At 59.3% G+C, this 57,671-nt stretch carries 48 protein-coding genes and 2 pseudogenes (1 of these 50 running past the window's edge); 27 read left to right on the forward strand and 23 right to left on the reverse strand.

Annotated features, from left to right (window positions below; translation table 11 throughout):
* A partial coding sequence (locus tag F8N12_RS12795; RefSeq protein ID WP_191623163.1) for a YhjD/YihY/BrkB family envelope integrity protein occupies positions 1-252 on the reverse strand: 252 nt, incomplete at its 3' end.
* A 172-nt stretch (positions 253-424) separates the two neighbouring features.
* Positions 425-616 carry a CsbD family protein gene (locus F8N12_RS12800; RefSeq protein ID WP_150580743.1) on the reverse strand — a complete coding sequence of 64 codons (192 nt, stop codon included), beginning with the start codon at positions 614-616 and terminating at the stop codon, positions 425-427.
* Between the two features lie 200 nt (positions 617-816).
* Between F8N12_RS12800 and F8N12_RS12805 the strand changes: the two genes are divergently transcribed.
* Positions 817-1,194, forward strand: a complete 378-nt coding sequence (locus tag F8N12_RS12805) for a hypothetical protein (RefSeq protein ID WP_150580744.1) — start codon at positions 817-819, stop codon at positions 1,192-1,194.
* 289 nt (positions 1,195-1,483) lie between these two features.
* Here the strand turns inward: F8N12_RS12805 and fadD1 are convergent, their stop codons facing one another.
* Both fadD1 and fadD2 read right to left on the reverse strand, forming a co-directional pair.
* Positions 1,484-3,181 carry a long-chain-fatty-acid--CoA ligase FadD1 gene (fadD1, locus tag F8N12_RS12810; protein ID WP_150580745.1) on the reverse strand — a complete coding sequence of 566 codons (1,698 nt, stop codon included), beginning with the start codon at positions 3,179-3,181 and terminating at the stop codon, positions 1,484-1,486.
* A gap of 356 nt (positions 3,182-3,537) precedes the next feature.
* A complete protein-coding gene (gene fadD2 / locus F8N12_RS12815; RefSeq protein ID WP_150580746.1) occupies positions 3,538-5,226 on the reverse strand; it encodes a long-chain-fatty-acid--CoA ligase FadD2 in 1,689 nt (562 codons plus the stop codon).
* A gap of 223 nt (positions 5,227-5,449) precedes the next feature.
* On the opposite strand from fadD2, the gene F8N12_RS12820 reads away from it, so the two are divergent.
* Together F8N12_RS12820 and F8N12_RS12825 are read left to right on the forward strand one after the other, a co-directional pair.
* Positions 5,450-6,394, forward strand: coding sequence for an alpha/beta hydrolase (locus tag F8N12_RS12820; RefSeq protein WP_150580747.1), 945 nt, complete (start codon positions 5,450-5,452; stop codon positions 6,392-6,394).
* Positions 6,395-6,436: 42 nt separating this feature from the next.
* Complete coding sequence (locus F8N12_RS12825; RefSeq protein WP_150580748.1) at positions 6,437-6,907, forward strand: MaoC family dehydratase; 471 nt, start codon at positions 6,437-6,439, stop codon at positions 6,905-6,907.
* A 201-nt stretch (positions 6,908-7,108) separates the two neighbouring features.
* On the opposite strand, the gene F8N12_RS12830 is transcribed toward F8N12_RS12825, so the two are convergent.
* The 4 genes from F8N12_RS12830 to F8N12_RS12845 form a co-directional block, all read right to left on the reverse strand.
* A complete protein-coding gene (locus tag F8N12_RS12830; RefSeq protein ID WP_150580749.1) occupies positions 7,109-7,972 on the reverse strand; it encodes an HlyD family secretion protein in 864 nt (287 codons plus the stop codon).
* Positions 7,973-7,982: 10 nt separating this feature from the next.
* Complete coding sequence (locus F8N12_RS12835; RefSeq protein WP_150580750.1) at positions 7,983-8,189, reverse strand: DUF1656 domain-containing protein; 207 nt, start codon at positions 8,187-8,189, stop codon at positions 7,983-7,985.
* A complete protein-coding gene (locus F8N12_RS12840; protein WP_150580751.1) occupies positions 8,176-10,164 on the reverse strand; it encodes an FUSC family protein in 1,989 nt (662 codons plus the stop codon). Before F8N12_RS12840 ends, F8N12_RS12835 begins: the two co-directional genes overlap by 14 nt.
* A 156-nt stretch (positions 10,165-10,320) precedes the next feature.
* Positions 10,321-10,788 (reverse strand): ferritin-like domain-containing protein, encoded by a 468-nt coding sequence (locus tag F8N12_RS12845; RefSeq protein ID WP_150580752.1) that lies wholly within the window; start codon positions 10,786-10,788, stop codon positions 10,321-10,323.
* A gap of 203 nt (positions 10,789-10,991) precedes the next feature.
* On the opposite strand from F8N12_RS12845, the gene F8N12_RS12850 reads away from it, so the two are divergent.
* Positions 10,992-11,228 (forward strand): DUF3820 family protein, encoded by a 237-nt coding sequence (locus F8N12_RS12850; protein ID WP_007949456.1) that lies wholly within the window; start codon positions 10,992-10,994, stop codon positions 11,226-11,228.
* Positions 11,229-11,248: 20 nt separating this feature from the next.
* Complete coding sequence (locus F8N12_RS12855; RefSeq protein ID WP_150580753.1) at positions 11,249-12,430, forward strand: aminotransferase class V-fold PLP-dependent enzyme; 1,182 nt, start codon at positions 11,249-11,251, stop codon at positions 12,428-12,430.
* Positions 12,431-12,674: 244 nt separating this feature from the next.
* Here F8N12_RS12855 and F8N12_RS12860 read toward each other — a convergent pair whose 3' ends face one another.
* Genes F8N12_RS12860 through zwf form a run of 3 tightly spaced genes read right to left on the reverse strand, consistent with a single transcriptional unit; the run spans position 12,675 to position 15,527 of the window.
* Complete coding sequence (locus F8N12_RS12860) at positions 12,675-13,340, reverse strand: bifunctional 4-hydroxy-2-oxoglutarate aldolase/2-dehydro-3-deoxy-phosphogluconate aldolase (protein WP_150580754.1); 666 nt, start codon at positions 13,338-13,340, stop codon at positions 12,675-12,677.
* A gap of 17 nt (positions 13,341-13,357) precedes the next feature.
* On the reverse strand, positions 13,358-14,071 hold the full coding sequence (gene pgl / locus F8N12_RS12865; RefSeq protein WP_150580755.1) for a 6-phosphogluconolactonase: 714 nt from the start codon (positions 14,069-14,071) through the stop codon (positions 13,358-13,360).
* Positions 14,058-15,527 carry a glucose-6-phosphate dehydrogenase gene (gene zwf / locus F8N12_RS12870; protein ID WP_150580756.1) on the reverse strand — a complete coding sequence of 490 codons (1,470 nt, stop codon included), beginning with the start codon at positions 15,525-15,527 and terminating at the stop codon, positions 14,058-14,060. Before zwf ends, pgl begins: the two co-directional genes overlap by 14 nt.
* Before the next feature lie 225 nt (positions 15,528-15,752).
* Between zwf and F8N12_RS12875 the strand changes: the two genes are divergently transcribed.
* A complete protein-coding gene (locus F8N12_RS12875; RefSeq protein ID WP_175649041.1) occupies positions 15,753-16,613 on the forward strand; it encodes a MurR/RpiR family transcriptional regulator in 861 nt (286 codons plus the stop codon).
* A gap of 147 nt (positions 16,614-16,760) precedes the next feature.
* On the opposite strand, the gene F8N12_RS12880 is transcribed toward F8N12_RS12875, so the two are convergent.
* The 11 genes from F8N12_RS12880 to edd all read right to left on the reverse strand — a co-directional run bounded on the left by F8N12_RS12880 (position 16,761) and on the right by edd (position 30,368).
* Positions 16,761-17,615 carry a D-hexose-6-phosphate mutarotase gene (locus F8N12_RS12880; protein WP_150580757.1) on the reverse strand — a complete coding sequence of 285 codons (855 nt, stop codon included), beginning with the start codon at positions 17,613-17,615 and terminating at the stop codon, positions 16,761-16,763.
* Positions 17,616-17,720: 105 nt separating this feature from the next.
* Positions 17,721-19,067 (reverse strand): carbohydrate porin, encoded by a 1,347-nt coding sequence (locus F8N12_RS12885; protein ID WP_150580758.1) that lies wholly within the window; start codon positions 19,065-19,067, stop codon positions 17,721-17,723.
* 219 nt (positions 19,068-19,286) lie between these two features.
* A complete protein-coding gene (locus F8N12_RS12890; protein WP_150580759.1) occupies positions 19,287-20,447 on the reverse strand; it encodes an ABC transporter ATP-binding protein in 1,161 nt (386 codons plus the stop codon).
* A 2-nt stretch (positions 20,448-20,449) separates the two neighbouring features.
* Positions 20,450-21,295 carry a carbohydrate ABC transporter permease gene (locus F8N12_RS12895; RefSeq protein ID WP_150580760.1) on the reverse strand — a complete coding sequence of 282 codons (846 nt, stop codon included), beginning with the start codon at positions 21,293-21,295 and terminating at the stop codon, positions 20,450-20,452.
* Complete coding sequence (locus F8N12_RS12900; RefSeq protein WP_150580761.1) at positions 21,288-22,196, reverse strand: carbohydrate ABC transporter permease; 909 nt, start codon at positions 22,194-22,196, stop codon at positions 21,288-21,290. Before F8N12_RS12900 ends, F8N12_RS12895 begins: the two co-directional genes overlap by 8 nt.
* A 148-nt stretch (positions 22,197-22,344) precedes the next feature.
* The gene (locus F8N12_RS12905; protein WP_150580762.1) at positions 22,345-23,646 is read right to left on the reverse strand and encodes an ABC transporter substrate-binding protein; all 1,302 of its coding nucleotides are present in this window, start codon (positions 23,644-23,646) and stop codon (positions 22,345-22,347) included.
* Positions 23,647-23,763: 117 nt separating this feature from the next.
* A complete protein-coding gene (locus F8N12_RS12910) occupies positions 23,764-25,023 on the reverse strand; it encodes an AGE family epimerase/isomerase (protein ID WP_150580763.1) in 1,260 nt (419 codons plus the stop codon).
* Between the two features lie 204 nt (positions 25,024-25,227).
* Positions 25,228-26,655 (reverse strand): ATP-binding protein, encoded by a 1,428-nt coding sequence (locus tag F8N12_RS12915; RefSeq protein WP_412072149.1) that lies wholly within the window; start codon positions 26,653-26,655, stop codon positions 25,228-25,230.
* Positions 26,656-26,686: 31 nt separating this feature from the next.
* On the reverse strand, positions 26,687-27,418 hold the full coding sequence (locus F8N12_RS12920) for a response regulator (protein WP_150580765.1): 732 nt from the start codon (positions 27,416-27,418) through the stop codon (positions 26,687-26,689).
* A gap of 176 nt (positions 27,419-27,594) precedes the next feature.
* Entirely contained in the window at positions 27,595-28,545 is a 951-nt protein-coding gene (locus tag F8N12_RS12925; RefSeq protein WP_150580766.1) for a glucokinase, read from the reverse strand.
* Positions 28,542-30,368: a phosphogluconate dehydratase gene (gene edd, locus F8N12_RS12930; protein WP_150580767.1), complete on the reverse strand. Its 1,827-nt coding sequence runs from the start codon at positions 30,366-30,368 to the stop codon at positions 28,542-28,544. Before edd ends, F8N12_RS12925 begins: the two co-directional genes overlap by 4 nt.
* Before the next feature lie 220 nt (positions 30,369-30,588).
* On the opposite strand from edd, the gene gap reads away from it, so the two are divergent.
* The 9 genes and pseudogenes from gap to F8N12_RS12970 all read left to right on the forward strand — a co-directional run bounded on the left by gap (position 30,589) and on the right by F8N12_RS12970 (position 41,225).
* Positions 30,589-31,590, forward strand: coding sequence for a type I glyceraldehyde-3-phosphate dehydrogenase (gene gap, locus F8N12_RS12935; RefSeq protein WP_150580768.1), 1,002 nt, complete (start codon positions 30,589-30,591; stop codon positions 31,588-31,590).
* A gap of 224 nt (positions 31,591-31,814) precedes the next feature.
* The gene (locus tag F8N12_RS12940; RefSeq protein WP_150580769.1) at positions 31,815-32,333 is read left to right on the forward strand and encodes an RNA polymerase sigma factor; all 519 of its coding nucleotides are present in this window, start codon (positions 31,815-31,817) and stop codon (positions 32,331-32,333) included.
* A gap of 120 nt (positions 32,334-32,453) precedes the next feature.
* Positions 32,454-33,419 (forward strand): FecR family protein, encoded by a 966-nt coding sequence (locus F8N12_RS12945; protein ID WP_150580770.1) that lies wholly within the window; start codon positions 32,454-32,456, stop codon positions 33,417-33,419.
* 121 nt (positions 33,420-33,540) lie between these two features.
* The gene (locus tag F8N12_RS12950) at positions 33,541-36,129 is read left to right on the forward strand and encodes a TonB-dependent receptor (protein ID WP_150580771.1); all 2,589 of its coding nucleotides are present in this window, start codon (positions 33,541-33,543) and stop codon (positions 36,127-36,129) included.
* Positions 36,130-36,239: 110 nt separating this feature from the next.
* Positions 36,240-36,842, forward strand: a complete 603-nt coding sequence (locus tag F8N12_RS12955; protein ID WP_150580772.1) for a biliverdin-producing heme oxygenase — start codon at positions 36,240-36,242, stop codon at positions 36,840-36,842.
* Between the two features lie 157 nt (positions 36,843-36,999).
* The gene (locus tag F8N12_RS12960) at positions 37,000-37,395 is read left to right on the forward strand and encodes a YbaN family protein (RefSeq protein ID WP_150580773.1); all 396 of its coding nucleotides are present in this window, start codon (positions 37,000-37,002) and stop codon (positions 37,393-37,395) included.
* Positions 37,396-37,822: 427 nt separating this feature from the next.
* A pseudogene (locus tag F8N12_RS28265) lies at positions 37,823-38,782 on the forward strand (chemotaxis protein); the annotation flags it as partial.
* Between the two features lie 378 nt (positions 38,783-39,160).
* Positions 39,161-39,688 (forward strand): annotated as a pseudogene (locus tag F8N12_RS28270) (methyl-accepting chemotaxis protein); the annotation flags it as partial.
* Positions 39,689-39,893: 205 nt separating this feature from the next.
* Entirely contained in the window at positions 39,894-41,225 is a 1,332-nt protein-coding gene (locus F8N12_RS12970; RefSeq protein ID WP_150580775.1) for a CoA transferase, read from the forward strand.
* A gap of 340 nt (positions 41,226-41,565) precedes the next feature.
* Here F8N12_RS12970 and arcD (F8N12_RS12975) read toward each other — a convergent pair whose 3' ends face one another.
* Entirely contained in the window at positions 41,566-42,987 is a 1,422-nt protein-coding gene (arcD, locus tag F8N12_RS12975; RefSeq protein ID WP_150580776.1) for an arginine-ornithine antiporter, read from the reverse strand.
* A 438-nt stretch (positions 42,988-43,425) separates the two neighbouring features.
* Between arcD (F8N12_RS12975) and arcD (F8N12_RS12980) the strand changes: the two genes are divergently transcribed.
* From arcD (F8N12_RS12980) to F8N12_RS13035, 12 genes are all read left to right on the forward strand, one after another.
* The gene (gene arcD, locus F8N12_RS12980) at positions 43,426-44,853 is read left to right on the forward strand and encodes an arginine-ornithine antiporter (protein WP_150580777.1); all 1,428 of its coding nucleotides are present in this window, start codon (positions 43,426-43,428) and stop codon (positions 44,851-44,853) included.
* Between the two features lie 35 nt (positions 44,854-44,888).
* Positions 44,889-46,145: an arginine deiminase gene (gene arcA / locus F8N12_RS12985; protein ID WP_150580778.1), complete on the forward strand. Its 1,257-nt coding sequence runs from the start codon at positions 44,889-44,891 to the stop codon at positions 46,143-46,145.
* A gap of 68 nt (positions 46,146-46,213) precedes the next feature.
* On the forward strand, positions 46,214-47,224 hold the full coding sequence (locus F8N12_RS12990) for an ornithine carbamoyltransferase (RefSeq protein WP_150580779.1): 1,011 nt from the start codon (positions 46,214-46,216) through the stop codon (positions 47,222-47,224).
* Positions 47,225-47,375: 151 nt separating this feature from the next.
* Entirely contained in the window at positions 47,376-48,305 is a 930-nt protein-coding gene (gene arcC, locus F8N12_RS12995) for a carbamate kinase (RefSeq protein ID WP_150580780.1), read from the forward strand.
* A 12-nt stretch (positions 48,306-48,317) separates the two neighbouring features.
* Complete coding sequence (locus F8N12_RS13000) at positions 48,318-48,680, forward strand: DUF5064 family protein (RefSeq protein WP_150580781.1); 363 nt, start codon at positions 48,318-48,320, stop codon at positions 48,678-48,680.
* Positions 48,681-48,888: 208 nt separating this feature from the next.
* Positions 48,889-50,397, forward strand: coding sequence for a sigma-54-dependent transcriptional regulator (locus F8N12_RS13005; protein ID WP_150580782.1), 1,509 nt, complete (start codon positions 48,889-48,891; stop codon positions 50,395-50,397).
* 445 nt (positions 50,398-50,842) lie between these two features.
* Positions 50,843-51,226: a glycine cleavage system protein GcvH gene (gcvH, locus tag F8N12_RS13010; RefSeq protein WP_150580783.1), complete on the forward strand. Its 384-nt coding sequence runs from the start codon at positions 50,843-50,845 to the stop codon at positions 51,224-51,226.
* A gap of 11 nt (positions 51,227-51,237) precedes the next feature.
* Positions 51,238-54,102, forward strand: a complete 2,865-nt coding sequence (gene gcvP, locus F8N12_RS13015) for an aminomethyl-transferring glycine dehydrogenase (RefSeq protein ID WP_150580784.1) — start codon at positions 51,238-51,240, stop codon at positions 54,100-54,102.
* A gap of 169 nt (positions 54,103-54,271) precedes the next feature.
* Entirely contained in the window at positions 54,272-55,648 is a 1,377-nt protein-coding gene (locus F8N12_RS13020; protein ID WP_150580785.1) for an L-serine ammonia-lyase, read from the forward strand.
* Between the two features lie 43 nt (positions 55,649-55,691).
* Positions 55,692-56,816, forward strand: a complete 1,125-nt coding sequence (gene gcvT / locus F8N12_RS13025; protein ID WP_150580786.1) for a glycine cleavage system aminomethyltransferase GcvT — start codon at positions 55,692-55,694, stop codon at positions 56,814-56,816.
* Positions 56,817-57,215: 399 nt separating this feature from the next.
* The gene (locus F8N12_RS13030) at positions 57,216-57,428 is read left to right on the forward strand and encodes a cold-shock protein (protein ID WP_003175786.1); all 213 of its coding nucleotides are present in this window, start codon (positions 57,216-57,218) and stop codon (positions 57,426-57,428) included.
* A gap of 95 nt (positions 57,429-57,523) precedes the next feature.
* Positions 57,524-57,671, forward strand: the 5' portion of a protein-coding gene (locus F8N12_RS13035) for an RDD family protein (RefSeq protein WP_150580787.1). Its footprint extends 341 nt past the window's final position; only the first 148 of its 489 coding nucleotides appear in the window; it begins with the start codon at positions 57,524-57,526; the stop codon falls past the right edge of the window.

Raw genomic sequence — 57,671 nt, forward strand, 5'->3', positions numbered from 1 at the left:
CACCGGGTTGACCTGCTCCAGCGCCTGGGGCGGCAGCACCAGCTCGGATTGCAGACGCAACCACGAGAAGAAATCCGGCAGGTGCAGGAAGCCGATCAGGGCGATCAGAAACAAAATGAAGGGGAATAAGGAAAACAGCATTTGATACGCCAACGCCGACGCGTAAGTCGACATCTCGTCGTTAACAAACTCTTTGACGGTGCGCACCATCACCCGGGTGATGGGCATACCTTTCATGTCCGGGAAAATCATGAGCGTCTCCTTTCGCCGCAAATCGGTAGAAGTCGTGGCGACTCAGGGGCCGTTTTTACATCAAAGTAGCCTAAGTGGCGACTCTGAAACACTGTGCTTGTTTCATACCCGTCAGGCTGACACAAAAACGGCCATCCGCAGATGGCCGTTTCGGTCGCGCACAAAGCCACAATTACGCTTTGTCGACGCCTTTCTTGACGGCGTCTTTGGCGTTGCCCACCGCTTGCTGAGCTTCGCCTTTCTTTTCCTGGACCACACCTTCGGCGCGCATTTTGTCGTTATCGGTAGCCTTGCCGACGCCTTGCTTGACGTTGCCGACTGCTTCGTTGGCCATGCCTTTTACTTTATCGCCAGTGCTGCTCATGGTGTTTCTCCTGTGAACAATTGAACGAGGTAAGTGGTTACACAAAGATTGACCGGGCCGACTTGCATGGAGTTTCATTTTTTTTTCGAGCGCTTTTCATCGGCCAACGCAGTCGGGGCTTTATGTTTGCGCGACAACCCCCGAGAATGCGCCATGTATTCAGGCCTCTGGCGCTGAAGATCCAATACTGTAGGAATGTTATGAAACTCGATAAAAAGCAGGCCATTGCCCGCAGAAACCAGGAGCTCGGCGGTGCTGTGCTTGGCGTCAATAACTGCCATTTCACCGAATTGAACCGCAACCGCAATATTTGGTGGTTCGACCTTCCGGTAGCGCGTCTGGCGATTGGTCAGTACGAATGGATTCACCTGCTGATGCATACTCCGGATACCGACGAACTGCTGCACCTGAAGGTGCCGACGGTGTTCCTGCGCGAGAAGCTTGAAGGTCTGGTCGTGCGTAATGAGGGTAAGCGCAAAGCTGCGCTGAGCCTGGAACTGAGCGCAGACAAGGATTCATATCTGCAAGACATGCGTCCGGCGGGGACGAACGTCAATTTCGCGCAGTTTCGGTTGTAATTCATTGTCTGTGTGACGGGCCTGCGGTAAGGGATACCGCCTGTGGCTAGCCTACTATTTGTGGCGAGGGGGTTTAGCGAAACGTCGCACCGCCCCGTTTGGCTGCGCAGCAGTCGTTAGATGGCGATCGCGACATCCCTGGGGGAAGTGGGTTAAGGGTTATTGGTTATGGGGCTGCTGCGAAGCCCAACGGGGGCAAGCCCCCTCACCACAGGAACGCCCTCACCACATCCCCCTGCCATAAGACCGTTCTCCACAAAAAAGCCCCGCATCTGCGGGGCTTGTTGGTTCAGGCGGCGGACTTCGCCTTGATCTTCTTCAACTCTTCATCGCGCAACTCACGGCGCAGAATCTTGCCGACGTTAGTGGTCGGCAGCGCATCGCGGAACTCCACCGAACGAGGCACTTTGTACCCGGTGACATTGGCGCGCATGTGCTCCATCACCTGTTCTTTGGTCAGGGTGACGCCCGGTTTGGCCACAATGAAAATCTTGATCGCCTCACCCGACTTCTCGTCCGGCACACCGATTGCTGCGCATTGCAACACGCCTGGCAGGGTCGCGAGCACATCTTCCAGCTCGTTCGGGTAGACGTTGAAACCCGACACCAGAATCATGTCTTTCTTGCGATCGACGATGCGCATGTAACCGTCAGGCTGGATCACCGCAATATCACCGGTTTTCAGCCAGCCTTCGCTATCGAGCATTTCATCAGTGGCTTCCTGGCGCTGCCAGTAGCCCTTCATGACCTGCGGGCCTTTCACGCACAGTTCGCCGATCTCGCCCAAAGGCAACTCCACGCCCGCATCGTCAATGACCTTGCACAGCGTCGAGGGTACTGGAATGCCGATGGTGCCGATCTGAATATGCTGAATAGGATTGACCGTTGCCACGGGGCTGGTTTCGGTCATGCCGTAACCCTCGCAGATGGCGCAACCGGTCACTGCTTTCCAGCGCTCGGCAGCGGCCATTTGCAGGGCCATGCCGCCGGACAGCGTAACTTTCAGCGCCGAGAAATCGAGCTTGCGAAATGCTTCGTTATTGCACAGGGCCACAAACAGAGTATTGAGGCCGACAAAGCCGCTGAATTTCCACTTAGACAACTCTTTGACCATCGCCGACAGATCCCGCGGGTTGCTGATCAGGACGTTGTGGTTGCCGATCAACATCATCGCCATGCAATGAAAGGTGAACGCATAGATGTGGTACAGCGGCAGCGGCGTGATCAGGATCTCGCAGCCTTCGTTGAGGTTGGATCCCATCAAGGCCTTGCACTGCAGCATGTTCGCCACAAGGTTGCGATGGGTCAACATTGCGCCCTTGGCCACGCCGGTGGTGCCTCCGGTGTATTGCAAAACGGCCACGTCGCTGCTGGCCGGATTGGCTTCAGTGACTGGCTGGCCATGGCCCTTGCTCAACACATCGTTGAACTTGATCGCCTTCGGCAAGTGATACGCCGGAACCATTTTCTTCACGTATTTGATGACGCTGTTGATCAACAAACGCTTGAGCGGCGGCAGCAAGTCCGCCACTTCGGTGACGATTACGTGTTTGACGCCGGTTTTCGGCACGACGGCCTGGGCCAGATGAGCCATGTTGGCCAGGCACACCAGAGCCTTCGCGCCGGAGTCGTTGAATTGGTGTTCCATTTCCCGCGCGGTGTACAGCGGATTGGTGTTGACCACGATCAGCCCGGCGCGAATCGCCCCGAACACGGCGACCGGGTATTGCAGAACATTGGGCAATTGCACGGCGATTCGATCGCCTGGCTGCAAGTCGGTATGCTGTTGCAGGTACGCGGCAAATGCACCAGACAATTCGTACAATTCGCCGTAGGTGATTGTCTTGCCCAGGTTGCTGAATGCCGGCTTTTCGGCGAAGCGTTGGCAGGATTGCTTCAGCACTGCCTGAATATTCGGATACTCGTCCGGATTGATGTCGGCAGCAATCCCGGCAGGGTACTTATCCTTCCAAAAGTCTTCGATCATGGAAGCCCACTCCTCAGCGACGCGAATTCGAATACCGCATTTTGATGCGATTATTATTGGTGTTTGATTATGGGTGCATCCGGCTGTTGAAGCAGGCCGAGAGGTCCCAAAGCGCGCCGAGAGTAGCAGCTTTGCCAAAGCCCGCCTAGAGCCAAAGCGGGCTCTATAGTCACGTTGGTGACTCTTGACTGTGCAATGGTCAGATTTAGAGCAAAAATTCTATCGCGTTGTGAAAGCCCTTTAAAACCTGGCGCATTCAAAAAAAAAATCGCGAGCAGGCTCGCTCCTACAGGATCACCATAGTCCTTGTAAGAGCGAGCCTGCTCGCGATCGTGCGAAGCCCGGCCATTCACCGATCAGGCAATATCGCGTAACTCCCTTCGCAGGATCTTGCCTACCGGCGTCATCGGCAACGACTCGCGCAACACTATGTGCTTGGGCACTTTGTACGCGGTGAAGTTTTCCTTGCAGTAAGCCTTCAGCTCTTCAAGGCTGACACCCGTCTCGCGGGCCACGACAAACAGCTTGACGGCTTCCCCCGAACGCTCATCCGGCACGCCGATCACCGCGCAGTTGGCGACTTTCGGGTGAGCCATCACCACGTCTTCGATTTCGTTCGGGTACACATTGAAACCCGAGACAATGATCATGTCTTTCTTGCGATCAACGATGCGCACGAAGCCGTCTGGATCAATCACTCCTATGTCACCCGACTTGAACCAGCCCTCGGCATCCAGCACTTCAGCGGTGGCATCCGGCTTTTGCCAATAACCTTTCATGATCTGCGGGCCTTTGATGCACAGCTCGCCGCGTTCGCCCAGCGGCTGCTCGATGCCCTCATCGTTGATGATTTTCAGGGTGGTGCCCGGCACCGGCAGCCCGACCGTGCCGAGGCGCGACTTGCCACCGTACGGGTTGGTGCAGGCTACCGGTGAGGTCTCGGTCAACCCGTAACCTTCGGTGATCCGGCAGCCGGTCAGTTGCTCCCAGCGCTCGGCCGTCGCCTTGACCAGCGCAGTGCCGCCCGAGTTGGTGACTTTCAGGCTGGAGAAATCCAGGGTCTTGAAATCCGGATGCTCCATCAATGCGACGAACAGCGTGTTGAGCCCCAGCAGACAGGAAAACCGCCAGTTCTTCAGTTCCTTGATGAAACCGCCAATGTCCCTTGGGTTGGTAATCAGCACGTTATGGTTGCCGGTTACCATCATGCATATGCAGTTCGCCGTGAATGCGTAGATGTGGTACAGCGGCAGCGGCGCGATCATCACTTCCTGCCCTTCGCGCAGCAGTGGCTGACCGTCATCGCCGATCTGCCCCAGGCATGCCCTCGCCTGCTGCATGTTGGCGACCAGATTGCCATGAGTGAGCATGGCGCCCTTAGCCAGGCCGGTGGTGCCGCCGGTGTATTGCAGCACCGCGATGTCATTGAGCCCGGCATTCAATGCCTTAATGCCCTGTCCCCGACCCTGGCGCAATGCGGTTTTGAAAGAAATGGCCTGCGGCAACGAATAATCCGGGACCATTTTCTTCACTTTGCTGACCATGGTATTAACCAGCCAGCCCTTGGCGGCGGGCATCATGTCGCCCATCTTCGCTTCGATCAGGTACTGAATATCGGTGTCGCCCAGCACTTCCTGGACCTTCTGCCCGAACATATTCAGATAGACCAGCGCCCGTGCGCCGGAATCCTTGAATTGGTGACGCATTTCCCGCGCGGTGTACAACGGGTTGGTGTTGACCACGATCAGCCCGGCGCGCAACGCGCCAAACACGGCAATCGGGTATTGCAGGACGTTGGGCATCTGCACCGCGATGCGATCGCCCGGTGCCAGGTCGGTGTGGGCTTGCAGGTACCCGGCGAACGCGGCGCTGTGGCGTTCCAGCTCGGCGTAGGTCAGGGTGACGCCCATGTTGCTGAAGGCCGGGCGGTCAGCAAATTTCTTGCAGGAACGCTCGAATACCTCAATGACCGACTTGTACGCCCCGTGCTCGATATCCAGGGGCACGCCGGCCGGGCGTTTGTCGTTCCAGAAATCAGGTTGCATTGTTCTTGTCCTCTTTACCTGAACCTATCCGGGCCGCTTTTTTCGATCGTTGCCGAACAAACAAAAAGCGGAGCTTCCCGGACGTTAGCAGCTATGGCGAATCAGGCAAATATGCCAATAGCCGTCATAGATCGTGTGAATCTTCGTGCAGTGGCGTGGGCTGATCAGACGGCAGCGGCGGGATGCGCTATACAATGCACCGAGCCCATGCAAAGGAATCGCCATGATCCATGACACTTTCTGGCTGACCGCGAGTGACCGCAGCCGCCTCTTCGTCAACCAGTGGCTGCCTGAGACGCCGTTGAACGCAGTGATTCTGGTCGCTCATGGCATGGCGGAACACAGTGGCCGCTACGCACGCCTGGCGGAAAAATGTTGCGAGAACGGCTACGGCGTCTACGCGCCGGACCTGCGTGGACATGGCAAAACTGCCGAAACCGCGACGCTGGGCCATTTCGCCGACGATGACGGTTGGTGCAAAGTGGTCGGCGATCTGGCGAGTCTCAACCAGCATATCGGCCAGCAGCATCCCGGCGTGCCGATCGTGCTGCTGGGTCACAGCATGGGCAGTTACCTGGCCCAGGCGTATCTGCTGCATCACAGCGCCAGCCTGCACGGCGCGATCCTCAGCGGCTCGAACTTCCAGCCCCCAGCGCTTTACCGTGCGGCGCGGCAGATTGCCCGCTTGGAGCGCCTGCGTCAGGGTCGCACCGGGCGCAGTGCGCTGATCGAACGGTTGTCGTTTGGCTCGTTCAACCAGAAATTCAAACCGGTGCGCACGCCGTTCGACTGGCTCAGCCGCGATCCGGCTGAAGTCGACCAGTACGCTGCCGACCCGCTCTGCGGGTTTCGCTGCACCAATCAGTTGTGGATCGATTTGCTCGGCGGCTTGCAGCAAATCAGCAAAGCGTCCAATCTCGCGCAGATCGATCCGGGCCTGCCGTTGCTGGTGATGGGCGGTGAATGTGATCCGGTGAGTGAAGGCAAGCGTCTCACAGATCTGGCCAACGCACTGCGCGCCGCCGGCAGCCAGAATCTGCAACTGTCTGTTTACCCGCAGGCGAGGCATGAGCTGTTCAACGAAATCAACCGCGATCAAGTCACCGCCGATGTGTTGGCCTGGATCGCCGGAGCACTGAGCCACCGCCGCCCGGCACGTTCAGAATAGTTTTTTTGTGGATTTTTATAGTCGTCACAGGAATTGAGACACATGACCCAGGTTACCAACACCCCTTACGAAGCGCTCGAAGTCGGTCAGACCGCCAGTTACAGCAAGACCGTCGAGGAGCGCGACATTCAGCTGTTCGCCGCGATGTCCGGTGACCACAACCCGGTGCACCTGGACGCCGAATTTGCGGCCGCCACCATGTTCAAGGAGCGAATCGCCCACGGCATGTTCAGCGGCGCGTTGATCAGTGCGGCCGTGGCCTGCGAGTTGCCTGGTCCAGGGACGATCTACATTGGTCAGCAGATGAGTTTTCAGAAGCCCGTGAAGATTGGCGACACCTTGACCGTGCGCCTGGAAATCCTCGAAAAAATGCCGAAGTTCCGGGTGCGAATTGCCACGCGCGTGTTCAACCAGCGCGATGAACTGGTGGTAGACGGCGAAGCGGAAATTCTCGCCCCGCGCAAGCAGCAGACCGTGACGTTGCCGACACTGCCGGCGATCAGTATTGGTTAATTGACCGCAGATTTGAGGCAAGGATCTGCTTACCTGTGGCGAGGGGCTTGCCCGCACCACCCCGCCCGGCTGCGAAGCAGTCGCTACCTGTCAGCGCGGAGGGTCAAGCTGAAGGCGGTGCCAGATCCGCCGGGGGTGCTTCGCCCCCAACGGGGTGGTGCGGCATTCCGAAAAGCCCCCTCGCCAACATGTGCATTGGAATTACTGTGTGGATTCCTGCACCTGAACGCTCGCCGTCATCCCTGAACTCAAATTGATCCCCTCTGGCACTTCATCCAGCTTGATCCGCACTGGAATCCGCTGCGCCAGCCGCACCCAGTTGAAGGTCGGTTCCACCTCTGCCAGCAACTGCCCGTCCGGCGTGGTGTTGCGGTCGGTGATGCCGCGACTGATGCTCTCGACATGCCCATGCAACGGCGAGCCGACACTCATCAGCCAGACCTTGACCGCATCGCCCACTCGGACTCGCGGCAGTTTGGTCTCTTCGAAATACGCCTGCACGTAGAACGTCGAATCATCGATCAGCGCCATCACCGGTTGCCCGGCATTGACATAATTGCCTTGGGCCAGACGCAAGTTGGTCACGTGCCCGCTACGTGGGGCGTGCACCTGACTACGGGCGAGGTTGAGTTCGGCGACCTTGGCTTCGGCTTGAGCTTCGCGCAGTTCGCCACGGGCAATGCCGGCGTTGATTTGCGCGTTCTCGCGCAGTTCGGCGCTGATCGCTTGCGGGCCGAGGGCGGCGCGGCGACTGGCTTCGCGTTCACGCAGATTAAGTTGCTGCTGGCGGGTTTGCACCACCGCCTGAGCTTTCTCCACCGCTGCTTCGAAACGATCACGATCGATGCCCAGCAGCAGATCACCGGCCTTGACGCGCTGATTGTCGAAAGCTTTCAGTTCACGTACCCAGCCCGACACGTCCGGTGCAATCACCACCACGTCGGCACGGATCCGCGCATCGCGAGTCCATGGGGTCAGCATGTAGTACTGCCAGAGATGAAAACCGGCAAAAACCGCCACAACCACCAGGCTCAGTGTGACCGCGACACGTACGGATGTACGCATGTTCAACTCCTTATAATGGTCCGAGGACGATGGTGATCAGGGTCAATACACAGACGTACAGGGCGCAATCGAATAAAGCTTCGTGCCAGATCCAGCGCCCGACCGGTGTCATTTGCAGCAGCATGCGCAAACCTCCGGTCACCAGCAGCGCCAGCACCACATAGATCAGAAAGGGACTGAGCAAGACGCCGCCCACTGACCATTCACGCAAGCCCATGGCTGACCTCCTGCTGATGACACCAGGCGCGCCAGCTGCTCTGCAATTGCAACACTGCGCCTTGCGCGAGTTTCACGGCATCGCTGGCGGGCAATGCGTCCAATGTCTGCAGAAATTCCTCGCTGGGTTGCTGCAACCCGTCGGCGCGACTGCCGGCCGGTCCTTGCTCCAGAAGTTTTTCCAACTCATCGAGGTACCGACGCTGCGACGCACCGACCGGCGCCTGCGCCACGGCGAGACTCAAGCGCAAATGCAGCAACTCGTCGCCGATGTCCAGGCCCAGCAAGCCATCGTCCCAGCGGCTGCGCGCCGGCTCCGGCAATTCGGGATAGTGCCGCGCCAGTTGCAACAGGCGATCGGCCATACGCCCGCCGAACCAGCTTTCGGCACCACGCAGATTGCGTCGGGTCAGGCGCACCAGATCGTGCAGGGTCGCGGCCAGCAGGCGGCGGCTGTGCCATGCCGGATTGCGCAGCATCAATAGCCGGAACGCCAGCACCGCCGCGCCCACTCCGATGACAATCGCCTGAGCGCTGTTGAAAAAATTGGCGACATCAAATTTCATCGCGTTGAGCGGCGATATCAGCACGATGAAGTGAAGACAGAAAGAGGTTGCCGTGGCGCCAATCTGCGGCTTGGCCATGCCCAGCGCACCGAAGAATAACGGCACGCCCATGCCGAGGCAGAGCAAGGCAAAGCTGCTCCATTGCGGCAGCAAAATCTGTCCGACCAAAAAGGCTGAAGGGATCGCCAAAAAAATTCCGCGCATGAAACTCATGCCGATCTGCGCACCGTTTTCGCGACTGGCAAACAGGCTGCAGACCACGCACGTCAACAGCAGCGCACCCGAGGCGGCCGGCCACGCGGTGGCCAGCCAGAAGCATGACACCACCAGAAAAGCCAAGGCACTGCGCGCGCCGAAAATCAGGGCTAAGGACAGGTCGCGATGCGACGCGAGGGTGCGCGGCGGGTCGACCGTTTCCCTGCCCTCTTCTACCGCCTGCAATGCCGCGCGCGCCGCCATGGCGCTGTCGAGCAACAAGGCCAGACGCGCCAGGCAGAAACTTTGCGCCGAGCTGATTTGAGGATCGTGGGAAGCGTCGAGCAAGCGCGGCCGCAACAGTTGCAGCGCAGCCTGATCCGAGTGATCCAGCGCCACCCTGACTTCGTTCATCCAGCGTTGCAACTGCCCGGCTTCCTGCGGCTCCAACTGCTTCCACTGCCGGCGTACTGATCGCGCGATGCGCAGCAACATCAACAGCTTTTGACTCAGGCCACTGATCGAACGGGCACGCTGCCGACCCAGACTGCCTTCAAACCAGGCATGCTCGCGCTGCGCATCCACGGCGACAATCCTGCCGAGGATTTCCAGCAGGCCTTTACGCGCCTGGCCATCGCCAGCCAGTGTTGCCTGTGCGGCTTTCATTCCGCTTTGCCAGGCGACACGTGCCTGATCCGCCAGCTGCTGTTCGACACGCATGGGCCACAGCAGCGCACTGGCGGCCGTGGCGCAGATAATGCCAAGTGAGATTTCGGTGCAGCGCGCCACGGCTTGATCGAACACGGTCAACGGATGACTGATCGCGGGCAAGGCGATGATCGCCACTGTGTAACCGGCCAGCACGAAGGAATAGGACCAGGCACTGCGCAGTAAGGTCGAGCTCGCCGTACACAGGCCGAGCCACAAGGCTAAGGCCAGTAAAAACAGCCAGGGCGCCTGCGCAAACAGGCCCATGAAGATGACCGACATGATCGTACCGACCAGTGTTCCCAACAACCGCGCCAAGCCTTTTTGCACGACCATTCCGGACAACGGTTGAGCGACGATAAACGCCGTCATCATCGCCCATGCCGGTTGTTCAAGTCCCCAGCGCATTGCCAGCCAAAGCGCCAGCCCACCGCCAAGCAGAGTCTTGATTGCAAATTGCAAAGCACGGCGGTCAGGCAGAAATAAGGCCTGGAAAGTGATGGGCACGGGGAGAACTCTAAGGGGCACGGTTTAACGATAGACGCATTGCGCGGGGATAACGGCGGACTAATTATTAGCTAGCTAACTATATACAGTCCAGCACTGATTTCCAGGCACAAAAAAACGCCAGACTGGCTGGCGTTTCTGACAGGCTACAAACGCTTACGAGCGAGCGCGAGCCTGATTACGCAGGGCTTTCACCTGGTCGTGGTTACGTTGCACACCGTGGTACTGGCGTTCAACCAGATCACGAATACCAACAAGATTGTGCTTGTTGATTTTCTCGATGGCTTCTTTGTAAGCCTTCAGTGCATGGTCTTCACCGCGCTCTGCTTCGTTCAGGACAGCCTCTTCATCCTTGCCGGTGAACATGGCTTTCACGTCTACCCAGCGACGGTGCAGATCACCGCTGACACTGGTAGAAGTTTCCGGGTCGCCACCCATCGAACGAACAGCAGCCTGCAATTCCGCAGCGGCAGTGGCGCAGTCGGCCGAACGGGTCACAAACAGGGATTTGAGTTCTGGATGCTTGATGTCTTCGGCGCAGGTTTTGAAGCCTTCCTGACCATCTTTGCAGGTTTCGATCAAGTCGTTCAGTACGGAGATGGATTCTTTATTGATGTCAGTCATTTTCAATTCCTCACGGGTTGATGAAAGATGTAATACCTATTGCACCCTGCATGCCAGTTTTGAACTTGATAATAAATCCTTTGTTTTCATATACTTAATATTTGTCCAATAAACTGTATCCGCTTTTTTTGCATGATCTGTCATTTGGCCTGCATGCAGAATGCCTGTATTTTCAAATCTGAATGAAATCAGGCGACCGACAGATGAACCCGGAAAAGCTCGAATTACTGATCACCCGCGAAATGCCCTTCGGCAAATACAAAGGCCGAATCATTGCCGACCTGCCGGGCCAGTACCTCAACTGGTTCGCCCGCGAAGGATTTCCACACGGTGAACTGGGCGGTCTTTTGGCCCTCATGCAGGAAATCGATCACAACGGATTATCGGAATTGCTGGAACCGCTGCGCGCCAAACATGGCAAACCCGCCCCTCGCCACTGAACCCTCTGATCGAGTCCTCCATGCCTGACAACACCCTACGTGCCCGTGATGAAGCCTTCTGGCAGACATTCGCCGACCGCTATGCCCTGGAACCGGGCCCGGTCAATCTGGAGAACGGCTATTTCGGGCGCATGTCGCGTACGGTGGTCGAGGAGTATCAGCGCAACATCGAGTTCATCAATCGCAGCAACTCGGTCTACGTGCGTCAACGCTTCGAGCAGCATGAAGGCCTGACGATTCGCGCGGCGGTTGCCGAGCTGATCAATGTGGCCGACGACACCGTGGCCCTCACCCGCAACGCCACGGACGGCCTGCAGTCGCTGATCCGCAATTACAACCTGCTGGAGCCAGGCGATCAGGTGTTGATCTGCGACCTGGAATACGACACGGTCAAGAGCGCCATGCGCTGGCTGGCGCGCAACCGTGGTGCCAATATCATCGAAATCGAGCACACCCATCCCGCTACATACGACGGTCTGCTGAAAACTTACCGCGACATCTTCGCGCGTCATCCACGCCTTAAACTCATGGCGCTGACCCACGTCACGCATCGCACCGGGCTGGTCATGCCGGTGCAGGCAATTGCCGCGGCAGCCAGGGAGCACGGCATTGATGTGATCCTCGACGGCGCGCACGCATTGGGCCAGATAGAATTCAACCTCGACGAGCTGGGCATAGCGTTCGCCGGTTTCAACCTGCATAAATGGATCGGGTCGCCACTGACCCTGGGATTTGTTTACATCGCCCGCGAGCGCCTCGCCGCCATCGACCCGGACATGGCCGAGACGCATTACCCGATCAGCGACATTCGAGCCCGCACTCCACACAGCACCCCCAACATTCCAGCGCTGTTGACCCTGCCGTTGGTGCTCGAAGAACACAGGGCCATGGGCGGTGCAGCCGCCAAGGGCGCAAGACTTAGCTACCTGCGTAATCTATGGGTCAGCGCGGTGCGTGAACTGCCAGGCATTGAAGTCCTGACCCCGGATGATCCGCGCCTGTATTGCGGCATCACCTCCATGCGTTTTACCCGGCATGCCGATCAGCAGATCATGGTCGAGCGATTGCTCACCGACTACAACCTGTTCAGCGTCGTGCGCAGCGGTGCAGCCTGCGGTCCGTGTATTCGCATTACGCCAGGGCTTGTCACCCGCGCCAGCGACATGCGCCAGCTGAGCACGGCACTGGACGAGCTGCGCTGAATTCAAATCGTGTATTAGTCGAAACTTCGGGGATGATCCGTGATGACACCGCAAAGGTGCCAATGCCACTGGCTGGTTGCCCGACGAAGCCGTCATCGTGATAACTGTGTATTGCAGAATTTCTGCTCCCACAGTGGGCTATTCGCTCCCACAGCCGACTATTTGCCGGGCGAAAAAAAACGGTGCACCGACCAAGCGCACCGTTAAAGCCGTAGAACACACAACGAAGTGTCGGTTGAAGCAATCAGTCCAGCAGCGCCAGCGCCTCGGCGGTGCATTCCTGAATGCGGGCCCAGTCGCCGTTCTTGATCCACTCCGGTTCAAGCATCCAGCTTCCGCCCACGCACATGACGTTTTTCAGCGCCATGTAGCTCTTGATATTGGCCGGGCTGACGCCGCCGGTCGGGCAGAATTTTACTTCGCCGAACGGGCCACCCAGAGCCTTGATAGCCGCGACGCCACCGCTGACTTCCGCCGGAAACAGCTTGAAGCGGCGATAGCCCAGACCGTAGCCTTCCATGATGCCGGACGCATTGCTGATGCCTGGCAACAGCGGAATCGGACTGTCGACGCTGGCTTCGAGCAAATCACGGGTGATGCCCGGCGTGACGATGAACTGTGAACCGGCCGCCTCGGCTGCTGCGAGCATGTTGCGGTCAAGCACGGTGCCAGCACCGGTCATCAGTTCCGGACGTTGCTCGCGCAGGATCTGAATCGCCTTGAGCCCGTACTGCGAACGCAACGTCACCTCCAGCGCAGTCAGGCCACCTGCCGCCAGGGCATCGGCCAGCGGCAGAACGTCTTGCTCGCGAGCGATGGTGATCACCGGCAGAATCCGCGCTTTGGCGCAGAGGCTGTCGATCAAAGCGACTTTATCCGCCATGGAAACGGTCGGGGAAAGGTTTTTCATAGCGGCTGATCCTTGGCTCATGGGCACCAGTAAATCTCTAACGTAGGTTGCAGAAACGCGCGAATCGGCATGGCAGCGACGTCGCCATCGGCCAGAGCGGCGCTCAGGGTGGTCAGTTTGGACTGACCGGAAATTGACAGAACCTTGTGTTTGGCCGAAGCCAGTAGCGCGCGGCTCATGCTCAGGCGCTGGTGTGGCACAGTCGGCGCCAGCATCGGGTAGCAACGCCTGCTGCCATCAGCCTTCAAGGCGTCTGCCAGGTTCGGGCTGTCGGGAAACAGTGAGGCGGTGTGACCGTCATCACCCATGCCGAGAATCAGCACGTCGATCGGCGGCAGTTCGCCAAGCAGGCGATCAGCCTGTTCGGCAGCTTGCTCGACATTAGCGGTAGCGCTGTACAAGCTTAAAAACTGCGCTTTGGCAGCCGGACCTTGCAACAGGTAGCGCTTTATCAGGCCGGCATTGCTGTCGGCATGTTCAACCGGCACCCAGCGCTCATCGGCCAGGCTGATGACCACGTTCGACCAGTCCAGGGTTTGTTTCGCCAAGTGCTGAAAAAACGCCACCGGACTGCGCCCACCGGAAACCACCAGCGTGGCGGTGCCCTGGGCGTCGAGCGCATCGCTCAGCTGTTTGGCCACATTCAGCGCCAGACCTTCGGCCAGCAACACCGGGCTTTTGAACGCATGAGCGCTGACGCCCTGCGGCAGTTTCAATTCAGATATCGCCATACCACGACCTCCCGTCTCGCGTGATCAGTGCAATGGAGCTCATTGGTCCCCAGGACCCGGCCGCGTACGGCTTGGGCGCATCGCCGGACTTTTTCCATCCGGCGATCAACTGGTCACACCACTTCCACGCGGCTTCGATTTCATCTTTACGGACAAACAGGTTCTGGTTGCCACGCATGACCTCCAGCAACAAACGCTCGTAGGCATCGGGGATCCGCGCGCTACGCCAGGTGTCGGAAAAATTCAGCTGCAACGGACCGCTGCGCAGCTGCATGCCTTTGTCCAGGCCTTGTTCTTTGGTCATCACGCGCAAGGAAATGCCTTCGTCCGGTTGCAGGCGGATGATCAGTTTGTTGCTGATCTGCAGGCGCTGCTCGGGAGCGAAGATGTAATGCGACGGTTCCTTGAAGTGGATGACGATCTGCGACAGCTTTTGCGGCATGCGCTTGCCGGTGCGCAGGTAGAACGGCACGCCGGCCCAACGCCAGTTGCGGATGTCGGCACGCAGGGCGACGAACGTTTCGGTGTCGCTCTGGGTGTTGGAATTAGGTTCTTCCAGATAGCCCGGTACCGGTTTGCCTTCGCTGTAACCGGCGATGTACTGGCCGCGCACGACTTGTGTGGTCAGGCCTTCCGGACTGATCGGCGCCAATGCCTTGAGCACTTTGACTTTCTCGTCACGGATGCTGTCGGCAGAGAGGTCGGCCGGCGGGTCCATGGCAATCAGGCAAAGCAGCTGCAGCAGGTGATTCTGGATCATGTCGCGCAGCTGGCCAGCCTTGTCGAAATAGCCCCAGCGACCTTCGATGCCGACCTTCTCGGCCACGGTGATTTCCACGTGGGAAATGTAATTCTGGTTCCACTGGGTTTCAAACAGGCTGTTGGCAAACCGCAGGGCAATGAGATTCTGGACGGTCTCTTTGCCCAGGTAATGGTCGATGCGGTAAGTGCGGTTCTCCGGAAAGAACTGCGCCACGGCGTCGTTGACCGTGCGCGAGGATTCAAGATCCGAGCCGATCGGTTTTTCCAGCACCACGCGGGTGTTTTCAGCCAGGCCGACCTTCGACAGGTTTTCGCAGATCGCACCGTAGACCGCCGCTGGGGTCGCGAAGTAGGCAATCACCCTTTGGGCAGATCCAGCCGTTTCGGCCAGCGCGACGTAATCATCTGCCTTGAGAAAGTCCACGTGCAGATAGCTCAGGCGACCGAGGAAACGGTCGAGTATTGCTTCGTCCAGCTCCTTTTCACCGACGTAGCGGCGCAGCTCTGAGGTGATGAACGCCAGATGCTCCTGCTCGCTGCCAGGCTCACGGGCCAGCGCAATGACGCGCGTATCCTCATGAAGCAGGCCCGCGCCATCAAGCTGGTAAAGCGCAGGAAACAGCTTGCGCAAAGCGAGATCGCCGAGCGCGCCGAACAAGGCAAAAGTGCACGGTTCAACCGTAATCGAAGGCATGATGTTTGTTCTTTTATCAAGTTAAGCTACAAATACCTTTTTTCAAGGCATCACTCAAGGGAAAATGTAGTAATAACCACAACATTTACCCAAAATGCAGATTCCGAGTGGTGGTCGGTCGGAGCCATCAGTAGGATAGGCCACCGCCACGGGCCACATCAAAGGCCCAATTTGCATAGCAGGGCGTCTTTTTTGTAGGTGAATCAAGGAACAACTATGGACCGCGTGCGAAATCTCCTGGAACAGATCCAGAATCGCCTTGAAGACCTGAACAAGGCAGAACGCAAAGTCGCCGAGGTGATTCTGCTCAATCCGCAGCAGGCCACCCGGTTCAGCATCGCCGCCCTCGCCCAAGCGTCGAAAGTCAGCGAGCCGACGGTCAACCGTTTCTGCCGCTCATTCGGTGTCAGCGGTTACCCGGAGCTCAAGTTGCAACTGGCGCAAAGTCTGGCCAGTGGCGCGGCGTATGTCAGCCGTGCGGTCGAGGCCGATGACAATCCGGAAGCGTACACCAAGAAAATTTTCGGCAGCGCCATCGCTTCCCTGGACAGTGCCCTGCAGGCGCTGGATCCGAACCTGATCAGCCGCGCCGTCGACCTGTTGATCCAGGCGCGCCAGATTCACTTTTTCGGCCTCGGCGCCTCGGCCCCGGTGGCGCTGGATGCGCAGCACAAATTCTTCCGCTTCAACCTGGCGGTCACCGCCCATGCCGACGTGCTGATGCAGCGCATGATTGCGTCCGTTGCGCATACCGGCGAATTATTCGTGATCATTTCCTACACCGGGCGCACCCGCGAACTGGTGGAAGTGGCGCGTATCGCCCGGGAGAACGGCGCTTCGGTGCTGGGCTTGACCGCCGAGGGATCACCGCTGGCCAAGGCCAGCACGCTGAGCCTGAACATTCCGCTGCCGGAAGACACCGACATCTATATGCCGATGACCTCGCGGATTATTCAGCTGACGGTGCTGGATGTGCTGGCGACCGGCATGACCTTGCGCCGGGGTGTGGATTTCCAGCCGCACTTGCGCAAGATCAAAGAAAGTTTGAATGCCAGCCGGTATCCGGTGGGGGATGAGTTTAATTAGCACCTTCGTTGCCTGACCCGGCCTCATCGCGAGCAGGCTCGCTCCCACAGTGGATCTCCATTGGTCGCGACATGTGTGACCACCCCAAATCCTTGTGGGAGTGAGCCTGCTCGCGATGGCGCCCGCTACAAAACTGCTGACCCTGAGCTAAACACCAACCCGCGCCTGCAAGCTCAAATGCGCTTTCTGCCCAGGCGCCAGGCTCAAACTGTCCGTCCCGCCGCTCGCCGCTTCCACGCAGACGAACTCTGAAATCTCGTTCCAGCTCACCCCCAGCAACGGCCGCGTCCCCGGATGCCAGACCACCGTGTCGCCATCATCCCCGGTATCGATACACAATTGCCGTTGCCACGCGTGATCCTTGAGCTGCAGTTCACCGTCGTGCTGGAATACTCGCTGACATCCGCCCTCAACCCGCAACTCGCCTTCCTGCTGACACGCCTGCCGGTTCAAGTGGTCGTAACCCTGCGCGCCATCCAGTCCAGACAGCGCTACCTCACCGACATCACCTATACGCCAATACGCGTGCAAGGCCTGACTCAACTGACACGGCAGGCTGTCCTGGTGTTCGGTGCTCAGACGCAATTCCATCCGTTCGCCGAGGTGCGCATGCAGATCCACCTGCCAGTCACAGAGCTGTAATTGCCAGTGCAGACGCACGCCCTCCTCGTCTTCGCTGCTGTCTATCAGCTTCCAGTCGAGCAGCCGCGCCCAGCCATGGGACGGCCAGGCGTTTTCGCTCGGATGTCGGCCATACCAGGGCCAACACACCGGCACGCCACCGCGAATGGCACCGACATGTGGCCATTTCGCCGCGCACCAAAGCCAGGGTTTATGGCCTCGAGGCTGGAAGTGCAACAACTGCGCACCCTGGCGACTGAACACCGCCTGACACAGCGGATGATCAATCACCAGCACATCGCGCAGTTGGTAGCGCTCCCACGCAAACACCGGACGTGCACGCAAGGATTTGAAGAAGCGTTGGAGCGGATGCTCATGCATGTGCCACTGTCCTGAAAATCATCGGGTGCGCCGGCCCAAAAAAAAGCGGACAGCCTTGGCCGTCCGCACAAATGCGCACATAGAGAGGAGCTTATCGCAACAGCGTTAGAACACCGACTGAATTTTCAGGCCGGCGACGATTGCGTCGTCCACCTGATCAACACCGCCCGGATGTTTTACGTACTGCAGGTTAGGACGCACGGTCAGCCAGTTGGTGACGTGGAAACCATAGTTGATTTCAGCGTTGTACTCGGTGTCCTGGATTGGCAGGAAGCTTGGGTTGTCGTAATCGTCGATACCGTTGACGCCGTTGATCAGCTTGCGGTTTTTCTGCGCATCTTCGTTGACGTGAATACGCGCGATACCGATGCCGACGTCGTCTTTCGGACGAGCATTGAAAGGACCTTTGTAGGTCAACATCAGGTTCTGATAGTTATCGACCGTGTTTGTGTCCTTGTCGTGAAAGGTGGCGTTGGCAGCGATGCTCAGGCCACGGCTCTTGTCGCCGTTGTGATCGGTCAGCTGCTGTTGCGCAACGAACCAATAGCCGGATTTGCTGCTGTGGCTGCGGTAAGCGTCGCCGCTGATGGCCGCATCATTGCCGTTGTCGTCCTCACGAACGTCATCGGCCTTCGCGGTACTTTTGTAATAACCGACACGGTATTCGCCCGGCAGGCTGTTAACGTTGGGCGACCAGACCAGCTCGACCGGAATGATCGTGCCTTTGGTGCCGCTGCCGCTGAGCTTGAAGCCGTTGCCGGTTTCCAGCTGCGACGGGTTCTGGTTGTAGGCACCAATCTGCGCGTAGAGCTCGTCGTTGATGTTGTACTTCACGCGAATCGCGGCCTGGCTGACTGGCCAGTTGTACCAGATGCCACCGACCCAGTTACCCACTTGCGAGCCGCAGAACGCCAGGTTCTGGAAATCGCACGGGAAACTGTTGAAGTCTTCACCTTCACCGAAGTAACCGGCCTTCACGTCAAGTGCGCCGTCGAAGTACTTTTGCTTGACCCACAATTGCGTCAGACGCCAGGTCTGACCACGGCCCCAGACTTCCTGTGAGGAACTGAAGGTACCGGCACGCGGATCGCCGATGCGGTCGTTGGAAATGTTGCGGCCACTACGCTCAGTGATTGCCAGTTTGAATTCGGCGTCGTTCCAGCCGAAGATTTTTTCCAGGTCCAGCTTTGCACCGAAGGCAAACTGGTCGCTGTAACGAGCGGTGGTGTCGTCGTTGTAACCGCCCTTGAGGTTAGAGCCGACTTCGCCTACGTACTCGACCTGGAAGTCATAACCCGCATCAATCAGTTTGGTCCGCTCACCACCCCAATCGCCCGTCATCCATTTCGATTCCGGACTGAACGCCTCTGCAGCGTGCACGCTGCCCGCCAGTGTCATTGCCGCAATCGCCGACAACTGGCAGATCAATTGGGCGTTGTTGTTCTTCTTCATCCCTACATCCTCGTTTTATTGTTATTAACTGTTTTTATCTAACGCGGTTCACATCGGTTGCGGCGGTGTTTCCATCCACCACGAATTTCTTTGGTCGGTTCCCTTTGTGGGAGCGAGCCTGCTCGCGCAAGCGAGGTATCAGAACACTGCTTTGCTTAACGCCAGACCGTATTCGCGAGCAGGCTCGCTCCCACATTGACCGCCCACCCTGTTTGATTTTCAGCGGCCCTTGAACTGGGTCACGTTGGCAGCGTGAATTTCAGGTTGAGCCTGGCCCGCCACGCCCAATCGCTCACCGGTCTTGGCATCGAACAGCAGCACTTTCGATGGGTCGAACTGCAAGGTCAGGGTCTCGCCCACGGCCGGCGCGACATCCGGCGCCAGACGGCAGCAGACTTTGGTGTCGTTGAGATTGACGAACACCAGCGTATCGGGCCCGGTCGGTTCGGTGACCTGGACTTCTGCGCGAATGGTCGGCAAACCATTCGGCTCGCCAGCCGCGAGCACAATCTGCTCCGGACGCATGCCGAGAATCACTTCGCGATCTTCGAGCCCGGCGTCCTGCATGCCCAGCGGCAATTCGCAACGCGCCTGCCCGCTGTCGAGCAGCGCCATCAGGCGACCCTCCCTGCGTTGCAGGCGCAGGGGAATGAAGTTCATTGGCGGCGAACCGATGAAGCTCGCCACGAACAGGTTGGCTGGGTTGTTGTAGATGTCCTTCGGCGTGCCGAACTGCTGAATGATCCCGTCCTTCATCACCGCCACTTTGTCGCCCAGGGTCATGGCTTCGATCTGGTCGTGCGTGACGTAGACCGTGGTGGTTTTCAGACGCTGGTGCATCAGTTTCATTTCGGTACGCATCTCGACACGCAGCTTGGCGTCGAGGTTGGACAGCGGTTCGTCGAACAGGTAAATCTTCGGCCGCCGCGCCAGGGCGCGACCCATCGCCACGCGCTGTTGCTGCCCCCCGGAGAGCTGCCCCGGCTTGCGGTTCAGCAGGTGCTCGATCTGCAGCAGCTTGGCCACACGGCTGACTTCTTCGTCGATCGCGGCCTGGCTCATCTTGCGAATCTTCAAGCCGAACTCGATGTTCTCGCGCACGCTCATGGTCGGGTACAGCGCGTACGACTGGAACACCATGGCGATGTCGCGATCTTTTGGGCTCATGCCGCTGACGTCCTGATCATCAATCATGATCGCGCCGCCAGTAATGCTTTCCAGCCCTGCGATGCAGTTCATCAGGGTCGACTTGCCGCAACCCGAGGGTCCGACAAGAATCAGGAACTCACCGTCCTTGATCGACAGATCGATGTCCTTGAGGGTGTCCGGCAGGCCGGGGCCATAGGTCTTGTTTACATTGCGAAGTTCGAGCGTAGCCATGATTACCCCTTGACTGCGCCGGCCGTCAGCCCGCGCACGAAATACTTGCCTGCGACCACATAGACCAGCAGGGTCGGCAGCCCGGCAATCATCGCCGCCGCCATATCAACGTTGTATTCCTTGGCCCCGGTACTGGTGTTGACCAAGTTGTTCAGCGCCACCGTGATCGGTTGCGAATCACCACTGGAGAACACCACACCGAACAGGAAGTCGTTCCAGATCTGGGTGAACTGCCAGATCAGGCAGACCATGATGATCGGGGTCGACATCGGCAGGATGATCCGGCGGAAAATCGTGAAGAAACCGGCGCCATCAAGGCGTGCGGCTTTCACCAATGCATCCGGAATGCTGATGTAGTAGTTGCGGAAAAACAGGGTGGTGAACGCCAGACCGTAGACCACATGGATGAACACCAACCCGGTCGTGGTGCTTGCCAGCCCCATTTTGCCCAGGGTGAATGAAGCCGGCAGCAGCACGGTCTGGAATGGCAGGAAGCAGCCGAACAACAGCAGACCGAAAAACAGTTGCGAACCGCGGAAGCGCCACATCGACAGCACGTAGCCGTTCAGCGCACCGATGGCGGTGGAGATGATGACGGCAGGAACGGTGATCTTGATCGAGTTCCAGAAATAGCCGTCAACCGTGGCCCAGGCTTTCACCCAGCCAATGCCGCTGACCACGGTCGGCCAGCTCAGCAGGTTGCCGGTGCTGATGTCTTCCGGAGTCTTGAAGCTGGTCAGCAGCATGACCACCAGCGGCACCAGATACAGGAACACCGCGAGAATCAGCACCGCGTAGATTGCGACGCGACTCAGGCTGATGGGGGATTTGGCAGCGAGACTAGTCATTACGCTTGGTCCTCAGCTCGGAGTACAGGTAAGGCACGATGATTGCGAGGATCGCACCGAGCATCAGAATCGCACTCGCCGAGCCCATGCCCATCTGGCCGCGACTGAAGGTGAAGGAATACATGAACATCGCTGGCAGGTCGGACGAATAGCCCGGGCCTCCGGCCGTCATCGCCGCGACCAGGTCGAAGCTCTTGATCGCGATGTGCGCCAGAATCATCACGGCACTGAAGAACACCGGACGCAGGCTTGGCAGCACGACTTTCCAGTAGATACGCGGCATGCTCGCGCCATCGATTTGCGCGGCACGGATGATCGATTGATCAACCCCGCGCAGGCCGGCAAGAAACATCGCCATGATGAAGCCCGAGGCTTGCCATACAGCTGCGATCACCAGGCAATACACCACGCGATCCGGGTCGATCAGCCAGTCGAGACGGAAGCCTTCCCAGCCCCAGTCACGCAACAATTTGTCCAGGCCCATGCCCGGGTTGAGCAGCCATTTCCACGCGGTACCGGTGACGATCATCGAGAGCGCCATCGGGTACAGGTAAATGGTGCGGATAAAGCCTTCGCGACGAATGCGCTGGTCGAGGAACACCGCCAGCAACACGCCGATCACCAAAGTGATGCCGATGAACATGCCGCCGAACACCGCAAGGTTCTTGCTCGCGACCCACCAGCGGTCGTTGTCGAACAGACGCTGATACTGCGCCAGCCCCGCCCACTTGTAGGTCGGCAAAAAAGTCGAGCTGGTGAACGACAGAACGAACGTCCACAGGATGTAGCCATAGAAGCCCACCAGAACAATGAACATGCTCGGCGCCAGCACCAGTTTGGGTAGCCAGCGTTGCAATGCATCGAACGGCGAGGCTTTGCTGAACACAGCAACAGAACTCATGGGGAAATCCAGAATAAGATTACAAAGGCATTCCCTTGTGAGAGCGAGCCTGCTCGCGAAAGCGCTGTGTCAGTAGACGGATGGAGCAACTGACACACCCCTTCGCGAGCAGGCTCGCTCCCACATGAGGAACCAGCGTTACAAGGTGTTATTTGGCGGATTTGACCGCGCTGCCGAGTTTCTTCGCGGCATCGGCCGGATCGGCTTTCGGATCGTTGATGTAGTTGGTCACGACATCAAAGAACGCGCCTTGCACCGCCAGCGTGGTCGCCATGTTGTGCGCCATGCTTGGTTGCAGGCCGCCGGACTTGGCGTCCGCCAGGAAGTCTTTGGCAGCAGTCTGGGCGCAGGAGTCGAAGCCGAGTTTGTCCATGTTGTTCAACATGTCGAGTCGAACCGGGATCGAGCCTTTGTTGATGCTGAAGACTTTCTGGAAATTTCCACCCAGCACGACTTTGGCGATGTCTTGCTGAGCAGCTGCCGTGCCTGCGTCTTTTTGCTTGAACACTGCCAGGGAGTCGATGTTGTAGGTGAACGCTTTGTCGGTGCCGGGGAAGGCTACGCACTGATAATCTTTGCCGGCGATTTTCTTGGCGGCGGTCCACTCGGACTTGGCCCAGTCACCCATGATCTGCATGCCGGCCTTGCCGTTGATGACCTTGGCGGCTTCCAGGTTCCAGTCCTGGCCTTTGCCGTCAGCGTCCATGTAGGTCGCGACTTTCTTCAGTTCGGTCAGCGCCTTGACCATTTCCGGGCCGGTCAGGGCTGCGTTGTCGAGATCGACCAGGGCTTTCTTGTAACCGTCAACACCCATGACCGAAAGCACGACTGCTTCAAACACGGTGCTGTCCTGCCAAGGCTGACCGCCGTGAGCCAACGGGATGAAGCCTGCAGCCTTGAGCTTGTCGCCAGCGGCGTAGAATTCTTCGAGGGTCGTTGGCGCTTTTTCAATCCCGGCTTTCTTGAACACTTCCGGGTTGATCCACAGCCAGTTCACGCGGTGGATATTCACCGGCACGGCAACATAATCACCGTCGTACTTCACAGTGTCGGAGACTTTCTTGTCGAGCAGCGAATCCCACTTCTCGGCTTTGGCAACGTCTGTCAGAGCATCGGTGTCGAGCAGACCGGTGGATGCCCATTCCTGGATATCCGGGCCTTTGATCTGGGCAACGCCCGGTGGATTACCGGCAACGGCACGGCTTTTCAGCACGGTCATGGCGGTTGCACCACCACCGCCGGCGACGGCGCCATCCTTCCAGGTAAAGCCGTCTTTTTCGACCTGAGCCTTGAGCACATCGACCGCAGCCTTTTCACCACCCGACGTCCACCAATGCACAACTTCCACCGAACCTTTGGATTCGGCAGCGGAAACACTAAGAGGCAAGATTGCGAGCGGGAACAGGGAGGCGGCAGAAATGACAGTGGCGAGACGAGAAATCGCATTCATCTGAGATGTACCTTTCTTGTTGTTATGCATGCAAGTCTGATGCTTGCGCTGCACGGAGTTTAAACAGGACGCGTTCCTTCGCAGGTAACGAAGGGACGCGCAAATGTCACCACACGGTTACACAGCAGCGTGGCGGGACAACTGCGCCAAAGCACTGGCCATGCTTGGCGCCAGCGGCAGACGCGGGATTAAAACAGCTTGCCAGGCGTGATACAGATCGGGTTTGCCCGCCCAGATATCGGCGCTGGGGCGATTTTGCGGGTCGAGTTCGTGGTGCCAACTGCCGCCGTAGCGGTCAATGAAATGCGTCTCGCAAAATTCCCAGAACAGTCGGTACCAGGCTTCGTATTGCGCTTCGCCGGTGCGTTTGAGCAAAGCACTGGCGGCGGCGCTGGCTTCGGCGTGCGTCCAGTGCAAGCGGTGACGCACGACGGCTTTGTTGTGCCAGTCGAGGGTGTAGACGATGCCCGGCGCTCCATCGACATACCAGCCATGACGGCAATTCTGTTCAAAGAGTTTTTGCGCATCGGTTACCAGCCAACCAGGGGTGAGCATGCCGGCCTGCACCCGCGCGGATTCGAGGTGCAGCAGCAGCCGCGCCCACTCGAAACCGTGGCCCGGCGTGGTGCCGTACGGGCGAAAACCATCCGCAGGGTTGTCGTGGTTGTAGTCGCGCAGCGGCTGCCAGTCGCGGTCGAAATGCTCGATCACCAGGTAGTCATTGGCAGCGGCGTGGCCGTGGATCACCCGCTCGACAATACGTTGTGCGCGCAACAGCCAGCGCGGATCGTCGGTGACATCGGCGAGTGCGAGGAACGCTTCAGTGGCGTGCATGTTGCTGTTGGCGCCGCGATAGGCCTCTTGTTCACTCCAGTCGCGATTGAAAAATTCGCGCATGGCGCCCTCTTCTTCGCTCCAGAAATAGGTGTCGATGATGTCGATCGCGTCATCGAGCAGTGCTTGTGCGCCGGGGCGTTGCGCGACTACGGCGGAGCTGGCGGCGAGTGCGACGAAGGCGTGCAGATACGCGTTCTTGCCAGTGTTGCCATCGCGGTGGCCGGCGCTGGCAAACCAGCCCCCGTGCAGCGCATCGCGCAATGGCCCGCGCAGGGCCTGAATGCCGTGGTCAATCAGCTCTGCGTAACCCGGCAGGCCTTGAATGTGGGCCATGGCGAAGCTGTGGGTCATGCGCGCGGTGTTCATGGTTTCGGCCTGGGCATTTCCGGGCAGATGGCCGCGCTCGTCGAGATTGCCGAAGCCTTCAGGCAGGCGTGAAGCTTTGGCGAACGCAAGCAGGCGCAGGCCCTCGGCGGCAAGCCATTGCTGGTGCGCGGGGGCATTGAGCCAGCTGCTGAAGCCGGGTTCGAAGTGATCCATGGGGGGCCTTTTTTGTTGTTATGACTGCGCGGAGTCTAAACAACGGGCGGGGCCGGGCTTGTAACGAAGGCGGCAGGTTTTGTCACCAAGCTGTGACATTTCCATGTAGGAGCCGGCATGCTGGCGATAGCGCTAGATCAGTCGATTAATCCGTTGACTGACTCAGCCATCGCGAGCAAGCCGGCTGCTACAAGGACCGGTGCGTCACTCTAATGATCGCGGCAACTGCAAGGTCACCCGCAACCCGCCCTCACGCAGGTTCTGCAAACTCACTTCACCACCATGGCTGTGGGCAATGTTACGGGCGATCCCCAGCCCCAACCCATAGCCCTGCTGCTGCCCGGACAAACGAAAGTGCGGCTCGAACACCTGCTCCAGCCGCTGCTCCGGCACGCCTGGGCCTTCATCATCGACGTGCAGCACAAACGCGCTCTCATCATCATCGATTTGCAGATGCGCGCTCTGCCCGTACTTCAGCGCATTGTCGATCAGGTTGCCAATGCAGCGTTTCAGCGCCAACGGCTTGCCCGAATACGCCGCCAGCGCGCGGCCCTGCTGGGTCACGCGACCGTTGCCGTTCGGCGCCAGATACGGCTCGACCAGACAATCGAGCACATGGTTGAGGTCCACCGGCTCGATGTTCTCGTGAATATCCGTGTCCTTCACGCATTGCAGCGCACCTTTGACCAGCAACTCCAACTCATCCAGATCGCGGCCAAACTTGGTTTGCAACTGTTCGTCTTCCAGCAGCTCGACGCGCAAGCGCAAGCGAGTGATCGGCGTACGCAAGTCATGGGAAATCGCACTGAACAACTGGCTGCGTTCAGTCAGGTAACGGCTGATGCGCTCGCGCATGGTGTTGAACGCGCGACCCACTTCAACCACTTCACTGCCGCCGCCCTCGGCCACCGGCTCGACATCGGCGCCCAGTGACAGATCCCGCGCCGCCCGCGCGAGGCGCTTGAGCGGCCGGCTCTGCCAATGCACCAGCAGGCCGATGAACAACAGCAAAAAACCACTGGTGAGCACGATGAACCACACTTGCTGCGCCGGCAGGCCCTGTTCTTCAAGACTGGTGTACGGCTCGGGCAACAGCGATGCGATGTACAGCCATTCGCCCGGCGCCATTTGAATCTGGGTGACCAGCACCGGCGGATTCACCGGTTCCAGGGTCAGCGCGTAATGCGCCCAAGAGCGCGGTAGCTCATCGAGTTTCAGCCCGGCGTTGAAGATCCGCAGATCCTCAGGGCTGACGAAGGTCACCAGAATGTCGGTGTCGTTGCCGAGCGACTGACGCAGCACCTCGTCCACCGCTTGCATCACTGCAGCCTTGCGCGGAGTGACTGGCAACACGTCCATGTCCAGCGGCTTGTCGTTGAGTGTCACCACAAAACGCGTGCCACCCATGCTGCGCAACTGGTCCAGCACCAGCGGCCGATAGGCCACCGGCAACGAACGAAAATAGCTGACGCTGGCGGTCATCGAGTGCGCGAGACTGCGGGCGCTGGTGACCAGCCCTTCGAGCTGGGTCGCGCGCAATTGCGAGACCCAGATCACGCTCGACAAGGTTTGCGCGAACAACACCGCCAACAACGTCAGCAGGAGCATGCGCCCGAGCAGCGAGCGTGGCACAGGCACCTTGGCGGCGGCGTTGCGCAGAAACTCAGTGACCATTGCCGGCAACCACATTGGCTGCCAATTGGTAGCCGCTTCCACGCACGGTGCGGATCAGTCGCGGCGGTTTTTCCGTGTCGCGCAGGCGCTGGCGCAAACGGCTGACGGCCATGTCGACGATGCGATCCAGCGGCATCAGGTCGCGGCCACGGGTGGCGTTGCCGATGGTGTCGCGGTCGAGGATTTGCTGAGGGTGATCGAGGAACAGCTTGAGCAAGGCGAAGTCGGCGCCGGACAGAATCACTTCTTCGCCATCGGTATGAAACAGCCGATGGCTGACCATGTCCAGCCGCCACTCTTCAAAGGCCAGCACTTCACTGCCACTGCGTTCCTGGCCGAACTGGGCACGCCGCAACAGGGCTTTGATCCGGGCTTGCAGTTCACGCGGGCTGAAGGGTTTGCCGAGGTAATCGTCAGCGCCGAGTTCCAGACCGATCACCCGGTCGGCCTCGTCGGAGCTGGCAGTGAGCATGATGATCGGCACCTGGGCCTGCCGCGGATGCTGACGCACCCAACGGCACAGGCTGAAGCCGTCTTCGTCCGGCAGCATCACGTCGAGGATCACCAGGTCGCTCGGCGCTTCGTTCATGGCCTGCCGGAAGCCGGCGCCGTCCGGTGTGGTACGCACCTGGAAACCCGCGCGGGTCAGGTAGGTATCCAGCAACTCGCGTATTTCCTGGTCGTCATCGACCAACAAAATCGACTTGTTGACTGAGCTCACGGGGCGGCATCCTTGTTGTTTGAATTGGGCGGATTATGCCTCAAGCGCGGAACCGACAAACACCACAAACCCCATGTAGGAGTGAGCCTGCTCGCGAAAGCGGTACACCAGTCAACATCAATGTTGAATGTCAGTCCGCTATCGCGAGCAGGCCCGCTCCACATTTAGATTGTGTTTCAGGCTTGGTCCAGCGCCACTCCCGCGCCGACCAGCCCGGAATACGGTGCTGTCACCAGCCACACCGGGATGCCTTTGAAGTAATCGCTCATGCAGCCCTTGTCGGCAAAACACCGGGCGAAACCGCTTTCGATGAAGAAATCGGCAAACCGTGGAATCACCCCGCCGACGATAAACACCCCGCCGCGCGCGCCGGTGGTCAGCACGTTATTGCCGGCGACTCGCCCGAGCCAGCAGCAGAACTGCTCCAGCACTTCCAGAGCAATCGGATCGCCCGCCAGCCCTGCCGCGGTGATTGATTCCGGAGAATCGAGCACCGGCTCGTGGCCGTCCACCGCGCAGATCGCCCGGTAAACCCGAGGCAGACCGCCGCCGCTCAGTGCCGTCTCGGCGCTGACGTGGCCGATCTCGTTGAAAATGTGTTGCCACAGCTGGGTTTCGCGCGGGCTGCTCAGCGGCAGATCGACGTGACCGCCCTCACCCGGCAGCGCCGCGAACCGGCCTTCGCCCAGATTCAGCAACGTGCCGACGCCCAAACCGGTGCCGGGGCCGATCACCACCGCCGGGCGCAGTGGCTCCGGGGTGCCGGCGCAGACCACACGAAACTCATCCGGCTGCAAGCGGGTCATGCCCAGCGCCATCGCCGAAAAGTCGTTGGTCAGGAGCAATCTGTCGACCTGCAAAATCTCGCAGAACGCCTTGCGGCTAAGGCGCCAATGATTGTTGGTGAATTTGAATTCATCACCACTCACCGGCCCCGCCACCGACAGGCACACCGAACCGATATCGCCGGGTTTCAAACCCAACCCACCGAGGTAGACGCCAATGGCCTCCTCGGGGCTGGCGTGATCCGCCGTCGCCAGCACCTGGATGGCTTCCAGTTGCTGGTTTTTCCACAACGCAAACCGTGCGTTGGTCCCACCGATATCCCCGACCAAAGCCAGTTTCAATTAAGCGTCTCCAGGGCAGAAGTAAAGGCACTGGCGCCCTGCTCTGCGGAGCTGAAGGCCATGCGCATGAAACCAAACAACTCGCGACCGCTGCCGATATTGTTACCCAACAGGCCTTCGGCAGGTGCACGCGCTGCAAATTCGTCGGCGTCCACCTTAAGCTCAAGTGTGCCTTCGACGCCATCGACGCGGATGATATCGCCCTCCTGCACCCGCGCCAAAGCGCCGCCGACGTAAGCCTCGGGACTGACATGAATGGCCGCCGGGATTTTCCCCGATGCGCCGGACATGCGCCCGTCAGTCACCAGGGCGACTTTGAAACCACGGTCCTGCAGCACGCCAAGGAAAGGCGTCATCTTGTGCAGCTCCGGCATGCCGTTGGAGCGCGGCCCCTGAAAACGCATGACCGCAACAAAATCCTTCTCCAGCAGACCAGCCTTGAACGCGTCGGCCAGATCCTGCTGATCCTGGAACACCATCGCCGGTGCTTCGACAATCTGGTTTTCCAGGGCCACGGCGGAAACTTTCATCACGCCGCGACCGAGATTGCCCTCCATGACGCGCAAGCCACCCTCTGCCGAGAACGCGCGAGCGACCGGACGTAGAATGTCTTCGTCGAGGCTGTCGACCGGACCTTCGCGCCAGACCAGCTCGCCGTTGTCCAGGAACGGCTCCAGGGTGTAGCGGCTCAAGCCATGCCCGAGGACGGTGTTAACGTTTTCGTGTAGCAACCCTGCCGCGAGCAGTTCGCGGATCAGGAAGGACATGCCGCCCGCCGCCTGGAAGTGGTTGATGTCGGCTTTGCCGTTCGGGTAGACGTGGCTCAAGGTCGGCACGACTTCGGACAGGTCGGCCATGTCTTGCCAGGTCAGTTGAATGCCTGCCGCCATGGCGATGGCCGGCATGTGCAGGGTGTGGTTGGTCGAGCCGCCGGTGGCATGCAAGGCGACAATGGAGTTGACCAGCGAGCGCTCGTCGACGATTTCGCCGATCGGCATGAAATTGCCATTCTGCTTGGTCAACCGCGTGACTTGATGCGCCGCTTCACGGGTCAAGGCGTCACGCAGCGGGGTGTTCGGGTTGACGAACGAAGCGCCGGGCAGGTGCAGGCCCATGACTTCCATCAGCAACTGATTGGTGTTGGCGGTGCCGTAAAATGTGCAGGTGCCAGGGCTGTGATAAGACTTCATCTCCGATTCAAGCAGCTCTTCGCGCGTCGCCTTGCCTTCGGCGTAGCGCTGACGTACATCGGCTTTCTGCTTGTTGGAAATACCCGAGACCATCGGCCCACCCGGGACGAAGATGGTCGGCAGGTGACCGAAACGCAACGCGCCCATCATCAGCCCCGGGACAATCTTGTCGCAGATGCCGAGCATCAGCGCGCCGTCGAACATGTTGTGCGAGAGCGCGACGGCGGTGGACATCGCGATCACTTCGCGGCTCGGCAGGCTCAGCTCCATGCCCGGCTCGCCTTGGGTCACGCCATCGCACATGGCTGGCGTGCCGCCCGCGAATTGACCGACCGAGCCGATTTCGCGCAGGGCATTCTTGATTTGTTCAGGAAAAACTTCGTACGGCTGGTGCGCCGAGAGCATGTCGTTATATGACGAAACAATTGCGATGTTGGCAGCGTTCATCATCCGCAAGCTTTGCTTATCATCGCTGCCGCAACCGGCCACGCCATGGGCGAAGTTGGCGCATTGCAGCTTGCCGCGCATCGGACCGTCGCTGGCAGCACCGCGAATAAGCGCAAGGTAAGCCTCACGAGTTGCGCGACTGCGGGCGATAAGCCGTTCGGTGACCTCAAGGACGCGGGGATGCATGTGTAGAACTCCAGGCTAACGGATGTGGCGACCTGATTGTCTATGCTGATCAACGGCGCCTGTCGATGAGATGACGGACGGTTTCGTTGATCGGTCGGACCAGTTGATTCAGGTCACTCGTTGTAGATTGAACAAAATATTGCCACTAAAAAGGCTTGTTTTCTATTTTTATGCGAATAATCTTGTAATTCCAACAACAAATCGACGGCGGCCCAGTTAAATGACTCTTCGCATCGCAATCAATGGATTTGGCCGTATCGGCCGCAACGTCCTGCGCGCACTGTATACCCAAGGCTACCGCCAGGATTTGCAGATTGTTGCAATCAATGACCTGGGCGACAGTGCCATCAATGCTCATCTACTCAAATACGACACCGTTCACGGCACTTTCGACGCCGAGGTTCAGCACGATCAGGAGAGCCTGACCGTCAATGGCGACCGGATCGCTGTCAGCGCCATTCGCAACCCTGCGGAACTGCCTTGGGCCGCAGAGAAGATCGACGTTGTGTTCGAATGCACCGGTTTGTTCACCGACCGGGCGAAGGCAGCTGCGCACATTACTGCCGGCGCACGCAAAGTGATCATCTCGGCGCCGGCCAAAGGCGCCGATGCCACGGTGGTCTACGGGGTCAACCACGACATTCTGCGCCAATCGCATCACATTATTTCCAATGCGTCGTGCACCACCAATTGCCTGGCCCCGGTCGCTCAGGTGTTGCACCGCGAACTCGGCATCGAGAGCGGTCTGATGACCACGATCCATGCCTACACCAATGATCAGAACCTGACCGACGTCTACCACACGGACCCGTACCGGGCGCGTTCGGCCACGCAGAACATGATCCCGAGCAAGACCGGCGCCGCTGAAGCGGTGGGTCTGGTGCTGCCGGAACTGGCGGGCAAACTGACCGGGATGGCGGTGCGCGTACCGGTGATCAACGTGTCGCTGGTCGACCTGACCGTGCAACTCAAGCGCGAAGCCACAGCCGATGAAGTCAATGCGCTGCTCAAAGAAGCCAGCCAACATTCCAAGATCCTCGGCTACAACACCCTGCCGCTGGTCTCTAGCGACTTCAACCACAATCCGCTGTCGTCAATCTTCGATGCCAACCACACCAAGTCCAGCGGCAAGCTGCTGAAAGTACTGGCGTGGTACGACAACGAATGGGGCTTCTCCAACCGCATGCTGGATAACTGTTTGGCATTGTGTAACGCCGAATAAACACCCTCCCCTGTAGGTGCGAACCTGCTCGCGAAAGCGGTAAACGATAACGCGTACTGTCTGGATTAACGCGTAGTTCAAACCTCTTTCGCGAGCAGGCTCGCTCCTACAGGGCGTTGTGTGACGCCGAATAATCGCACTGCGCAGTTTTTCACAATTGAGCGCTTGACCACTCATGCAGATGATAAGCATTATCATTCGCTTGAAATGGATCAGGTCTTCCCGTGAGTCAATCGCACTTCAATCATGTCTTCATCGCACAGCGGGTCTCTCTGCTGCGCACATTGGAGCGGATGGTCAACAACCACAGCACCGCTGAAGATCTTCTCCAGGAAACCTACCTGCGGGTCACCCGTGCGCTCAGCGAGCGGGCCATCGACCACCTCGAACCCTTCGTCTTCCAGACTGCCCGCAACCTTGCGCTGGACCATCTGCGGGCGCGACGCATCCAGTCGCGAACGATGCTCGACAATGTCCCGCCGGACGTGGTGGAAAGCATTGCGGCGCCCGTCAGCAGCGCCGAGGACGCCGCCCATGCCGAACAACTACTCGAGCGTTTGAACGTGAGCCTCAGTGAACTCAGCCAACGTCAGCAGCAGATTTTCATCCTCAGCCGGCTACACGGGCACAGTTACCTTGAGATCGCCGACAAGCTTGATGTCTCGTTGAGCACGGTGCAAAAGGAATTGAAACTGATCATGACCATCTGCGTCGGGGTCGCCGAACGTTTGAACGGCGACTGAGTTTGACAGCGGCCTATCCAATGATCGGGGCCGACAGCATCGGGGCCGGTGACTTTGCTACTCTTGCCGCTCAGCTTCACTTATATAAACAGCCGTGCATAGACACGCCGAGGAAACACCGTGACGGACCCCAACCGCCCCGCTCCGCCCGACCCGACGCGCAACACTGCCCGTGCGATGGACGAGGCCCTGGACTGGCTGATTGTGCTGGGCAATCCCGACGAGGAGCAGTCACGACAGTTCCACGCCTGGCTGGCCGCCGATTCCCTGCATGAGCACGCCTTTGCCAAGGCGCAAGCTATCTGGGACGGTCCGCAAGTTGCGCAATGCGCGCAACACCTCACCGAGCTGCCAGCCAAAGTCAGCGTGCTTTCACGCCTGCGTCCGCACTGGAAACCTTTGGCCACCGCTGCCGTGTTGATCCTCGGTTTATTCAGTTTCAGCAACGTGCCTTTGCGCCTTCAGGCTGACCATTTGACCGTGGTCGGCGAGCGCCAGCGTTTGCAGCTGGAGGACGGTTCGAAAGTGCTGCTGAATACTGACTCGGCTTTTTCAAGCACCATCAACGACCAGCAGCGTGATGCCCGCCTGTATCAGGGCGAGGCATTTTTCGACGTGCCCGCCAGCCGCGACCGGCCCCTGCAAATCGATGCCGGCCCGGTCAAGGCCAGTGTCCGCGACACTGCATTCGCCGTGCGTTACCTCGACGGTGTGGCGCAGGTTCGGGTGCAGCGCGGCGACATTGATCTGCAGGCGACCCGCGACGACGCGCGGATTCGCTTGTCCGCCGGCGAAAGCATCCGCATAGGCCCGAACGGTTTTGACCGCCCTGCCAAACTTGATGCCGCGACAGACCTGGCCTGGGTCCAGGGGCGCCTGGTGTTTGAGAACTGCCCATTGGACGAAGTGCTGGCGGAGCTGCGGCGCTATTACCCCGGCTGGATCATCAATAACAACCCGCAACTGGCGAATGTTGCCGTGACAGGCAATTACCGCCTTGATCAGCCGCTGGACGCAGTTCGGTCGCTGGCGCACATCACCTCGGCTCGCCTGCAGGAATTTCCTGCGCTGGTGATTCTTAACTGAATGAGAATTATTTTTACTCGATAGCCCGAGCTCGTTCGTCTCGTTATAGCCAATGCAATTGATTCGCATCCCGGATGCCAATCAGCACCTATAAAGATTCGTGCGACACGGAGCGCTATCGATGTCCTCTTGCCTCACCCGCCACTCTTCACCCTCGCGCATGCTGTCGCTGCTGACTGCGGCCATTCTCCTGGCCGGTAGCGAGTCGCTCCTGGCTGCCAACGCCGCCGGACAACCAACGCGCACGATAGGCGACTATGCATTCGCCATTCCCCAGCAATCGCTGGTGTCGGCAATCAACGCGTTCACCAGCGTTACCGGCTGGCAAGTCGGCCTCTCGGCTGAGCTGGCACAGGGCGTCGCATCGCCGGGCGTACGCGGATCATTGCCAGCGGAAAAAGCCCTTGATCGCTTGTTGGTGGGGACCAACCTGAGCTATCGCAAACTGGGCAACAGCAACATCGTGCTGGAAAAACGGGCCGGCAGCGGTGCGTTGAATTTGCAGCAGGTGACTATCAGCGCCACTCGCCAGGAACAAAGCGTCGAAAGTGTGCCGGGTACCGTCACCGTTCATACCCGCGACGAACTGGACCGCAACAACGTCAATACGATCAAGAATCTGGTGCGCTATGAGCCGGGAGTTTCCGTAGGCGGCGCCGGGCAACGCGGCGGGATCAGCGGCTACAACATCCGCGGCATCGACGGCGACCGGATCCTGACCCAGGTCGATGGCGTGGAAATTCCCAACGGTTTTTTTAACGGCCCGTATGCCAAGACCCAGCGCAATTACGTCGACCCGGAAATCATCAAACGCGTGGAAATCCTGCGTGGCCCGGCGTCGGTGCTGTACGGCAGCAACGCCATCGGCGGCGCCGTCAGTTATTTCACCCTCGACCCCGACGACATCATTAAATCCGGCAACGATGTCGGCGCGCGCCTCAAGACTGGTTACAGCTCCGCCGACGAAAGCTGGTTGAAATCCGCCACGGTCGCCGGGCGCGCCAATCAGTTCGACGGCTTGCTGCATTACAGCCAGCGCGATGGCCACGAAACCGAATCCTACGGCAGCAACAATGGCACCGGCCTGGCACGCACCGCGCAAAACCCGGAAGAGGTGCGTACCTACAATGTCCTGGCCAAGGTCGGCTGGAACTACAACGACGATTCACGCCTTGGCCTGACTTACGAAAAGTACAAGGACGATCGCGATGCCGATCTGAAAAGCGCCTACGGCGGTCCTTACGCCGATGGCAGGCCGACCATACCGGAAACTGTGCTACCCGGCGGAATGTACCAATGGCGTACCGGTAACGACACTGTGACCCGCGAACGGCTGGGCGTGGAAAACAGCTTCGCCCTCGACAGCCTGCTGGTGGACAACGTCAAGTGGAGTCTCAATCACCAGGTCGCCAAGACTGACCAGAGCACCGCCGAGTTCTATTACCCGATGTCGCGCCAGGTACTGCGAACGCGCAACACGCTCTACGAAGAGAAGCAGTGGGTGTTCGACGCGCAACTCGACAAGGCTTTCAGCCTTGGCCAGACCGATCACTTGATGACCTACGGCACCACGATCAAGCAGCAAAAAGTCACCGGCTCGCGCAGCGGCAATGGCATTTGCCTGGCGGCTTTCGGCAGTTGCCGGGTAGTCGGCGCAGTCAGCCCCGCCGACGTGCTGAAAAAGTCCAGCGACTTCCCGGACCCTACCATCAACACCTACAGTCTGTTTGCGCAGGATCAGATCAGCTGGGACAAATGGACCTTCCTGCCCGGGCTGCGCTATGACTACACGCAACTCAAGCCGAAGATCACCCAGGAATTCCTCAACACCGCCGTCCCTGACGGTAACGGTACGGTCAGCGACAAAAACAAGACGTGGCACAAGGTGTCACCGAAATTCGGCCTGACCTACGCCTTGACCGAGCAATACACCTGGTATGGCCAGTACGCCGAGGGTTTCCGCACGCCAACCGCCAAAGCCCTGTACGGGCGCTTTGACAACGCCGCTGAGGGTTACAGCGTGGAGCCCAATCCCAATCTGGATCCAGAGAAAAGCAAGGGCTTTGAAACCGGCCTGCGCGGCAACTTCAAGCACGGTTCATTCGACGTGGCGGTGTTCTACAACAAATACCGCGACTTCATCAACGAGGATGCGATCGGCCCGGGCTACACCGAGATGACATTCCAAAGTAACAACATCAAACGAGCGACCATCAAGGGTGCCGAGGTCAAGGGTCGCCTGAACCTGGATGCCTTCGGCGCGCCGCAAGGGCTGTATACACAAGGCTCGGTGGCCTATCTCTACGGCCGTAACAACGATACTGGCGAACCGATCAACAGCATCAACCCGATGACCGGCGTATTGGGTCTCGGTTACGACCAGGACAACTACGGCGGCTTGCTCAGCTGGACGGTGGTGAAAAAGAAGAACCGGGTCGACGACAGCAACTTCAAATCACCGGACGGGGTCAGCAGCCAGTTCAAATCGCCGGGCTTCGGCATGCTCGACCTGACCGGATTCTACAAGGTGACCGACGATGTGACCGTCAGCGCCGGCGTCTACAACCTCACCGACAAGAAATACTGGTTGTGGGACGACGTGCGCGGTTACGACGGCGTCGGCGAGGCAGCGGTGATCAACCCGGCCAACCTCGATCGCCTGACTCAGCCTGGGCGTAATTTTGCGCTCAACCTGATCTGGGACATCTGACCCGCCCGCTGCGCTGCGTGGTTTTCGCTGACCGCGCAGAAACTTTTTTACTGTTCGGCGTCTGCTGATTCGTCTCGTTGGCAGACGCCTCTTTTTCAAAGGATTTGTACATGACGTCCCAGGCCACTGCCCAACGACCCACTCTGCGTTCGCAGCGCGTTAACCAGATCACCAAGGAGCCGCACAGCAGACTCGATGCCTTGGTCAAAACCCACGCGCCCTTCGACACCCAAGCCAATTTCGCCCGATTTGTAGTTGCGCAATACCTGTTCCAGTCGGAGCTGGCGTCGCTGTACAACGATGCCGAGCTGACCGCAATCATTCCTGACCTGCCCGCGCGCTGCCGTGCCGAAGCGGCCAAGGCCGATCTGGCTGATCTGGACACCGATGTTCCGGCCCCGGTGCCAGGTGCTGTTAACAAGCCGAGCCAAGCCGAAGCGCTGGGTTGGCTGTTTGTCTCGGAGGGTTCCAAGCTTGGCGCGGCGTTTCTGATCAAGCGCGCAGTGGGGCTGGGCTTGAGTGAGACATTTGGTGCCCGCCATCTCGGCGAACCGGCCGGCGGCCGCGCTGAGGGGTGGAAAAATTTCGTGCGCACGCTCGACGCGCTCGAACTGAGCCCACAGGAGGAAGCCGAACTTGATAAAGGCGCAATAGACGCGTTCAACCGTTTTACCGTGCTGCTGGAACAGGCGTACACGCCCCAACTCGCCTGACAGAACGCGATCCCGCAGGAGCAAGCTTGCTCGCGATAGTGGACTGGCATCGAAATTGGTGTTGAATGTGAGTCTTCATCGCGAGCAAGCTTGCTCCTACACAGCCTTTACACGTTGCACATCTCTGACCCTATTCCAAAATGCCCTTTCCCAGTCCATGTCTCATCCCTCGACTACCAGACTTACGCGCATCCTCTTCGGCCTGCTTGCCTACACCAGCCTCGGCATAGGCCTGATTGCCATCGTCGTGCCCGGTCTGCCTACTACCGAGTTCATTCTGCTTGCCGCGTGGGCCGCAACCCGCAGTTCGCCGCGCCTGAGTGCGTGGCTGGAAAACCATCGGCTGTTCGGACCGATCCTGAGCAACTGGCGCAACGGCAAGGTCATTGCGCGTCGGGCAAAGGTCAGCGCCACCGTGAGCATGTTGCTGTGCGCAGGGTTGATGTTGGTGACGCTCGATCATGGCTGGGCGGTTTACCTGGCCATTGTCGGGATGGGCGCGGGCAATCTGTGGATCTGGTCACGGCCCGAATCCAGCCTGAAACCTTCCTGACAAACCGCGCAAACGCTTGCGCTGACCGCTCATCGACTTTCCCTCATGCAAACCCTCGCCACGCCGATGGTTCAGGAATGGCGCTGAATGGATTTGGCAACCCGGGTCGACCTCGACTCACAGCCAACCCATCATTCATTCTCGAGTTCGCCCTATGTTCGACTCTCTTTCCATTCGCCTGAAAATCGTTCTGCTCTCCGGGCTATGCCTGCTGGGTGTAGTCGTTCTGATCGTCGGCATGAACATCTACCAGACCAACCAGAACGATCAACTGGTCAGCGCCTCCAGCAGCAAAATGCTCACCGCCAGCGTGCAGGATCTGCTGGAAGCCAAGGCCGCCGAACAAGCGGTGCGGGTGCAGAAGACCTTTGGCGAAAGCCTGCTGGTGGTGACCGCGCTGGCGGACCAGATCAGGGACCTGCGCAGCATGGCCGCCAAGCGCTCGCTTGAAGCCGGCGCGGTGCGCGAAGAATTGAACCAAAGCCTGAAAACCGCATTCGAGCGCAACAACAAAGTGCTGGGAATCTGGCTCGCGTTCGAACCCGACGGTCTCGATGGCAAGGACAGCGAATTCGTCAACGACGAAGCGCGCCAGTCCAACGAAGCTGGACGTTTCGCCAGCTACTGGAGCCGTGCCGGCGGTGCCGGAATGAATACGATCATGGTCGAAGACGACATGACCAAAACCACGTTGAGCCTCAGCGGCACACCTTACAACAGCTGGTACACCTGCCCTCGAGACAGCAAACGCACGTGCCTGCTCGACCCGTATGCCGACACCGTTGGCGGCAAGGAAATGCTCATGACGACCATTTCCATACCGTTGCTGGTGGACGGCAAATCCATCGGTGTGGTCGGTGTAGACATCGCCCTTGATGCACTGCAGGCCGCCGCCGTCGATTCCCAACGCGATCTGTTCAGCGGAGCCGGACACATGCTGATCGTCTCTGGCAGCGGCGTGCTTGCCGGGTACAGCAATGATGCAAGCAAGGTCGGGAAAAACATCGCTGACGCACTGGGTGCGGACGGCAAGGATGTCTTGCAACTGCTCAGTGCGGGCACGCCAAAAATCATAGAACAAGGTGACCTGATTCGGGCGGTTTATCCGGTCAGTCCGATTGCCGATTCCAAAGCCTGGGCCGTGGTGATCGACTTGCCCAGGCAAGTGCTGCTGGCAGACTCGGTCAAGCTGCAGGAGGTGCTCGACGAAGCGCAGGCGCGCGGTACGATCATGGCGGTGGCGGTTGCCGTTGCGGCAGGATTGATCGGCTTGTTGCTGATCTGGCTGACCGCGACCGGCGTGACCCGGCCGATCAACAGCGTGGCCGAGATGCTCAAGGCGATCGCCAGCGGCGACGGCGACCTGACCCAGCGCCTGCAGTACAGCAAAAAAGACGAGCTCGGCGAACTGGTCAGCTGGTTCAACCGCTTCCTCGACAAGCTGCAACCGACCATCGCGCAGATCAAGCAAAGCATCACCGATGCGCGCGGCACTGCCGATCAGTCTTCGGAAATCGCCCGCCAGACCAGTGAAGGCATGCAAGTGCAGTTCCGCGAAATCGACCAGGTCGCTACGGCGTCCAATGAGATGAGCGCCACCGCGCACGACGTCGCCAACAGCGCGTCGAATGCCGCCAACGCCGCCAAGGGCGCCGATCAGTCAGCCCGCGACGGCATGTCGATCATCGAGCGCAGCACCCGCGACATCAATCAGCTGGCTGACGAAGTCAGTAAAGCCGTGGGCGAAGTCGAAGCGTTGGCGGTCAACAGCGAGCAGATTGGCTCGGTGCTGGAAGTGATCCGCAGCATCGCCGAGCAAACCAACCTGCTCGCGCTCAACGCAGCAATCGAAGCAGCTCGGGCCGGTGAAAGCGGTCGCGGTTTTGCGGTGGTCGCCGATGAGGTGCGCAATCTCGCCAAGCGCACACAGGATTCGGTGGAAGAGATCCGCATCGTCATCGAACGCATCCAGACCGGCACGCGCGGCGTGGTCGCGACCATGCATTCGAGCCAGACCCAGGCACACAGCAACGCCGGACAAATTCAGCAAGCGGTGCAGGCGTTGAGCAAAATCAGCGACGCGGTCACGGTGATCAGCGACATGAACCTGCAGATCGCCAGCGCCGCCGAACAGCAAAGTGCGGTGGCCGAAGAGGTCAACCGCAACGTTTCGGCAATCCGCACGGTTACTGAAACCCTGACCGGGCAGGCGACCGAATCGGCGCAGATCAGCAGCCACCTCAATGCACTGGCGAATCAGCAGATGAAATTGATGGACCAATTTCGCGTTTAACGATCCAGCACCAATCCCCGTGGGAACGAGCTCTTGTGGCGAGGGGGCTTGCCCCCGTTCCGGCCGCGAAGCTGTCGTAAATTCCGGGAGCGCTTCGCACTCCGACGGGGGCAAGCCCCCTCGCCACAAACCTCGCGCCTAGGGGATTTCCTCCGGCGGCAGTTTTTTTGTTCTAAGCTCGGGCACTCGTTCTGGAGGGCCTTCGATGACTGGTTTACTCACGTCCATTCAAGCCGCGCTCGGCTTGCCGCACACAACGATTGCTTTCACCTCGAGCGGCGCGCTGCCCTCTGCGTTTGCCGTGACCGACCTCGCCTGCGCCAGCATCGCCGTCGCCGGCCAGGCAGTCAGTGAATGGCTGCACCAGCACACCGGACGCTTGCCCTGCCTGGAAGTCGACCGCCGACTCGCCTCGTTCTGGTTCGCCTCGTCGATCCGCCCTGTAGGTTGGACGGTGCCGCCCCTGTGGGATCCGATCGCCGGCGACTACGCGACCAAGGACGGCTGGATTCGCCTGCACACCAATGCGCCTCATCACCGCGCGGCAGCCGAACACGTATTGGGTGCGTGTACGGATCGCTCGGCCATGGCAGCCAGAGTGGCGCAATGGGGCAAAACCGAGCTGGAGGATGCCGTGATCGCGGCGGGCGGTTGCGCGGCAGAAATGCGCACCTGGGCCCAGTGGCAGGCACATCCCCAAGGATTGGCGGTGAATGCCGAGTCGTTGGTTCAGTTCGCCGGCAATGACGGTAAGGAAAGTAAGCCGTGGCGAGGCTCGGTGGCGCAACCGCTCACCGGGATTCGGGTTCTGGATTTGACCCGGGTGCTTGCCGGCCCGATCGCCAGTCGTTTTCTTGCGGGGCTGGGCGCGGACGTTTTGCGCATCGATCCCCCCAGCTGGAATGAACCCGGCGTGGTGCCCGAAGTCACCTTGGGCAAACGCTGTGCGCGCCTTGATTTACATCATTGTGCAGATCGGGCAGTGTTTGAAAGCCTGCTCAGCGGCGCTGACATTCTGCTTCACGGTTACCGCGCCGATGCCCTTGAGCGTCTGGGCTATGGCCTCGCGGAACGGCGAAAACTGGCGCCAGGCTTGATCGACGTGTGCCTTAACGCCTACGGCTGGAGCGGCCCGTGGCGGCACCGGCGCGGCTTCGACAGCCTGGTGCAGATGAGCAGCGGCATCGCAGACGCGGGCATGCAGAGGCAAAAGGCTGACAAGCCAACGCCGTTGCCCTTGCAGGCGCTTGACCACGCCACCGGCTATTTGATGGCAGCTGCGGCGGTCCGGTTATTGGGCAGCGGCGGCTCGGCGCGCCTGTCTCTGGCGCGCATGGCGAAGCTACTGATCGATGGCGGCACCGGGACTGCAGAGCCACTGCGGCCCGAAGATGAACACGATCAAGGCGTTCTCGTCGAGCAGACGCCCTGGGGGCCGGCGCATCGCTTGAATGTGCCGCTGAAAATCAGTGGAACACCCTGGCAGTGGACACTTGCATCCTGTGAATTGGGTTCCCATCGCCCGCAATGGTGGTGACTCATATGCCGCCTTCGCGGGCAAGCCCGGCTCCCACAGTTGACCGAATTCAACCGCAGCCACTTGGTCGCTGTGCGGCGACCCGACTTGCCCGCGAAGACGTCAGCATTGCCAACTCATATCCCAGATGTTGCGCAAACCTGTGGGAGCGTGGCTTGCCCGCGAAGACGTCAGCAGTGCCAACTCATATCCCAGGTGTTGCGCAAACCTGTGGGAGCGTGGCTTGCCCGCGAAGACGTCAGCAGTGCCAACTCATATCCCAGGTGTTGCGCAAACCTGTGGGAGCGTGGCTTGCCCGCGAAGAGGCCCGCATTGCAGACACAAGTTCTGGATCAGTCGCTCACAACGTCAACAACCCGCTGTACAACCCATAAGCCGCCAACCCCGCGCCCGCAAGCACGCAAGTGAAAATTCCCTTTTCGACCCGGGTGAACAGCGGCATGCCCTGCTCCCGTTTGGCCTTGGCGAATAGAATCACCCCAGGCGCGTACAACAACGCCGACAGCAACAGATATTTCACCCCGCCGGCATACAGTAGCCACACCGCATAAACGAGGGCAATGCCGCCAATCATCAGGTCCTTGCTGCGTTCCGCTGAAGCACGCTCATAGGTTTCGCCGCGACCGCTCAAGAGCACCGCATACGCCGCCGACCACAAATACGGCACCAAAATCATCGACGAAGCCAGGTAGATCAAACTGGTGTAGGTGCCTGCGGAAAACAGTGTGATCAACAGGAAGATCTGGATCATCACATTGGTCAGCCACAACGCATTGACCGGCACATGATTGGCGTTTTCCCTGGTCAGGAACGCCGGCATGGTCTTGTCCTTCGCCGTGGCAAAAAGAATTTCCGCACACAGCAAGGCCCATGACAACAATGCACCGAGCAACGAAATGGCCAGGCCGATGCTGATCAGCAAAGCGCCCCAGGGCCCGACGATATGCTCCAGCACGCCGGCCAGTGACGGGTTCTGCAAGTTCGCCAGATCTGGTTGACTCATGATCCCTAACGACAACACATTGACCAACACCAGCAGCGCCAGCACCCCGAGAAAACCGATCACCGTCGCCCGGCCGACATCGCTGCGTTTTTCCGCCCGGGCCGAATAGATGCTCGCACCTTCGATACCGATAAACACGAATACCGTGACCAGCATCATATGGCGCACCTGCTCCATCACGCTGCCAAAATCCGGATTGCTGCGACCCCAGATGTCGCGGGTAAAAATGTCGGCCTTGAAGGCTACGGCAGCGATCACGATGAACATGATCAGCGGCACTATCTTGGCCACGGTGGTGACCTGATTGATGAACGCCGCTTCCTTGATCCCGCGCATCACCAGAAAATGCACAGCCCACAGCAACACGGAAGCACAGCCGATGGCGACCGGTGTGTTGCCTTGGCCAAAGACCGGGAAGAAATACCCGAGCGTGCTAAATAGCAGCACGAAATAGCCGACATTGCCCAGCCAGGCGCTGATCCAGTAGCCCCACGCCGACGAAAAACCCATGTAGTCGCCGAACCCGGCCTTGGCGTAAGCATAAACACCAGAGTCCAGCTCGGGTTTGCGGTTGGCCAAAGTCTGGAATACAAACGCCAGACTCAGCATGCCCACCGCCGTGATCGCCCAGCCGATCAATATCGCTCCGACGTCGGCGCGGGCGGCCATGTTCTGCGGCAGGGAAAAGATCCCGCCGCCGATCATCGACCCCACCACCAGGGCGATCAGCGCGCTCAACTTCAGTTTCTGCGTAGGCATGTCGGCGTTTCCTTTTTTTTGTGCGACCCGCGCCGCAATAACTGTCATATAAATGAATCTAACTAAAGCATCAGAAACAAATAACCTTTTCTGGTAATACGCAATCCGAATTTTATTTATAGCCGATGATTCTATGACGATCCGCAGTAATAACAGCTTAACTCGCCCGTAAATAACTTATCTCACCCATCGGGCATCGGTAAAAATTTGCGTAAAGCGCAAAACCAACTAGCGTAAATAATCCGAGCAATACGACGTATTCCTGTCTGATCAGGCGAGGCCTCTGGAAAAGACGTTTCGGCAATAGCGTCATGCTCGATCAAAATTTATAAGTCTTTCATTAACAATGGAATGTGCCCATGCACTGATCTATGTCAGCTGATTGATTAGCTAACAGAATTATTCTGTTGTCTCTCTTCTCCTGCACGGAGTCATGCAATGTCTGAATCCCCTGGAAAACTGAAACTCGGTGCATTGGTCGCGCTGGTGGTCGGTTCTATGATTGGCGGCGGTATTTTCTCTTTGCCGCAAAACATGGCCGCCAGTGCCGACGTCGGCGCCGTGCTGATCGGCTGGGCCATCACTGCGGTTGGCATGCTGACCCTGGCGTTTGTGTTCCAGACCCTGGCCAATCGCAAGCCCGATCTGGATGGCGGGGTCTATGCCTACGCCAAGGCAGGGTTTGGCGATTACATGGGGTTCTCGTCAGCGTGGGGTTACTGGATCAGTGCCTGGCTGGGCAACGTCGGCTACTTCGTGCTGTTGTTCAGTACGTTAGGTTACTTCTTTCCGGTTTTTGGCGAAGGCAATACGGTCGCTGCCGTGATTGGCGCTTCGGTGCTGCTGTGGGCCGTGCACTTCCTTGTGCTGCGCGGGATCAAGGAAGCGGCGTTCATCAACCTGGTGACCACGGTCGCCAAGATCGTGCCGCTGGTGCTGTTCGTTCTGATCGCGATTTTCGCGTTCAAACTGGAAATCTTCACCGCTGATATCTGGGGTGTGAAGAATCCGGACCTGGGTAGCGTGATGAACCAGGTGCGCAACATGATGCTGGTCACCGTTTGGGTGTTCATCGGCATCGAAGGCGCGAGCATCTTCTCGGCCCGCGCGGAAAAACGCAGCGACGTCGGCAAGGCCACCGTGATCGGTTTCATCACCGTGCTGCTGTTTCTGGTGCTGGTGAACGTGCTGTCCCTGGGCATCATGACCCAACCGGAACTGGCCAAACTGCAGAACCCGTCGATGGCCGCCGTACTAGAGCATATCGTCGGTCCGTGGGGCGCGGCGCTGATCAGCGTCGGTCTGATCATTTCCTTGCTGGGTGCGCTGCTGTCGTGGGTGTTGCTGTGTGCGGAGATCATGTTCGCTGCCGCCAAGGACCACACCATGCCGGCGTTCCTGCGCAAGGAAAACGCCAATCATGTGCCGGTCAACGCCTTGTGGCTGACCAATGCGATGGTGCAGCTGTTCCTGATCATCACTCTGTTTTCCGCCAGCACTTACCTGTCGCTGATCTACCTCGCCACGTCGATGATTCTGGTGCCGTACCTGTGGTCGGCGGCTTACGCGCTGCTGCTGGCGGTGCGCGGCGAGAGCTATGAAAACGCCGCGGCCGAACGCCGCAAAGACCTGTTCATTGGCGCAGTCGCGTTGATCTACGCGGTCTGGCTGATCTATGCCGGCGGCGTCAAATACCTGCTGCTCTCCGCCCTGCTCTATGCCCCCGGCGCAATCCTGTTCGCCAAGGCAAAGCTTGAAGTCAACAAACCGGTTTTCACCAACGTCGAGAAGCTGATTTTCGCAGCCGTCGTCGCGGGCGCCCTGGTGGCCGCCTACGGACTGTATGACGGCTTCCTGACCCTGTAACACCCGAAATATTTGTCACCTGGAGGATCACTGTAATGACCACGGAAAAAGCTAAGTACGGCGTCCATTCCGAAGCCGGCAAACTGCGCAAAGTCATGGTTTGCTCCCCCGGCCTGGCTCACCAGCGGCTGACCCCGAACAACTGTGACGAATTGCTGTTCGACGATGTGCTGTGGGTGGCCCAGGCCAAGCGTGACCATTTCGACTTCGTCACCAAAATGCGTGAACGCGGAATCGACGTACTGGAAATGCACAACCTGCTGACCGACATCGTCGCGATGCCTGAAGCGCTCGACTGGATTCTGGACCGCAAGGTCACCGCCGATTCGGTGGGCCTGGGCCTGATCAGCGAAGTAAAATCCTGGCTGCGCAGCCTCGAGCCGCGGCACATCGCCGAATTCTTGATCGGTGGTGTATCCGCCGATGACTTGCCGGACAGTTTCGGCGGCAAGACCATCCAGATGTTCCGCGATTTCCTCGGCCACTCCAGCTTCATCCTGCCGCCGCTGCCCAACACCCAGTTCACCCGCGACACTACCTGCTGGATCTACGGTGGCGTGACGCTGAACCCGATGTACTGGCCGGCACGCCGTCAGGAAACCTTGCTGGCGACCGCTATCTACAAATTTCACCCGCAGTTCACCAACGCCGAGTTCGAGATCTGGTACGGCGACCCGGACAAGGATCACGGCAGTTCCACCCTTGAAGGCGGCGACGTGATGCCGATCGGCAACGGCGTGGTGTTGATCGGTATGGGCGAACGTTCGTCGCGTCAGGCCATTGGCCAACTGGCACTTAACCTGTTCAAGAACAAAGCCGTAGAACGGGTGATCGTTGCCGGCCTGCCGAAGTCCCGGGCGGCGATGCACCTGGACACCGTGTTCAGTTTCTGCGACCGCGACCTGGTGACGATCTTCCCCGAAGTGGTCAACCAGATCGTCGCGTTCACCCTGCGCCCTGATGAAAGCAAACAGGGCGGCATCGACATTCGCCGCGAAGAAACCAGCTTCCTTGACACGGTGGCCGCCGCGCTCAACCTCAAAGCGCTGCGCGTCGTGGAAACCGGCGGCAACAGCTTCGCCGCCGAACGCGAGCAATGGGACGACGGCAACAACGTGGTGGCCGTGGAGCCCGGCGTAGTGATCGGTTATGACCGCAACACCTACACCAACACCCTGCTGCGCAAGGCCGGCGTGGAGGTCATCACCATCAGCGCCGGTGAACTCGGCCGCGGTCGTGGCGGCGGCCATTGCATGACCTGCCCGATCATTCGCGACCCTATCGACTATTGATTCAGGTGCCCTGCTGCGCGCTTATAAAGCGTGAAGCAGGCGGATTACCGAACCCAAGGAGATCCAAAATGGCTTTTAACATGCGTAACCGCAGCCTGCTCTCGCTGATGCACCACACTACCCGCGAGCTGAATTACCTGCTGGACCTTTCCCGTGACCTCAAACGCGCCAAATACACCGGCACCGAGCGTCCACACCTGAAAGGCAAGAACATCGCGCTGATCTTTGAAAAAACCTCGACCCGCACCCGTTGCGCTTTTGAGGTCGCAGCCCACGATCAGGGCGCCCACGTCACCTACATCGACCCGGTATCGTCGCAGATCGGCCACAAGGAAAGCATGAAGGACACTGCCCGCGTACTGGGGCGGATGTTCGACGCCATCGAATACCGTGGCTTCGCACAGGAAATTGTCGAGGAGCTGGCCAAGTTTGCCGGCGTGCCCGTGTTCAACGGTCTGACCGCTGAATTCCATCCGACGCAAATGATCGCCGACACCCTGACCATGCGCGAGCACAGCGACAAGCCGCTGCATCAGATCAGCTACGCCTACCTGGGCGATGCGCGCTACAACATGGGCAATTCTTTGCTGATGATCGGCGCCAAACTGGGCATGGACGTGCGCATCGCCGCACCGAAGGCGCTATGGCCGCATCAGGATTTCATCGATCAGTGCAAAGGTTTCGCCGAAGAAAGCGGCGCTCGCATCACCATCACCGAAGATCCCAAAGCGGCGGTCAAGGATGTCGACTTCATTCACACCGATATCTGGGTGTCGATGGGCGAGCCGGTGGAAGCGTGGGATGAGCGCATCGAGCAATTGCTGCCGTATCAGGTCAACGCCGACATGATGAAAGCCTCGGGTAACCCGCGGGTGAAATTCATGCACTGCCTGCCGGCGTTTCACAACAGTGAAACCAAGGTTGGCAAGGACATCGCCGCGCGCTATCCGCACCTGGCCAATGGCGTTGAAGTGACGGAAGAAGTCTTCGAATCGCCGGCCAACATCGCCTTCGAGCAAGCGGAAAACCGCATGCACACGATCAAGGCGATTCTGGTCTCGGCGCTGGCGGATATCTGAGGATCAATGCGGTTGGCTCTTTGTGGGAGCGTGGCTTGCCCGCGATAGGATCACCTTCCGAGTACCTGATACACCGAGGTGTCTGCATCGCGGGCAAGCCACGCTCCCACAGGAACTGTGTTGCCCGTACCCATTTCTGAAGGACAGCATTATGCGTATCGTCGTCGCCCTGGGCGGTAACGCCCTGCTCCGCCGTGGTGAACCCATGACTGCGGACAATCAACGCGCCAATATCCGCGTCGCCACCGAACAGATCGCCCGGATCCACGCCGGCAACGAACTGGTCATCGCCCATGGCAATGGCCCACAGGTGGGGCTGCTGTCGCTGCAGGCGGCCGCCTACACCTCCGTTTCGCCTTACCCGCTGGACGTGCTCGGCGCCGAAACCGAAGGCATGATCGGCTACATCATCGAACAGGAACTGGGCAATCTGCTGGATTTTGAAGTGCCGTTTGCCACCTTGCTCACTCAGGTTGAAGTCGATGCCAACGACCCGGCCTTCCACAACCCGACCAAACCGATCGGCCCGGTGTACGGCAAAGCCGAAGCGGAGAAACTCGCCGCCGAGAAAGGCTGGGCGATTGCCCCTGATGGCGATAAATTCCGTCGCGTGGTGGCCAGCCCGAGACCGAAACGCATCTTCGAAATCCGTCCGATCAAATGGCTGCTGGAAAAAGGCAGCATCGTGATTTGTGCCGGCGGCGGCGGCATCCCGACGATGTACGGTCCGCACGGCAAGCTGCAAGGTGTCGAAGCGGTCATCGACAAGGATTTGTGCTCGGCACTGCTAGCCGAACAGCTCGACAGCGATTTGCTAGTGATCGCCACCGACGTCAACGCGGCCTTCATCGACTTCGGCAAACCGACGCAAAAAGCCATCGGCCAGGCGCACCCGGACGAAATGGAAAAACTCGGCTTCGCTGCCGGCTCCATGGGACCCAAGGTTCAGGCCGCCTGCGAATTCGCCCGCCATACTGGAAAAACCGCCGTGATCGGTTCACTCTCGGACATCGAAGCAATCGTCCAGGGCACGGCCGGCACGCGCATCAGCACGGCGAAACCTGGCATTACCTATCTATAAGGAGAGACGTCAATGGCAACGTTCGAGCCCGGTCACTTGCACATCGAGCGTCATGCGCTGACTCCTGATGATGTCAGCTACAACGTGCACCTCGACTATGAGGTCGCGCCGGATCCCAAGGGCGGCAAAGGAATACAGTTCACCCTGCATGGCAGCATGCAGGGAAAGGACATGACGGAGACCTTCTTTCTGCCCAAGGTAGAGGCTTACAACTTTGCTCGCGATGTGACCCGGATTGCCGAGCAGTACGGGATTCCGAAGGCACACAGCCAGATCGGATCAGTGCACAAGCATTACGATTTGATGTTCGAAGACATCCGGCAGAAATTGAATATGCAATCCGGAGATCCGGTGAATCTGGAGCATTTCGAATAACCCGAACTCACCACGTTCCCCCTGTGGGAGCGAGCCTGCTCGCGAAAGCCTTTTATCAGTCGATATCTCCATGTCTGAGACACCGCTTTCGCGAGCAGGCTCGCTCCCACAGGGACCTGTGTTGTGACGAAAATCCTCGTAAATTTCACCATTCACCCGCCCCAAGGCATACTTGCCACCCTCCGCACGCCAGAACCCGAACCGCCCCATGCGTATCCACGTCAGCTTCATCGACCGCGTCGGCATTACCCAGGAAGTCCTGGCCTTGCTCGGTGGGCGCAATCTCAATCTCGATGCAGTGGAAATGGTCCCGCCCAACGTCTATATCGACGCACCGACCCTGAGCACGGATGTGCTCGAAGAGTTGCGTGAGGCGTTGCTCAGCGTGCGCGGCGTGCAGGCGATGACCGTGGTCGACATCCTCCCCGGGCAGCGCCGGCACTTGCAGCTCGATGCATTGCTGGCCGCTATGACCGACCCGGTCCTGGCCGTGGACAGTGCCGGCAAAGTCTTGCTGGCGAACCCGGCGCTGATTTCCCTGTACGGACGTGAACCTGCCGGTGAAAGCGTCGCCGAGCTGTTCGCCGACCCGGCGCTGCTCGATGCCTTGCTGGAAAACGGCTTCCGCCTGCCGCTGCGCGAGATCACCGTCAACGGCCAGACCCTGCTGCTCGATGCCACGCCGATCACCGATGCCGGTGCGCTGCTCACGCTGTATCAACCGAACCGCATCGGCGAGCGCCTCTCGGCGTTACACCATGACCATGCCGAAGGCTTTGATGCGCTGCTCGGCGAGTCCCCCGCGATTCGAACGCTCAAGGCCCGCGCCCAACGCGTGGCCGCACTCGACGCGCCGCTGTTGATCCAGGGCGAAACCGGCACTGGCAAAGAACTGGTTGCCCGCGCCTGCCACGCGATCAGCGCGCGGCACAGTTCGCCGTTCCTTGCTTTGAACTGCGCGGCATTGCCGGAGAACCTCGCCGAAAGCGAGCTGTTCGGCTACGCCCCCGGCGCCTTCACCGGTGCGCAACGCGGGGGCAAGCCAGGGCTCATGGAACTGGCCAACCAAGGCACGGTGTTTCTCGATGAGATCGGTGAGATGTCACCGTACCTGCAGGCCAAATTGCTGCGCTTTCTCAACGACGGCAGCTTCCGCCGGGTAGGCGGTGATCGTGAGGTAAAGGTCAACGTGCGAATACTTAGCGCGACCCACCGCAACCTGGAAAAAATGGTCAGCGAGGGCACCTTCCGCGAAGACCTGTTCTACCGCCTCAACGTCCTTAACGTGGAAGTTCCGCCGTTGCGCGAACGCGGTCAGGACATTCTCTTGCTCGCGCGCTATTTCATGCAGCAGGCCTGCGCGCAGATCCAGCGGCCGGTCTGTCGCCTGGCGCCGGGCACCTACCCTGCCCTGCTCGACAACCGCTGGCCGGGCAATGTGCGGCAACTGCAAAACGTGATTTTCCGGGCGGCGGCGATTTGCGAAAGCAGCCTGGTGGACATCGGCGACCTCGACATTGCCGGCACCTCGGTCGCGCGGCAGAACGACGTCGAGATCGACAGCCTGGAACAGGCGGTGGAAGCGTTCGAAAAAACCCTGCTGGAAAAACTCTACGTCAGTTATCCATCGACCCGCCAATTGGCCAGTCGCCTGCAGACTTCGCACACCGCGATTGCCCATCGCCTGCGCAAGTACGGGATTTCCAACAAGCCGTAAGGCTGAAAATACACTCTCAACGCCAGCACTTACCCTGTGGTAGCGAGCCTGCTCGCGATAGGGGTATGTCAGTCAACACATGCATGGCTGACACATCGATATCGCGAGCAGCCTCGCTCGCACAGGATCTGTGCACAGCCTGAGAAACTCATCAAAAACGACCTCCACCTGTACTGAAAGCGCTACAGCGGAACGATATCGCTACACCCCACCTCGGCCTCGCTTGCGCAAGGCTTTGATCCCTCAAAGCTTTTTTCACTCCCATAGTGCGTAGCGATTTCGCTACAGCTGGGCAAATCAAGATTCGCTAAAAATCTCTAACACATTGAATCACATGATAAAACTGACTTTGGCAGCGATCTTGCTAGTTCATCCGCCATAAATCCGGGCCTAGCCCAAGCATTCATCGCGTCCACCAGACGAGTCTGGCCCCTTAGGAGTTTCCATGAGCGAGTTGCGTTTTACTGAAGATCACGAATGGCTGCGCACTGAAGCTGATGGCACCGTCACCGTCGGCATCACCGCTTTCGCGCAGAACGCCTTGGGCGACGTGGTTTTCGTACAACTGCCTGAGCTGCAGTCCTACGACAAAGGCGCAGAGGCTGCCACCGTTGAATCGGTAAAAGCCGCCAGCGGAGTGTACATGCCGCTTGATGGCGACGTGCTGGAAGTGAACCCGGCACTGGACAGCAGCCCTGAACTCGTCAACGAAGACCCACTGGGCGAAGGTTGGTTCTTCCGCTTCCAGCCATCCGATGCGTCTGCGGTAGCCAAACTGCTCGATCAAGACGCGTACGACCGTCTGATCAAAGCCAACGCCGAAGCCTGAGGAGCGCTGACATGACTCAAGTAAATCCTGCTGTAAACGTTAGCACCGCCAACGAATTCATCGCGCGCCACATCGGCCCGCGCGCAGGCGATGAGCAAGCGATGCTCAACAGCCTCGGTTTCGACTCGCTGGAAGCCCTGAGCGCCAGCGTCATTCCGGAGAGCATCAAAGGCACGAGCGTGCTGGGCATGGACGACGGCCTGAGCGAAGCCGATGCACTGGCGATGATCAAAGGGATCGCCGCCAAGAACCAGCTGTTCAAAACCTATATCGGACAAGGCTACTACGGCACTCACACGCCGTCGCCAATCCTGCGCAACCTGCTGGAAAATCCGGCCTGGTACACCGCGTACACGCCGTATCAGCCAGAAATTTCCCAGGGTCGTCTCGAAGCGCTGTTGAATTTCCAGACCCTGATCAGCGATCTGACCGGCCTGCCGATCGCCAACGCCTCGCTGCTCGACGAAGCTACCGCCGCTGCCGAAGCCATGACCTTCTGCAAACGCCTGAGCAAGAACAAAGGCAGCCACGCGTTTTTCGCTTCGGTGCATTGCCACCCGCAAACCCTTGACGTGCTGCGCACCCGCGCCGAGCCGCTGGGTATCGACGTGGTCGTCGGCGACGAACGCGAACTGACTGACGTGACGCCGTTCTTCGGCGCCCTGCTGCAATACCCGGCGAGCAACGGCGATGTATTCGATTACCGCGAGCTGACCGAACGCTTCCACGCCGCCAACGCGCTGGTCGCGGTGGCCGCTGATCTGCTGGCACTGACCGTGCTGACCCCGCCGGGAGAATTCGGCGCCGACGTGGCCATTGGCAGCGCGCAACGCTTCGGCGTGCCGCTGGGCTTCGGTGGTCCGCACGCAGCATACTTCTCCACCAAAGATGCGTTCAAGCGCGACATGCCCGGCCGTCTGGTCGGTGTTTCCGTCGACCGTTTCGGCAAGCCGGCCCTGCGCCTGGCAATGCAGACCCGCGAGCAACACATCCGCCGTGAGAAAGCCACGTCGAACATCTGCACCGCCCAGGTCCTGTTGGCCAACATCGCCAGCATGTACGCCGTGTACCACGGCCCGAAAGGCCTGACGCAGATTGCCAACCGCGTGCATCACCTGACCGCGATTCTGGCCAAAGGCTTGAACGCACTGGGCTTGAAGGTTGAGCAAGAAAGCTTCTTCGACACCCTGACCCTGAACACTGGCGCCAACACCGCCAAGCTGCACGACAAGGCTCACGCCCAGCAGATCAACCTGCGCGTCGTGGATGCCGAACGTCTGGGCCTGTCCCTGGACGAAACCACCTCGCAACCTGACGTGGAAACCCTGTGGGCCCTGCTGGCCGAGGGCAAAACCCTGCCGGACTTCGCCGCCCTTGCCGCTTCTGTTGCCAGCACCATCCCTGCCGCTCTGGTTCGCCAATCGCCCATCCTCAGCCACCCGGTGTTCAACCGTTATCATTCCGAAACCGAGCTGATGCGCTACCTGCGCAAGCTCGCCGACAAGGACCTGGCGCTGGATCGGACCATGATCCCGCTCGGCTCCTGCACCATGAAACTCAACGCCGCCAGTGAAATGATCCCGGTCACCTGGGCTGAATTCGGTGCCCTGCACCCGTTCGCCCCGGCTGAGCAAAGCGCTGGCTACCAGCAACTGACCGACGAACTGGAAGCGATGCTCTGCGCCGCCACCGGTTACGACGCGATTTCGCTGCAACCCAATGCCGGTTCGCAAGGCGAGTACGCCGGTCTGCTGGCAATCCGTGCCTACCACCAGAGCCGTGGCGACGACCGTCGCGACATCTGCCTGATCCCGTCGTCTGCCCACGGCACCAACCCGGCAACCGCCAACATGGCCGGTATGCGCGTGGTCGTGACCGCGTGCGATGCGCGCGGCAACGTCGACATCGAAGACCTGCGCGCCAAGGCCATCGAGCACCGCGAACACCTCGCCGCGCTGATGATCACCTACCCGTCGACCCACGGCGTGTTCGAAGAAGGCATCCGCGAAATCTGCGGCATCATTCATGACCACGGCGGCCAGGTATACATCGACGGCGCCAACATGAACGCGATGGTCGGCCTCTGCGCGCCGGGCAAATTTGGCGGCGATGTCTCGCACCTGAATCTGCACAAGACCTTCTGCATCCCCCACGGTGGTGGCGGCCCGGGCGTCGGCCCGATCGGCGTGAAATCGCACCTGACGCCGTTCCTGCCGGGCCACGCCCACATGGAACGCAAGGAAGGCGCAGTGTGTGCGGCACCGTTCGGCAGCGCGAGCATTCTGCCGATCACCTGGATGTACATTCGGATGATGGGCGGCGCGGGTCTGAGACGCGCTTCGCAATTGGCGATTCTCAACGCCAACTACATTTCCCGTCGCCTCGAAGAGCATTACCCGGTGCTCTACACCGGCAGCAACGGTCTGGTTGCGCACGAATGCATCCTTGATCTGCGTCCGCTCAAAGACAGCAGCGGCATCAGCGTCGATGACGTCGCCAAACGCCTGATCGACTTCGGCTTCCACGCGCCGACCATGTCGTTCCCGGTCGCTGGCACCCTGATGATCGAGCCGACCGAAAGCGAATCCAAGGAAGAACTGGACCGCTTCTGCGACGCGATGGTCCGCATCCGCGAAGAAATCCGCGCGGTGGAAAACGGCACGCTGGACAAGCAAGACAACCCGCTGAAAAACGCCCCGCACACTGCAGCGGAAATCGTTGGCGAGTGGACGCATCCCTATACCCGCGAACAAGCGGTATACCCGGTTGCTTCACTGATCGATGGCAAATACTGGCCACCGGTCGGTCGTGTCGACAACGTGTTTGGCGATCGCAACCTGGTGTGCGCCTGCCCGTCGATCGAAAGCTACGCTTAAGCCTCTGAGGGAGCGGCACACCGCTCCTCCGTAGGCGCTGTCGAGTGCAACGAGGCTGCGATCTTTTGATCTTGATTTCAAAAGCAGGATCAAAAGATCGCAGCCTCCGGCAGCTCCTGCAAAATGCCCCGTGTAATCTGCGTCCATAACAAGAAACCGGAGAACAACCATGGCTTTAAGCGTGTTCGACCTGTTCAAGATTGGCATCGGTCCGTCCAGCTCGCACACCGTCGGCCCCATGCGCGCAGCGGCACGCTTTGCCGAAGGTCTGCGGCGGGAAAACCTGCTGGCCGCGACCGCTGTGGTCAAGGTTGAACTCTATGGTTCTCTTGGCGCCACCGGCAAAGGCCACGGCAGCGACAAGGCCGTGTTGCTCGGCCTGGAAGGCGAACATCCGGACACGGTGGACACCGAAACCGTCGCCGCGCGTCTCCTGGACATTCGCGGCAACGGCCGTCTGAACCTGCTTGGCGAGCACAGCATTGCGTTCAACGAAAAAGAACACTTGGCGATGATTCGCAAACCGTTGGCCTACCACCCCAACGGCATGATTTTTCGTGCGTTCGACGCGGCGGGATTGCAAATCCGCAGTCGCGAGTACTATTCGGTGGGCGGCGGTTTTGTGGTCGATGAAGATGCGGCCGGTGCCGACCGTATCGTCGAAGACGCGACGCCACTGACCTTCCCGTTCAAAAGCGCCAAGGACCTGCTGGGTCACTGCACCACTTACGGCTTGTCGATCAGCCAAGTGATGTTGACCAACGAAAGTGCCTGGCGCCCTGAAGCCGAAACCCGCGCCGGCCTGCTGAAGATCTGGCAAGTGATGCAGGACTGCGTCACGGCAGGCTGCCGCAACGAGGGGATCCTGCCTGGGGGCTTGAAGGTCAAGCGCCGGGCGGCCGCGCTGCATGCGCAATTGTGCAAGAACCCGGAATCGTCATTGCGCGATCCACTGTCGGTGCTGGACTGGGTCAACCTCTACGCCTTGGCGGTCAACGAGGAAAATGCCAACGGTGGGCGCGTCGTCACCGCGCCGACCAATGGCGCGGCCGGGATCATCCCGGCGGTGCTGCATTACTACATGCGCTTCATTCCCGGCGCGAACGATGACGGTGTCGTGCGTTTCCTTCTGACCGCCGCCTCGATCGGCATTCTGTACAAGGAGAACGCCTCGATCTCCGGCGCCGAAGTCGGTTGTCAGGGCGAGGTCGGCGTCGCCTGCTCGATGGCGGCCGGCGCCCTGTGCGAAGTGCTCGGCGGTAGCGTACAGCAAGTGGAAAACGCTGCGGAAATCGGCATGGAACACAACCTCGGCCTGACCTGCGATCCGATTGGCGGACTGGTGCAAGTGCCTTGCATCGAGCGCAATGCCATGGGCTCGGTCAAGGCAATCAATGCCGTACGCATGGCTCTGCGCGGCGACGGTCAGCACTTCGTCTCGCTCGACAAGGTCATCCGCACCATGCGCCAGACCGGCGCCGACATGAAAAGCAAATACAAGGAAACCGCCCGTGGCGGTTTGGCGGTCAACATCATCGAGTGCTGATGCGCGCTTGCTGCATGAGCACACTTTTTTTCAGGAGCTGGATATGTCCACCGAACAAATGTTGAAAACCCCGTTGCACGCTCTGCACATCGAACTCGGTGCCCGCATGGTGCCGTTTGCCGGTTATGACATGCCCGTGCAATATCCGCTCGGCGTGATGAAAGAGCACCAGCACACCCGTGAACAGGCCGGCTTGTTCGACGTTTCGCACATGGGGCAAATTCGTCTGACCGGTGCCGACGCCGCCAAGGCCCTGGAAACCCTGGTGCCGGTAGACATCGTCGATTTGCCGGTCGGCATGCAGCGCTACGCAATGTTCACCAACGAAACGGGCGGCATCCTCGACGATCTGATGGTCGCCAATCTCGGTAATGACGAACTGTTCCTGGTGGTCAACGCGGCATGCAAGGCTCAGGACCTCGCGCACCTGCGTCAACACATCGGCGACCAATGCACCATCGAACCGCTGTTCGAAGAGCGCGCGCTGCTGGCACTGCAGGGGCCGGCGGCGGTGGCCGTCCTTGCACGTCTGGCGCCTGAAGTGGCAAAGATGACCTTCATGCAGTTCACCCGCGTGGAACTGCTGGGTGTCGAATGCTTTGTCAGCCGTTCGGGCTACACCGGTGAAGACGGTTTCGAAATCTCTGTACCGGCGGCCAAGGCCGAAGCCCTGGCTCGCGCCCTGCTGGCCGAAACTGAAGTGGCAGCCATCGGCCTTGGCGCTCGCGACTCTCTACGCCTGGAAGCCGGCCTGTGCCTCTACGGGCACGACATGAATGCCGAGACCTCGCCGATAGAAGCCAGCTTGCTGTGGGCCATCTCCAAGCCTCGTCGCGCGGATGGCGCGCGGGCCGGCGGATTCCCAGGTGCGCAAAACATTTTCGCGCAGCAGCAGGCCGGCGTCCGCCGCAAGCGCGTGGGCCTGTTGCCTCAGGAGCGCACGCCGGTGCGTGAAGGCGCAGAGATCGTCAACGAAGCCGGTGAAATCATCGGCAGCGTTTGCAGCGGCGGCTTTGGCCCAACCTTGGGGGCCCCCTTGGCGATGGGCTATGTGGACAGCGCGTTTACCACACTGGATACGCCGGTGTGGGCAATCGTTCGTGGAAAAAAAGTACCCCTGCTTGTAAGCAAAATGCCATTTGTGCCGCAGCGCTACTTCCGTGGTTGATTGACTGTTTCTATAAGTAACGCGGTTGCGTTAACAGTGCACTACTGTGTAACGCAACTGCCATAAAACGGTGCACTGGTTCGATCCATGCTTCGAATATGAACTGTGGTTATAACGATCGAAAACAATTGAACAGACACCTCTACAGCGGCAACTAAGGAACCGACTAGTGCCATCAACGTGAGTAAAACCGGGCCTCTCACAGGGCTTGTTTTTTCTCCTGAAGTTGGCGTAGAGTTTGTCCACTGTGTTTGCATGGGTCGCTTGGAATCGTGACCTGGGCAGTAGCCTACAAGTTAGCTACATCCCGTTCGACGTCTTCTTACTCTCCTGCAACCAGCCCAGTACTCTTTCACAAGAAAGAGGCTGTCATTAATTTAGCGTCAAAGGAAATAAGAAATGTCCCAACGTCAGAGCGGTACCGTCAAGTGGTTTAACGACGAGAAAGGTTTTGGTTTTATCACTCCAGAAAGCGGGCCGGATCTGTTCGTGCATTTCCGCGCTATTCAGGGCAACGGCTTCAAGAGCCTGAAAGAAGGCCAGAAGGTGACCTTCGTTGCAGTGCAAGGCCAGAAAGGCATGCAGGCTGACGAGGTTCAGGCAGAAGCTTAATCTTCTGTAACGAAAAAGCCCCTGATGCTGACATCAGGGGCTTTTTTATGCGCTTAAATCCGTAAAATGGCGTTCCTTTGAACGAGAGCCCTTCCATGTCGAAACATCTGCTGCAACCTCAGGGAGAATTTCCCGCCGCGACCCTGGGTCGTCGTCTGGCAGCGATGTTCTACGATTTTCTGTTGTGCACTGCTCTGCTGATCGTCACCAGCGGCGTATACAAGATGATTCAGATGGCGATCA

Origin of the sequence: Pseudomonas fluorescens, from assembly GCF_902497625.1 — a bacterium.
Lineage (GTDB): Bacteria > Pseudomonadota > Gammaproteobacteria > Pseudomonadales > Pseudomonadaceae > Aquipseudomonas > Aquipseudomonas fluorescens_BQ.

Bases quoted from the DNA above. Each gene is read 5' to 3' on its own strand.
- F8N12_RS12800 (WP_150580743.1), bottom strand. From the start codon at position 616: ATGAGCAGCACTGGCGATAAAGTAAAAGGCATGGCCAACGAAGCAGTC.
- F8N12_RS12805 (WP_150580744.1), top strand. From the start codon at position 817: ATGAAACTCGATAAAAAGCAGGCCATTGCCCGCAGAAACCAGGAGCTC.
- fadD1 (WP_150580745.1), bottom strand. From the start codon at position 3,181: ATGATCGAAGACTTTTGGAAGGATAAGTACCCTGCCGGGATTGCTGCC.
- fadD2 (WP_150580746.1), bottom strand. From the start codon at position 5,226: ATGCAACCTGATTTCTGGAACGACAAACGCCCGGCCGGCGTGCCCCTG.
- F8N12_RS12820 (WP_150580747.1), top strand. From the start codon at position 5,450: ATGATCCATGACACTTTCTGGCTGACCGCGAGTGACCGCAGCCGCCTC.
- F8N12_RS12825 (WP_150580748.1), top strand. From the start codon at position 6,437: ATGACCCAGGTTACCAACACCCCTTACGAAGCGCTCGAAGTCGGTCAG.
- F8N12_RS12830 (WP_150580749.1), bottom strand. From the start codon at position 7,972: ATGCGTACATCCGTACGTGTCGCGGTCACACTGAGCCTGGTGGTTGTG.
- F8N12_RS12835 (WP_150580750.1), bottom strand. From the start codon at position 8,189: ATGGGCTTGCGTGAATGGTCAGTGGGCGGCGTCTTGCTCAGTCCCTTT.
- F8N12_RS12845 (WP_150580752.1), bottom strand. From the start codon at position 10,788: ATGACTGACATCAATAAAGAATCCATCTCCGTACTGAACGACTTGATC.
- F8N12_RS12850 (WP_007949456.1), top strand. From the start codon at position 10,992: ATGAACCCGGAAAAGCTCGAATTACTGATCACCCGCGAAATGCCCTTC.
- F8N12_RS12855 (WP_150580753.1), top strand. From the start codon at position 11,249: ATGCCTGACAACACCCTACGTGCCCGTGATGAAGCCTTCTGGCAGACA.
- F8N12_RS12860 (WP_150580754.1), bottom strand. From the start codon at position 13,340: ATGAAAAACCTTTCCCCGACCGTTTCCATGGCGGATAAAGTCGCTTTG.
- pgl (WP_150580755.1), bottom strand. From the start codon at position 14,071: ATGGCGATATCTGAATTGAAACTGCCGCAGGGCGTCAGCGCTCATGCG.
- zwf (WP_150580756.1), bottom strand. From the start codon at position 15,527: ATGCCTTCGATTACGGTTGAACCGTGCACTTTTGCCTTGTTCGGCGCG.
- F8N12_RS12880 (WP_150580757.1), bottom strand. From the start codon at position 17,615: ATGCATGAGCATCCGCTCCAACGCTTCTTCAAATCCTTGCGTGCACGT.
- F8N12_RS12885 (WP_150580758.1), bottom strand. From the start codon at position 19,067: ATGAAGAAGAACAACAACGCCCAATTGATCTGCCAGTTGTCGGCGATT.
- F8N12_RS12890 (WP_150580759.1), bottom strand. From the start codon at position 20,447: ATGGCTACGCTCGAACTTCGCAATGTAAACAAGACCTATGGCCCCGGC.
- F8N12_RS12895 (WP_150580760.1), bottom strand. From the start codon at position 21,295: ATGACTAGTCTCGCTGCCAAATCCCCCATCAGCCTGAGTCGCGTCGCA.
- F8N12_RS12900 (WP_150580761.1), bottom strand. From the start codon at position 22,196: ATGAGTTCTGTTGCTGTGTTCAGCAAAGCCTCGCCGTTCGATGCATTG.
- F8N12_RS12905 (WP_150580762.1), bottom strand. From the start codon at position 23,646: ATGAATGCGATTTCTCGTCTCGCCACTGTCATTTCTGCCGCCTCCCTG.
- F8N12_RS12910 (WP_150580763.1), bottom strand. From the start codon at position 25,023: ATGGATCACTTCGAACCCGGCTTCAGCAGCTGGCTCAATGCCCCCGCG.
- edd (WP_150580767.1), bottom strand. From the start codon at position 30,368: ATGCATCCCCGCGTCCTTGAGGTCACCGAACGGCTTATCGCCCGCAGT.
- gap (WP_150580768.1), top strand. From the start codon at position 30,589: ATGACTCTTCGCATCGCAATCAATGGATTTGGCCGTATCGGCCGCAAC.
- F8N12_RS12950 (WP_150580771.1), top strand. From the start codon at position 33,541: ATGTCCTCTTGCCTCACCCGCCACTCTTCACCCTCGCGCATGCTGTCG.
- F8N12_RS12955 (WP_150580772.1), top strand. From the start codon at position 36,240: ATGACGTCCCAGGCCACTGCCCAACGACCCACTCTGCGTTCGCAGCGC.
- F8N12_RS12960 (WP_150580773.1), top strand. From the start codon at position 37,000: ATGTCTCATCCCTCGACTACCAGACTTACGCGCATCCTCTTCGGCCTG.
- F8N12_RS12970 (WP_150580775.1), top strand. From the start codon at position 39,894: ATGACTGGTTTACTCACGTCCATTCAAGCCGCGCTCGGCTTGCCGCAC.
- arcD (WP_150580776.1), bottom strand. From the start codon at position 42,987: ATGCCTACGCAGAAACTGAAGTTGAGCGCGCTGATCGCCCTGGTGGTG.
- arcD (WP_150580777.1), top strand. From the start codon at position 43,426: ATGTCTGAATCCCCTGGAAAACTGAAACTCGGTGCATTGGTCGCGCTG.
- arcA (WP_150580778.1), top strand. From the start codon at position 44,889: ATGACCACGGAAAAAGCTAAGTACGGCGTCCATTCCGAAGCCGGCAAA.
- F8N12_RS12990 (WP_150580779.1), top strand. From the start codon at position 46,214: ATGGCTTTTAACATGCGTAACCGCAGCCTGCTCTCGCTGATGCACCAC.
- arcC (WP_150580780.1), top strand. From the start codon at position 47,376: ATGCGTATCGTCGTCGCCCTGGGCGGTAACGCCCTGCTCCGCCGTGGT.
- F8N12_RS13000 (WP_150580781.1), top strand. From the start codon at position 48,318: ATGGCAACGTTCGAGCCCGGTCACTTGCACATCGAGCGTCATGCGCTG.
- F8N12_RS13005 (WP_150580782.1), top strand. From the start codon at position 48,889: ATGCGTATCCACGTCAGCTTCATCGACCGCGTCGGCATTACCCAGGAA.
- gcvH (WP_150580783.1), top strand. From the start codon at position 50,843: ATGAGCGAGTTGCGTTTTACTGAAGATCACGAATGGCTGCGCACTGAA.
- gcvP (WP_150580784.1), top strand. From the start codon at position 51,238: ATGACTCAAGTAAATCCTGCTGTAAACGTTAGCACCGCCAACGAATTC.
- F8N12_RS13020 (WP_150580785.1), top strand. From the start codon at position 54,272: ATGGCTTTAAGCGTGTTCGACCTGTTCAAGATTGGCATCGGTCCGTCC.
- gcvT (WP_150580786.1), top strand. From the start codon at position 55,692: ATGTCCACCGAACAAATGTTGAAAACCCCGTTGCACGCTCTGCACATC.
- F8N12_RS13030 (WP_003175786.1), top strand. From the start codon at position 57,216: ATGTCCCAACGTCAGAGCGGTACCGTCAAGTGGTTTAACGACGAGAAA.